Source organism: Microbacterium sp. SGAir0570 (assembly GCF_005491085.2).
In the GTDB taxonomy this organism is placed as follows: domain Bacteria; phylum Actinomycetota; class Actinomycetes; order Actinomycetales; family Microbacteriaceae; genus Microbacterium; species Microbacterium arborescens.
On the sequence record NZ_CP027929.1, the window covers coordinates 626,397 to 684,067 of the forward strand.

Annotated in this window: 50 protein-coding genes and 1 tRNA gene (2 of these 51 cut by a window edge); 36 read left to right on the top strand and 15 right to left on the bottom strand. The window is 70.9% G+C overall.

Features of this window, described 5'->3' with window-relative positions:
* A protein-coding gene (locus C1N74_RS02865) for a LacI family DNA-binding transcriptional regulator (RefSeq protein WP_137749925.1) crosses the window boundary here: on the bottom strand, window positions 1-620 show its 5' portion. 373 nt of this gene lie to the left of the window's left edge; 620 of the gene's 993 nt are visible here — the first part of the coding sequence; it begins with the start codon at window positions 618-620; the stop codon falls past the left edge of the window.
* 64 nt (window positions 621-684) lie between these two features.
* Between C1N74_RS02865 and C1N74_RS02870 the strand changes: the two genes are divergently transcribed.
* Both C1N74_RS02870 and C1N74_RS02875 read left to right on the top strand, forming a co-directional pair.
* Window positions 685-1,782 carry a Xaa-Pro peptidase family protein gene (locus tag C1N74_RS02870; RefSeq protein WP_258317983.1) on the top strand — a complete coding sequence of 366 codons (1,098 nt, stop codon included), beginning with the start codon at window positions 685-687 and terminating at the stop codon, window positions 1,780-1,782.
* A gap of 119 nt (window positions 1,783-1,901) precedes the next feature.
* The gene (locus tag C1N74_RS02875; protein WP_137749926.1) at window positions 1,902-3,299 is read left to right on the top strand and encodes a glycoside hydrolase family 30 beta sandwich domain-containing protein; all 1,398 of its coding nucleotides are present in this window, start codon (window positions 1,902-1,904) and stop codon (window positions 3,297-3,299) included.
* A 185-nt stretch (window positions 3,300-3,484) separates the two neighbouring features.
* On the opposite strand, the gene C1N74_RS02880 is transcribed toward C1N74_RS02875, so the two are convergent.
* On the bottom strand, window positions 3,485-4,945 hold the full coding sequence (locus tag C1N74_RS02880; protein WP_258317984.1) for an HNH endonuclease signature motif containing protein: 1,461 nt from the start codon (window positions 4,943-4,945) through the stop codon (window positions 3,485-3,487).
* Between the two features lie 139 nt (window positions 4,946-5,084).
* Here C1N74_RS02880 and C1N74_RS02885 point away from each other — a divergent pair, with 139 nt between their 5' ends.
* Window positions 5,085-5,354: a hypothetical protein gene (locus C1N74_RS02885; RefSeq protein WP_064956242.1), complete on the top strand. Its 270-nt coding sequence runs from the start codon at window positions 5,085-5,087 to the stop codon at window positions 5,352-5,354.
* Window positions 5,355-5,493: 139 nt separating this feature from the next.
* On the opposite strand, the gene C1N74_RS02890 is transcribed toward C1N74_RS02885, so the two are convergent.
* Window positions 5,494-6,774, bottom strand: a complete 1,281-nt coding sequence (locus tag C1N74_RS02890) for an ABC transporter substrate-binding protein (RefSeq protein ID WP_064956241.1) — start codon at window positions 6,772-6,774, stop codon at window positions 5,494-5,496.
* 161 nt (window positions 6,775-6,935) lie between these two features.
* Window positions 6,936-8,129, bottom strand: a complete 1,194-nt coding sequence (locus C1N74_RS02895) for an acetylxylan esterase (RefSeq protein WP_258317985.1) — start codon at window positions 8,127-8,129, stop codon at window positions 6,936-6,938.
* Between the two features lie 86 nt (window positions 8,130-8,215).
* Here C1N74_RS02895 and C1N74_RS02900 point away from each other — a divergent pair, with 86 nt between their 5' ends.
* Window positions 8,216-9,148 (top strand): carbohydrate ABC transporter permease, encoded by a 933-nt coding sequence (locus C1N74_RS02900; RefSeq protein WP_023952491.1) that lies wholly within the window; start codon window positions 8,216-8,218, stop codon window positions 9,146-9,148.
* On the top strand, window positions 9,138-10,055 hold the full coding sequence (locus tag C1N74_RS02905; RefSeq protein WP_023952489.1) for a carbohydrate ABC transporter permease: 918 nt from the start codon (window positions 9,138-9,140) through the stop codon (window positions 10,053-10,055). The genes C1N74_RS02900 and C1N74_RS02905 overlap by 11 nt, the downstream gene beginning before the upstream one ends.
* Before the next feature lie 63 nt (window positions 10,056-10,118).
* Here the strand turns inward: C1N74_RS02905 and C1N74_RS02910 are convergent, their stop codons facing one another.
* A complete protein-coding gene (locus C1N74_RS02910) occupies window positions 10,119-12,089 on the bottom strand; it encodes a DUF6807 family protein (protein WP_137749927.1) in 1,971 nt (656 codons plus the stop codon).
* Between the two features lie 200 nt (window positions 12,090-12,289).
* Here C1N74_RS02910 and C1N74_RS02915 point away from each other — a divergent pair, with 200 nt between their 5' ends.
* The 14 genes from C1N74_RS02915 (at window position 12,290) to C1N74_RS02980 (ending at window position 28,536) form a co-directional block, all read left to right on the top strand.
* Entirely contained in the window at window positions 12,290-13,033 is a 744-nt protein-coding gene (locus C1N74_RS02915; protein ID WP_137749928.1) for a hypothetical protein, read from the top strand.
* 49 nt (window positions 13,034-13,082) lie between these two features.
* Window positions 13,083-14,849 carry an ABC transporter ATP-binding protein gene (locus C1N74_RS02920; protein WP_071918533.1) on the top strand — a complete coding sequence of 589 codons (1,767 nt, stop codon included), beginning with the start codon at window positions 13,083-13,085 and terminating at the stop codon, window positions 14,847-14,849.
* A gap of 99 nt (window positions 14,850-14,948) precedes the next feature.
* A complete protein-coding gene (locus tag C1N74_RS02925; RefSeq protein WP_137749929.1) occupies window positions 14,949-15,899 on the top strand; it encodes a hypothetical protein in 951 nt (316 codons plus the stop codon).
* Between the two features lie 184 nt (window positions 15,900-16,083).
* Window positions 16,084-17,382, top strand: coding sequence for an ABC transporter substrate-binding protein (locus C1N74_RS02930; RefSeq protein ID WP_023952480.1), 1,299 nt, complete (start codon window positions 16,084-16,086; stop codon window positions 17,380-17,382).
* Window positions 17,383-17,452: 70 nt separating this feature from the next.
* Window positions 17,453-18,445: a carbohydrate ABC transporter permease gene (locus tag C1N74_RS02935; RefSeq protein ID WP_036304677.1), complete on the top strand. Its 993-nt coding sequence runs from the start codon at window positions 17,453-17,455 to the stop codon at window positions 18,443-18,445.
* Window positions 18,442-19,368 carry a carbohydrate ABC transporter permease gene (locus C1N74_RS02940; RefSeq protein WP_023952478.1) on the top strand — a complete coding sequence of 309 codons (927 nt, stop codon included), beginning with the start codon at window positions 18,442-18,444 and terminating at the stop codon, window positions 19,366-19,368. The genes C1N74_RS02935 and C1N74_RS02940 overlap by 4 nt, the downstream gene beginning before the upstream one ends.
* Before the next feature lie 2 nt (window positions 19,369-19,370).
* Window positions 19,371-20,039 (top strand): hypothetical protein, encoded by a 669-nt coding sequence (locus tag C1N74_RS02945; protein WP_137749930.1) that lies wholly within the window; start codon window positions 19,371-19,373, stop codon window positions 20,037-20,039.
* Between the two features lie 40 nt (window positions 20,040-20,079).
* Window positions 20,080-21,360, top strand: a complete 1,281-nt coding sequence (locus tag C1N74_RS02950) for an ABC transporter substrate-binding protein (RefSeq protein WP_137749931.1) — start codon at window positions 20,080-20,082, stop codon at window positions 21,358-21,360.
* Window positions 21,361-21,426: 66 nt separating this feature from the next.
* Window positions 21,427-22,950, top strand: a complete 1,524-nt coding sequence (locus tag C1N74_RS02955) for an alpha-N-arabinofuranosidase (RefSeq protein ID WP_137749932.1) — start codon at window positions 21,427-21,429, stop codon at window positions 22,948-22,950.
* Window positions 22,951-23,135: 185 nt separating this feature from the next.
* A complete protein-coding gene (locus C1N74_RS02960; RefSeq protein ID WP_064956238.1) occupies window positions 23,136-24,260 on the top strand; it encodes a Gfo/Idh/MocA family protein in 1,125 nt (374 codons plus the stop codon).
* A gap of 10 nt (window positions 24,261-24,270) precedes the next feature.
* A complete protein-coding gene (locus C1N74_RS02965) occupies window positions 24,271-25,473 on the top strand; it encodes a dihydrodipicolinate synthase family protein (RefSeq protein WP_064956192.1) in 1,203 nt (400 codons plus the stop codon).
* The gene (locus tag C1N74_RS02970) at window positions 25,470-26,357 is read left to right on the top strand and encodes a sugar phosphate isomerase/epimerase (RefSeq protein ID WP_137749933.1); all 888 of its coding nucleotides are present in this window, start codon (window positions 25,470-25,472) and stop codon (window positions 26,355-26,357) included. Before C1N74_RS02965 ends, C1N74_RS02970 begins: the two co-directional genes overlap by 4 nt.
* 9 nt (window positions 26,358-26,366) lie before the next feature.
* Window positions 26,367-27,404, top strand: a complete 1,038-nt coding sequence (locus tag C1N74_RS02975; RefSeq protein WP_309147420.1) for a LacI family DNA-binding transcriptional regulator — start codon at window positions 26,367-26,369, stop codon at window positions 27,402-27,404.
* A gap of 1 nt (window position 27,405) precedes the next feature.
* A complete protein-coding gene (locus C1N74_RS02980) occupies window positions 27,406-28,536 on the top strand; it encodes a glycerate kinase (protein WP_137749934.1) in 1,131 nt (376 codons plus the stop codon).
* Between the two features lie 58 nt (window positions 28,537-28,594).
* Here C1N74_RS02980 and C1N74_RS02985 read toward each other — a convergent pair whose 3' ends face one another.
* From C1N74_RS02985 to C1N74_RS02995, 3 genes are read right to left on the bottom strand one after another with little or no spacing between them, the layout of a single operon-like run.
* Complete coding sequence (locus C1N74_RS02985; RefSeq protein ID WP_137749935.1) at window positions 28,595-30,244, bottom strand: DapH/DapD/GlmU-related protein; 1,650 nt, start codon at window positions 30,242-30,244, stop codon at window positions 28,595-28,597.
* Window positions 30,241-31,356, bottom strand: coding sequence for a substrate-binding domain-containing protein (locus tag C1N74_RS02990; protein ID WP_036304675.1), 1,116 nt, complete (start codon window positions 31,354-31,356; stop codon window positions 30,241-30,243). Before C1N74_RS02990 ends, C1N74_RS02985 begins: the two co-directional genes overlap by 4 nt.
* Complete coding sequence (locus C1N74_RS02995) at window positions 31,353-33,236, bottom strand: heparinase II/III-family protein (protein ID WP_258317986.1); 1,884 nt, start codon at window positions 33,234-33,236, stop codon at window positions 31,353-31,355. Before C1N74_RS02995 ends, C1N74_RS02990 begins: the two co-directional genes overlap by 4 nt.
* Before the next feature lie 137 nt (window positions 33,237-33,373).
* On the opposite strand from C1N74_RS02995, the gene C1N74_RS03000 reads away from it, so the two are divergent.
* The 11 genes from C1N74_RS03000 to C1N74_RS03050 all read left to right on the top strand — a co-directional run bounded on the left by C1N74_RS03000 (window position 33,374) and on the right by C1N74_RS03050 (window position 44,657).
* Window positions 33,374-35,392: a DUF2264 domain-containing protein gene (locus C1N74_RS03000; protein ID WP_258317987.1), complete on the top strand. Its 2,019-nt coding sequence runs from the start codon at window positions 33,374-33,376 to the stop codon at window positions 35,390-35,392.
* On the top strand, window positions 35,389-36,672 hold the full coding sequence (locus C1N74_RS03005) for an ABC transporter substrate-binding protein (RefSeq protein WP_137749938.1): 1,284 nt from the start codon (window positions 35,389-35,391) through the stop codon (window positions 36,670-36,672). The genes C1N74_RS03000 and C1N74_RS03005 overlap by 4 nt, the downstream gene beginning before the upstream one ends.
* A 93-nt stretch (window positions 36,673-36,765) precedes the next feature.
* Entirely contained in the window at window positions 36,766-37,701 is a 936-nt protein-coding gene (locus tag C1N74_RS03010) for a carbohydrate ABC transporter permease (protein WP_023952460.1), read from the top strand.
* Entirely contained in the window at window positions 37,701-38,621 is a 921-nt protein-coding gene (locus C1N74_RS03015; RefSeq protein WP_071918524.1) for a carbohydrate ABC transporter permease, read from the top strand. Before C1N74_RS03010 ends, C1N74_RS03015 begins: the two co-directional genes overlap by 1 nt.
* A gap of 4 nt (window positions 38,622-38,625) precedes the next feature.
* Window positions 38,626-39,297, top strand: a complete 672-nt coding sequence (locus C1N74_RS03020; protein ID WP_137749939.1) for a YesL family protein — start codon at window positions 38,626-38,628, stop codon at window positions 39,295-39,297.
* A gap of 21 nt (window positions 39,298-39,318) precedes the next feature.
* Window positions 39,319-40,533, top strand: coding sequence for a glycoside hydrolase family 88 protein (locus C1N74_RS03025; RefSeq protein WP_137749940.1), 1,215 nt, complete (start codon window positions 39,319-39,321; stop codon window positions 40,531-40,533).
* Window positions 40,530-41,402 (top strand): fumarylacetoacetate hydrolase family protein, encoded by an 873-nt coding sequence (locus C1N74_RS03030; protein ID WP_137749941.1) that lies wholly within the window; start codon window positions 40,530-40,532, stop codon window positions 41,400-41,402. Before C1N74_RS03025 ends, C1N74_RS03030 begins: the two co-directional genes overlap by 4 nt.
* Window positions 41,399-42,163: a 2-dehydro-3-deoxy-D-gluconate 5-dehydrogenase KduD gene (gene kduD, locus C1N74_RS03035; protein ID WP_137749942.1), complete on the top strand. Its 765-nt coding sequence runs from the start codon at window positions 41,399-41,401 to the stop codon at window positions 42,161-42,163. Before C1N74_RS03030 ends, kduD begins: the two co-directional genes overlap by 4 nt.
* Window positions 42,164-42,229: 66 nt before the next feature.
* Window positions 42,230-43,078, top strand: a complete 849-nt coding sequence (gene kduI, locus C1N74_RS03040; protein ID WP_114598020.1) for a 5-dehydro-4-deoxy-D-glucuronate isomerase — start codon at window positions 42,230-42,232, stop codon at window positions 43,076-43,078.
* Window positions 43,079-43,086: 8 nt separating this feature from the next.
* Window positions 43,087-44,025: a sugar kinase gene (locus C1N74_RS03045; protein WP_023952446.1), complete on the top strand. Its 939-nt coding sequence runs from the start codon at window positions 43,087-43,089 to the stop codon at window positions 44,023-44,025.
* Window positions 44,022-44,657, top strand: a complete 636-nt coding sequence (locus C1N74_RS03050) for a bifunctional 4-hydroxy-2-oxoglutarate aldolase/2-dehydro-3-deoxy-phosphogluconate aldolase (RefSeq protein ID WP_064956182.1) — start codon at window positions 44,022-44,024, stop codon at window positions 44,655-44,657. The genes C1N74_RS03045 and C1N74_RS03050 overlap by 4 nt, the downstream gene beginning before the upstream one ends.
* Window positions 44,658-44,785: 128 nt before the next feature.
* Here the strand turns inward: C1N74_RS03050 and C1N74_RS03055 are convergent, their stop codons facing one another.
* Window positions 44,786-45,715, bottom strand: coding sequence for an NADP-dependent oxidoreductase (locus C1N74_RS03055; RefSeq protein WP_137749943.1), 930 nt, complete (start codon window positions 45,713-45,715; stop codon window positions 44,786-44,788).
* 94 nt (window positions 45,716-45,809) lie between these two features.
* Here C1N74_RS03055 and C1N74_RS03060 point away from each other — a divergent pair, with 94 nt between their 5' ends.
* The gene (locus C1N74_RS03060; RefSeq protein ID WP_023952443.1) at window positions 45,810-46,304 is read left to right on the top strand and encodes a MarR family winged helix-turn-helix transcriptional regulator; all 495 of its coding nucleotides are present in this window, start codon (window positions 45,810-45,812) and stop codon (window positions 46,302-46,304) included.
* 112 nt (window positions 46,305-46,416) lie between these two features.
* Here the strand turns inward: C1N74_RS03060 and pgm are convergent, their stop codons facing one another.
* A complete protein-coding gene (pgm, locus tag C1N74_RS03065) occupies window positions 46,417-48,057 on the bottom strand; it encodes a phosphoglucomutase (alpha-D-glucose-1,6-bisphosphate-dependent) (protein ID WP_137749944.1) in 1,641 nt (546 codons plus the stop codon).
* Between the two features lie 52 nt (window positions 48,058-48,109).
* A complete protein-coding gene (locus tag C1N74_RS03070) occupies window positions 48,110-49,036 on the bottom strand; it encodes a LysR family transcriptional regulator (RefSeq protein ID WP_137749945.1) in 927 nt (308 codons plus the stop codon).
* A 73-nt stretch (window positions 49,037-49,109) separates the two neighbouring features.
* Between C1N74_RS03070 and C1N74_RS03075 the strand changes: the two genes are divergently transcribed.
* Window positions 49,110-50,006: an EamA family transporter gene (locus C1N74_RS03075; protein WP_137750949.1), complete on the top strand. Its 897-nt coding sequence runs from the start codon at window positions 49,110-49,112 to the stop codon at window positions 50,004-50,006.
* Window positions 50,003-50,965, top strand: a complete 963-nt coding sequence (gene pheA, locus C1N74_RS03080) for a prephenate dehydratase (RefSeq protein ID WP_023952439.1) — start codon at window positions 50,003-50,005, stop codon at window positions 50,963-50,965. Before C1N74_RS03075 ends, pheA begins: the two co-directional genes overlap by 4 nt.
* Window positions 50,966-51,147: 182 nt before the next feature.
* On the opposite strand, the gene C1N74_RS03085 is transcribed toward pheA, so the two are convergent.
* Genes C1N74_RS03085 through C1N74_RS03095 form a run of 3 tightly spaced genes read right to left on the bottom strand, consistent with a single transcriptional unit; the run spans window position 51,148 to window position 54,858 of the window.
* Entirely contained in the window at window positions 51,148-52,194 is a 1,047-nt protein-coding gene (locus C1N74_RS03085; RefSeq protein WP_137749946.1) for an LLM class flavin-dependent oxidoreductase, read from the bottom strand.
* 48 nt (window positions 52,195-52,242) lie between these two features.
* Entirely contained in the window at window positions 52,243-53,607 is a 1,365-nt protein-coding gene (locus C1N74_RS03090; RefSeq protein ID WP_137749947.1) for a deoxyribodipyrimidine photo-lyase, read from the bottom strand.
* A 60-nt stretch (window positions 53,608-53,667) separates the two neighbouring features.
* Entirely contained in the window at window positions 53,668-54,858 is a 1,191-nt protein-coding gene (locus C1N74_RS03095) for a diacylglycerol kinase family protein (RefSeq protein ID WP_088380412.1), read from the bottom strand.
* A 115-nt stretch (window positions 54,859-54,973) separates the two neighbouring features.
* Between C1N74_RS03095 and serS the strand changes: the two genes are divergently transcribed.
* The 3 genes from serS to C1N74_RS03110 all read left to right on the top strand — a co-directional run bounded on the left by serS (window position 54,974) and on the right by C1N74_RS03110 (window position 57,313).
* Window positions 54,974-56,239 (top strand): serine--tRNA ligase, encoded by a 1,266-nt coding sequence (serS, locus tag C1N74_RS03100; RefSeq protein WP_088380413.1) that lies wholly within the window; start codon window positions 54,974-54,976, stop codon window positions 56,237-56,239.
* The gene (locus C1N74_RS03105; protein WP_023952434.1) at window positions 56,236-57,177 is read left to right on the top strand and encodes an HAD family hydrolase; all 942 of its coding nucleotides are present in this window, start codon (window positions 56,236-56,238) and stop codon (window positions 57,175-57,177) included. The genes serS and C1N74_RS03105 overlap by 4 nt, the downstream gene beginning before the upstream one ends.
* A gap of 48 nt (window positions 57,178-57,225) precedes the next feature.
* Window positions 57,226-57,313, top strand: a tRNA-Ser gene (locus C1N74_RS03110).
* Between the two features lie 37 nt (window positions 57,314-57,350).
* On the opposite strand, the gene C1N74_RS03115 is transcribed toward C1N74_RS03110, so the two are convergent.
* Window positions 57,351-57,671 carry the 3' end of an acyltransferase family protein gene (locus C1N74_RS03115; RefSeq protein ID WP_137749948.1) on the bottom strand. 2,106 nt of this gene lie beyond the right edge of the window, so the window shows 321 of its 2,427 coding nt (coding positions 2,107-2,427); its start codon lies beyond the right edge, outside the window — the gene reads right to left on this strand; the stop codon is at window positions 57,351-57,353.

The following is a 57,671-nucleotide window of genomic DNA, read 5'->3' on the forward strand; positions in this document are numbered from 1 at the left end:
GGCAGTTCGCGCCGCGCGTCTTCGAGCGCGGAGAGCCGCTGCCCGCTCGAGGCGCTGCGTGCCGCGCCGGCGAGATACGCGAAGCGGCGGTGGCCCTGCGCGTAGAGGTGGTCGATGATGCCCCGCAGCGGCGTGCGGTAGTCCGCGGCGACGCTCGGGGCGTCGCCGGTGCGGTTGACCAGGACGACGGGCGCGACGTCGGCGACGACCTCGGCGAGCTGCTCGTCGCTCATGCGGGGCGCGCACAGGATCAGCCCGTCCGAGCGTCGCCGCGACTCGAGCGCGAGCAGACGCTCCTCGTCGACGTGTTCGTCGGAATCGGCGATGAGCACGTGATAGCCGTCGGCGACCGCTGCCCGGCTGAGTCCGCGCAGCATCCCCTGGAACGTGGGGTTCGCGAGGTCGGGGACGACGACCGAGATGGTCTGGGTGCGCCCGAGCACGAGGCTTCGTGCGAGCGGGTTGGCCGAGTAGCCGAGCTGGGCGGCCGAAGCGCGCACGCGTTCGGCGAGAGCCGGATCGACGGTGGCGTTGCCGTTCATGACGCGCGAGACGGTGGCGAGTGAGACGCCGGCATGCGCGGCGACGTCGGTGATCGTGGTCTGTTTCGCTCCGGCCATCGTGCCCCCGCCCTCTCGGTCCGGCCATACTATGCGAGGAAACGTTTTATGACAGGAGACGACGATGTCTGCGATCACGACCGCGGGAGCCGCGGACACCGCTTCGGCGAACGGCGTGGTGCCGACGACGGAGCGCGACATCAAGCGCCGCCGCCTCGCATCCGTCCGTGAGGATGCCGGCGCGGCAGCACTCGTGCTCACGTCTCACGAGGCGCTCTCGTGGTACCTGGGCGGCGTTCGCACGCACGTCTCGCTCGCGGGTCCGCCCGTCCTGGCCGTCCGCGTCGCTGAGGGCGGCGACACGCTCTTCGTCTCGGCGAACGAGGCCGACCGGCTGATCGCGGAGGAGCTCGCACCGGACGACGCCGAGCGCGTCGTTCGCGTCCCGTGGTACGAGTCGGTCGCGGCGCGCGCCGGTGCCGGGAACGGGCGGGTGGTGGCGGAGTCCGAGCTCGGCCCGCAGCTGCGGGCGGCGCGCGCCGCGCTGGTGCCGGAGGAAGTCGATCGATACCGGGACCTCGGCCGTGCGGTGGCCGAGGTGATGACGGATGTCGCCGCGGGGCTCAGCGAGGCGACGTCGGAGCGCACTGCCGCCTCCGCCCTCGCGGCGGGTCTCATCGCGCGCGGGATTGATCCGCTCGTGGTGCTGGTGGCGGGGGAGGGGCGGCTGGGCCATCGGCATCCGCTGCCCACGGAGTCTCCGCTCGGTGCGCGCGCGATGCTCGTCGTGTGCGGTCGGAGGCACGGGCTGATCGCCAACGCGACTCGCTGGGTCGGGGCAGCCGGGGTCGACGACGACCGCATCCTGGAGGTCGAGGCGGCGTTCTTCGCGGCGACCCGGCCGGGTGCGCGGCTCGACGATGTTTTCGCCGCGGGATGTCGCGGCTACGCCGACGCCGGCTTCGCGCCGGATGAGTGGGAACGTCACCATCAGGGCGGACCGACCGGCTATGCGGGGCGCGATCCGCGGGCGACGTCCGAGACGCGCGACCTCGTACGATCGCCGCACGCGTTCGCCTGGAATCCGAGCGCGCCCGGCGCGAAGGTCGAGGACACCGTGGTCGTCACCGATGCCGGTGTCGAGGTGCTGACGGTCGACCCGCGCTGGCCCGTCGTCACCGTGGGCGGCCTCGCCCGGCCTGTCGCGCGACCGTTCTCGTGACGGGTCGAGCGGAGGCGGCCGGTGGTTCGGCTGGTGGTTCGGCTCTGCGATGATGACGGGAGAACGCAGCGTCGCGTCGTCGTGATGCGGTCCGTTCGCCGCACATCCGAAAGGCCCGCATGTCCGACACCGATGTCGTCCCGAATCGTCGTATCAGCTGGGTGAGCACCGATCGCGAGCGGGCGTGGATCGAGATGCCCGCGCCGCGGTTCGCGCCCGCGACGGGCATGCCCAACGTGCTGCTGCGCACGGACCGCAGGCACCAGACCGTCGAGGGGTTCGGCGTCTGCTTCAACGAGCTCGGCTGGCGGGCGCTGTCCCGTCTGGGCGATGCCGACCGGGCCGAGATCTTCGACGAGCTGTTCGCTCCGGGGCGCGGTACGGGCTTCTCCGTGTGCCGGATGCCGGTGGGCGCGAACGACTTCTCGACCGACTGGTACTCGTACGACGAGGTCGACGGTGATCTCGACCTCGAGCACTTCTCGATCGAGCACGACCGCGCGTCGCTCATCCCGTACATCCACGAGGCCCTGCGTCGGCGCCCGGACCTGAAGCTCTGGGCATCGCCGTGGAGCCCGCCGTCGTGGATGAAGACGAACGGTCATTACGCTGCAGCCCTGCCATGGCGCGGGAACGACATCGACAACGGGCTCCGGCCCGATCAGGTCGGTGCCGAGGGCACGGACATGATGATCCAGGAGCCGCGGTACCTCGCCGCTTACGCCGAGTACTTCGCGCGGTTCGTCGAGGCGTATCGCGCGGAGGGCATCGACATCTCGATGGTCATGCCGCAGAACGAGTTCAACTCGCCGCAGGTGTTCCCGAGCTGCACGTGGACGCCCGAGGGGCTGGCCCGGTTCATCGCCGTCCTCGGGCCGCGGATGCGAGAGCTGGGCGTCGACGTGTTCTTCGGCACGCAGGAGCGCCCCGCGCCGGAGCATCTCGCGACCGTCCTCGCGGATCCGGATGCCGGACCCTTCGTTTCGGGCGCGGGATTCCAGTGGGCGGGCAAGGGGGCGATCGCCGATGCGCACCGGATCGCACCGCACCTGTCGTTGTACCAGACCGAGCAGGAGTGCGGTGATGGCCGGAACGACTGGCGATTCGCGCGGTACACCTGGTCTCTCATGAAGCGCTTCTTCGAGGCCGGCGCCAACGCGTACACCTATTGGAACCTCGCTCTCGACGAGGGCGGCGTCAGCCGGTGGGGCTGGGCGCAGAACTCTCTCGTCGTCGTCGACCCCGAGACCAATGGATACCGCTACACCCACGAGTTCTTCGTCATGAAGCACCTCGCGCACCATGTGCAGGCGGGCGCGACCCGGATCGACGCGTTCAGCTGGACGGGTCACGAGAACCAGCTCGCTTTCGAGAACCCCGACGGCTCGATCGTGATCGTCATGCAGAACGACCTCGCGGACGAGATGCCGGTGACCATCGCCCTCGACGGCGCGGCGTTCGACGTCGTTCTGCCCGCGGACTCGTTCAGCACGGTCCGCATCGCCGCCCCCGCCTGACGCGTGCGCCCGCGCTCGCGCCGGCGAAGCCCGGCACGGCCAGAGTCCGGACGGGATCGCGCCGCGCACGCGCTGGTGGCCCTGGCGTGCGGGGCCGGCGCACCGGGGCCGCGTGTGCGACGCGATGGGGCCGCATGTGAGACGCGATGGGGCCGCACATCAGAGTGGTGCATGACGATGGAGCGTCAGAATGGCGGCGATCCGTCCCGGCGCCCTCGCGGCGCCGCCGATGGGGCCGGGCTGTCGGGCGGCTCGGCGGTGGTGAAGGCGACGAGGGGTGGTGGTGCGTCTTCGCGGTAGACCCGTCCGGTCGGCGATGTCCACGCGAGTGTTCCGCCCGCGAGTTGTCGTACCTGCCATCTCGTGTGGTGTTTGACGTCGTGGTGTCGTTTGCAGAGGTTCGCGAGGTTGCAGACGTGGGTTGCCCCGCCGTCGGAGGCTGCGATGGTGTGGTCGAGTTCGCAGCGGATGGCGGGTTGTCGGCATCCGGGGAACCTGCAGTGCCGGTCCCTCGCCCGTAGCAGCCGCACCATCGCTGCGGTCGGCCGGTACGTGTCGCATTCGAGCACGGTTCCGGTGACGGGATGGGTGAGCAGTCGGTCCCACGAGGCCGCCTTGCCGGCGAGTTCGCGTGCGGTGGCGGCGTCGATGGGGGAGCGGCCCGCCAGGTCGGCCGGCCCTTCGTCCTGTCCCATCAGTGTGAGTGCCGACACGACGACCTGCACGTGCGCGCGGATCGCTCCGAGCGCCCCGTCCCCGTCACCGGTTGCCGTGGGGTCGAGCCCAGGTGTTCCCGCGAGGAGGAGATCGCTGAATACGTCGGCGCGAATCTGGTCGATCGTGCGCGTGTCACCGACGAACGACGGCCCGTCGGCGCCCGCGCGGTCGGTCAGACCATCGACGCCGGTCGCGCCCGCGGCGAGCTGGGCGTCAGCGCTCGCGGAGGCGGCGCCCGCGGTATCGGCTCTCGCCCGTGCGTTGATGATCTCGCGCGCCTGCCGGGTCAGTCGGTCCACGATCCCGTCGGCGATCACGGTGGGCAGCGTCGCGATGAGATCCGACATGCCGTCGGCCCCGGTCCGCACCTGCACGCACCGCCCCGCCGCGGCCTCCTCGTGGCGTTCGGTGAAGGTCCGCGGGTGCATGCGTTCCGCGAGCATCTGCAACGCCGCCCGCACCCGGTTGGGCGTCTGGCCCTCGCATCGCTCGATCGCGACTCGCTCGAAGTCCTCGCGGTCGTCCGCGGGCACGATGCACCCGATCTCTTGGATCACCCGGACGTGTCCTCGGACGATGCGTCCGGTCTCCCACGCCGCCATCGTCAACGGGTAGTTGTCGACGAGGTCGCGTGCTTCGTCGATCCGGCGTTGCAGGGTGCGGTCGGTCGCGACGAACACTCCGGCGAGTTCCGCGGCGATCCCGCGCAGCGCCATCTCGCGCGCCTCCACACGTTCCGACGCCCCCGCAGCCTGTTTCTCGGCGAGAGCCCCGGCCGCGGCGAGCACTCGAACCTCACGAATCTGCACCGCTCGCGCGGCAACCGAAACACCCTCGGCATCCGCGACGAGCGCCGCGAGGGCGTCGACGTCACCGTCGCTGCCCATTCCGCCGCCTGCCCGGCCGCCGAGCCCACCATTCGAATGCATGTTCTAATATTGTCACTGGCCTCCGACATTGCGCCGCGACTGTCCACAGCCTGCGTGGCTCCGCGGACTCCGGACCGAGACGCGCGCACCCCGCCCCGCCGACCCCCGCACCCCCGTCGCCTCCGGTGATGATGGAGGTATGGCCCGCTATCTCGTCGTCGATGCCGACCTCGCTGGTTTCGCGCAGTATCAACAGCTCGAGGCCGGACCGGATGGCCTCTGGCGGGTCGTGCGGCAGATCGATGATCGACCGTCGGGCCCGCGGCGGTACGGCTTCGGCGCCGTCGATGTCGACGATCAGGGGATGCTGTCGGACCAACCGTCCACGACCCGGGAACTCGACGACGACGATGCCGTCACGCCGATCAGCGCGGAAGAGTTCGAGCGCCGCTGGCTCGACGCATCCTGACGCGACGACGCGGATGACGCTAGCGACGCAGCCTGACGTGCGCGAGGCTGCGCGCTCCGGCGGGGCGGCGCCGCGCACGAGACAAGGCCGGATGCGGGGGCTGAGGTTCCCGCATCCGGCCCTGCCGGTGTGTCGCTCGTCAGCTCGCGTCGAGCGCGGTCTGCACCTGCGAGACGAGCTCGGACGCGGCGTCGGCCGGCGTCGCCTTGTCGAACGTGACGTCGTCGAGCAGCTTGGTGATGATCGGTCCGAGCTGCGACGTGGGAAGCGCCAGCGGGTTCTGGGGTGCACCACCCGCGGCGGACAGCCGATCGATGAAGGCGACCTGGGCCTTCTCGGAGTCCGTGAACTCGGGCGTGATCGCCTCGAGCACTGCGGGCGTCGCGGGAATGCCGAGGGTCAGCTTGTTGAGGGGCCCGGCCTCGTCGCTGTTGAGGAGGAAGTCGATGAGCATCGCGGCTTCGCGCGGGTGCTTCGACTTCGACGACACGGCGTACTGCACGGTCGGCTGGATGACGAGACCGACCTTGCCGGCGCTGTCGCCGGGCACATTGAGGATCTGGAGGTCCTGACCGGATGCCGTGGCGTAGATGCCCGTGAAGTTGAGCGGGGCGAACGCCATGCCGATCTTCCCCTGCCCCATCAGGCTCTGCTCGAGGGAAGCTGACGCGTCCTCGGCCGCGGTCGAGGCGTCGGGCGATCCTCCGCTGGCTTGCAGTTCCTTCGCGAAGGTGAAGAACTCGTTCGCGGTCTTCTCGCTCACGCCGAACTCGCCGTCGGCGGTGTAGAGGTCTTCGCCGTTCTGGCGTGCGAAGGCCATGAGCGACTGGTCGTTGGCGATCTGAGCCGACCCGTAGACGCCGTCGCCGCTCTTCTCGGAGATCTGGGTGGCGATGTCGATGTAGTCGTCCCAGGTCCAGGTCGTGTCGTCGGGCAGCGGCACGCCTGCGGCCTCGAACACGGCGGGGTTGACGATGATGCCGCGTGAGCCGACACCCGTCGGCAGGGCGTAGAGCTTGCCGTCGATGATGCCCGCATCGAGGGAGCCGGGCGTGAAGGAGTCCTGGTCGACGTCGCTGGAGATGTCGGCGATCGCGTTCTTGGCCACGTACAGGGGGAGGGCGTCGTACGTGATCTGCAGGGCGTCCGGGGCGCCGCCGCCGGCGACCTGGGTGGCGAGCTTGTCGTAGTAGCCGTTGTACTCGCTGGGCTCGCCCGCGACGGTGATGTTCGGGTGGGCCTTCTCGAAGAGGGCGATCTGCTCGTCCTTGATGGCGTTGAGCTCGTCGCTGCCCCACCAGGCGAAGCGCAGGGTGATCTTCTCGTCGTCGCCACCGCCGGCGCCTGCGGCGCATCCGGACAGCGAGACGGCGATCGCGACGCCGGCGGCGGCGAGGGCGAGGAGTCGTCGGTTGTTCATGGGAGGTCCTCTCGGGCGGGTGCGTCGCGGTGTCGTCGTCTGCTTCGACGTCGGCCGCTGCGGAAGCGTTTTCTCGATAGCGCTTCTCGACCGTGAGAAAACGCTTACTGACGGACGTTAACGCCCGCCGTCGGCAAAGTCAACGACGCACTCGAGCGACGTCAGGCGCGGAGTCGATCGGCCAGGAAAGCACGCGCCTCGTCCTGCATCGCCGCCGAAGAGACGTGCCCCGCGTCGTGGAACGACCCGGCGTAGCCCGCCGAGCCGGCCAGAGCCGCGTCGGCCGCCTGCATCCCGGCTGCGGGGAAGAGGGGATCGTATCGGCCGTACTGCACGAGCACCGACTGTCCGCGCCCCGGTCGAGCGAGCTCGGGCCAGTCTCCCGCCGACCGGATGCCGGGACTGTGCAGCAACCACGAATGGGTGTCGATCTCGGCGGGGACGAGTGAGGCGAACGTCGCCATCATGCAGGTGACGACGGTCGCCGAGATGCGTCGATCCAACGCTGCCGCGAGCACCGCCCGTCCGCCGCCGCCCGACAGTCCGAAGGTGCCGAGCCGAGCAGGGTCGACCCCCGGCAGCTCGGCGAGGACGTCGAGGGCCGCGAGGTCGTCGCTCGCGACGGCCCCGGCGAGGCTCGACCCGAGCATTCCGGCGGCCTTGGCGAGCGAGTCCTCGTGCAGCGTCGAGATCGCGTCGAACCGGTCTGCGGCGCTGGGGTCCTCGCCGCGTTCGCGCCAGAGCGCCTCGCGGACCGCGATGTGCTCGGCCAGGCGCGGCGTCGGTCGGGTCAGGTCGAACGCGCGGCTGCCCCACGAGAACGTGTCGTGCGCGAGCACCGCGAATCCGTCGCGCGCGAGGTCGTTCGCGGGGGCTCGACCGTCGTAGACGTCGCGTCGCAGTCGGGCGGCGGTCGGGTGAGGGTGGCGGTCGGTCTCGACGAGCTGCTCCGCGCCGACCGAGCGGACTCCGCCGTGGCAGTGCAGTGCGAGCAGGCCCGGAAGGGCTGAGCGGATGCCGGCCGGGCGCAGCAGCCACGCCCGCGTCCGCGGTCCGTACGGCAGCTGCCAGCTCAGCTCCGAGCCGTCGACGCCGTCGTTCGACCAGGTGTGTTCGACGCGGATGTCGGCGGCGGACGGCCTCCGCACGCCGAGGGCGCGGGCGAGCGCGTCGCCGCGCTCGTCGCCCGGCCGATGCGGTGTCGTGCGCTCGAGGTACGCGGGCCAGTCGGTATAGCCGGCGAGGGGCCCGGAGGGGTGGGGAGCATCGACCGCACCGGCGTCGCGGGCGAGCGTGGGCGAGGTGTCCGGCGACGTCATCGTGGCTCCGATCGGGGGGAACGCTTGTGCGTCCACGTCGATAGTGTATCTTCACAGAAAGCGCTTTCTGAGCGCTCTGCATCGCTCGACGACGAAGCGATGGATGTGTCGAGGAGGACCGGATGAGCGCCATCGGCGAGCTGTCCCGGCTGCGGCGTCCCGCCGGGCGGGCTGCGCGGGAGAAACCGCGCGACACGAAGGCGGCGATGGTCTTCCTCGCTCCCTGGTTGCTCGGGCTCGTACTCGTCACCGTGTTGCCGATCGCGGCATCCCTGTACCTGTCGTTCACGAAGTACGACCTTTTCAACGCCCCCGAGTTCATCGGCATCGACAACTACGTCCGGATGGCTCAGGACCCGCGCCTCGCGGCATCCCTCGGCGTCACGTTCGTGTACGTCCTCGTCGGCGTCCCGCTCGCCATGGGCGCGGCACTCGGCATCGCTCTGCTGCTCGACAAGGGGCTGCGGGGGCTGGCGTTCTACCGCTCGATGTTCTACCTGCCCTCCCTGCTCGGCTCCTCGGTCGCGGTGGCGATCCTGTGGAAGCAGATCTTCGGCGTCGACGGGCTCGTCAACCAGTTCCTCGCGATCTTCGGCATCGAGGGTCCCGGGTGGATCTCGAACCCCGACACGGCGCTGTCGACGATCATCCTCTTGAGCGTGTGGGGCTTCGGTGCGCCGATGGTCATCTTCCTCGCCGGTCTGAGACAGATCCCGGTGATGTACTACGAGGCCGCCGCGATGGACGGCGCGGGATCCGTCCGCCAGTTCTTCTCGATCACGCTGCCGCTGCTCAGTCCGATCGTCTTCTTCAACCTCGTCCTGTCGATGATCGGAGCGTTCCAGGCCTTCACCCAGGCGTTCATCATCTCGAACGGATCGGGCGGACCGTCCGACTCGACGCTCTTCTACACGCTGTACCTCTACCAGAAGGGGTTCACGGCGTTCGACATGGGCTACGCCTCGGCCATGGCCTGGCTGCTGGTGGCCATCATCGCGGGCTTCACCGCCGTGAACTTCGCTCTCTCCAAGCTGTGGGTGTTCTATGACGACTGAACTGATCACGACCGCCGACCGCAAGGACGCCCGCGAGCGCCAGCGGGCGCGGCGGCGCGAGGAGCTGGGCCTCGGTCGTCGGAGCCGGGCGGGCGCACTCGCACGGCACGTCTTCCTCATCGCGACCTCGCTGCTGATGCTCTACCCGCTGCTGTGGATGATCGTCAGCTCGCTGCGGCCCAACGACGAGATCTTCCGGCTGCCGGGCCTATGGCCGCTGTCCTTCGAGGTCGACAACTACATCGAGGGGTGGAACGCCCTCTCGCCCTCGTTCGGCACCTACCTGTGGAACTCGCTCGTCGTCGTCGCGGGGTCGATCATCGGCAATCTCGTGTCGTGCACGATGGCCGCCTACGCCTTCGCTCGCCTGAACTTCCACTTCAAGCGCACGCTCTTCGCGATCATGCTCGTGACGATCATGCTGCCCGTGCACATCGTCATCGTGCCGCAGTACATCATGTTCAGTCAGCTCGGGCTCGTGAACACTTTCTGGCCGCTCATCCTGCCGAAGGCCCTCGCGACCGACGCGTTCTTCATCTTCTTGATGGTGCAGTTCATCCGCGGCATCCCGCGCGAGCTCGACGAGGCGGCGCGCATCGACGGCGCCGGGCACGCCCGCATCTTCCTGCAGATCCTGCTGCCGATGATGACTCCGGCCCTCGCGACGACCGCGATCTTCACCTTCGTCTGGGTGTGGAACGACTTCTTCGGGGCGCTGATCTACCTGAACAACCCCGACCTCTTCACCGTGCCGCTCGCGCTCCGCCAGTTCATGTCGGCGCAGGGGGCCTCGAACTTCGGCGGCATGTTCGCGATGTCGGTGGTCTCGCTCGTACCGGTCTTCCTGGCCTTCCTCTTCGGTCAGCGCTTCCTCATCCGCGGCATCGCCACGACCGGCATCAAGTAGGCGGCGACCGGCGCCGGCGCCGGCGCCGGCGCTGGCGCCGGCTCGGGCGCCGAGCGCTCCGGCTCAGGCCAGGAGCGCTCCGACCTCCGCGTCGGTCAGGCGGCCGTCGGCCACGAGCAGCCGGTACGCCCGACGGACCGGGGCGTCGGGGGATGCCGCGACCGCGCGGTCCCAGGCGAGGGCCGCGCCGATGCCGGGGTACCCCGCCACCCGGACGAACCACGGATCGGCGGCCGAGGCGTCGTCGGCGGGGGCCAGCGCGACGGTCGCCTCTGCCGGCCGGCCATCGGTCGGATCGGCGAAGGCCGCCGACCACGCGAGCCACGGCGCGACCGTCCCGTGCACTGCTTCCTCGCCGCGAGCCGACGGTGTGCGCACGTCGATGTCGGCACAGGCGGGAAGCCGCCAGGCGAGCCCGCCGTAGCCGCCTCCGATGCGCCCGTTGCTCCCGGGTCCGCCGAGCATCACGGTGCGATCGCCCGCCGGCGCCAGCTCGAACGACAGCGCGATCACGGCGGATCGGTCGTCTCGGTGCATCACCCGCAGCTCGCGACGCTCGCGCACCACGACTCCGCCGTCCGGGCCGATCCAGCGCATGTCGAGCACTGCGCCGTCGGCGAGGTGCTCGACGCGAACGATCTCGATGCGGCCGTGGTCGTCTCGCCAGATATAGTCCTCACCCGGCGTGTAGGTGCGGCCGCCCCAGAAGTTGGTGCCGTCGACATCCTGCAGCGCGACGCTGACGCCGAGGTGCCAGTCGTGATCGGCGGGGTGGTGATCGGTGACGGTCACGCCGCCCGGGGTGCGCAGCGGATGCAGGTACGGGCGCGGACTCGACGAGCGCGCCGTGTCCGCGCCGTCGACGAGCTCGGCGAGCGGCGAGCCGGCGCCGGCCCCGGTGCTGGGCAGCGTCAGCACGACCTCGTGAACCGTGCGCCGCGCCCAGGGGAGGTGCAGCTCGGCGAAGGTCGCCTCGGCGTCGACGGCGCGGACGACCGCGTCCTCGATGCCGTCGACGACGAGCCGCCGGGCCGGGCCCTCGCCGCGCGGGCTGACGAACGCGGGGTCGATCTCGTGCGGCGCGGTGCGCCCGACGGCGTCGATGACCGCGACGAACGCGCCGGACGCCGCCAGGGGCGACAGCAGCGCGACGCCCTCGTCTCGATGATCGAGGAGGTTCTCGAACAGGTCGTCGCGCTCGAAGCGCTCACTGCGGCCATCGATCTCGACGACGTCCTCCGTGTAGAAGAAGCGTGCGGAGCGGCGGCGCCCGTGCACCTCGACATAGGGGTCGACCTGCTCGTCCGCGCACAGCGTGAGCCCGGCGGTGACACGGATGCCGCGGGTCGTCGACACGCGCAGCAGGCTCGTGTCATCGCCCTCGATGGCATTGGCGCGGTAGAGGTCTGCGGTGACCTGTGTGATGTCGGCGACAGCTGTCGTTCCGGCGATCGCGAGGGCGGTGGCGGTCGCGTGGGCGAGCGGGTTGGTCGTGACCCCGTCGACGACGGCGACGCCGTCGAGCTCGCGGCGCCCGGCCCACCGGCTGCGCTCCCAGTACGCGCGGTCGCGTGCCCAGAGCCCGACCGCCCCGATCGCCCGGATGGGCCCGAGGTCGAAGCGGTCCTCGGCGAAGGCTCGAAGCGCACGCGATCCGAGGCTCTGGAAGCCCACCTGCACCCGCGCGCCCGAGGTTGCGGCGGCCTCCTGGAGCACGCGGAGGTCGGCGAGCGTCAGCACCGGCGGCTTCTCGAGGTAGAGGTCGATGCCGCGGCCCACGACCGTGCGCGCGAGCTCGAGGTGGGTGTGGAGCGGGGTCGCCACGATGACGACGTCGATGTCGTCGGTCGCGGCGAGCAGGGCCGGCAGGTCTGCGAAGACGCGCGTGTGCTCGGGCAGGGCGCCCGGTGCCGGCGGGCGGGGGTCGGCTGCCGCGACGAGCCGCACGCGATCGCCCAGGCGGCGGAGGTTGTCGAGGTGCACGGTTCCGTAGCCGTGGACGCCGACGAGGGCGATGGTGGTGGTGCGTGGCATCCGTTTCTCCTGACGTCGCTCCCATCATGACAGCAAGCGCTTTCCCGTGTGCATCCCGGATAACGCAGGGGTCTCACGGAGGATGCGGTGGCGCGACACCCTACGGTAGGGCGCGCGGGGCGTCGATGGGGAGTGCTGTCCGCGACGGGCGGGCGTGGCGCGCGTTAGCGTCGAGGCACACCGATCCGAGGAGAACCGCCATGGCATCACCCGCATCCCGTCTTCCGCGCACGCGGCTGCACGCCGGCCTCGTCGTCGCGGCCCTCGGACTCGCCGCGCTGACGGGCTGCTCGCCGGCGGGGGATCAGAGCGGAGCGGCCTCGAGCGCCGCGCCCGAGACCACCGCGGCCTCACCGTCACCGTCGACGTCGGCGCCCGCTGCGGCATCCGGTTCCCTCGACCGTGCCGAGCTCGCCGACCTGTTCAGCGGCATCCAGTTCCGCCCGGCCCAGTACGACACGATCGCCGCGATGCTCGAGTCGATCCACCCCGGGCTGACGGTCTCGGATGCCGCGTGTCTCGCTCCCTTCGGTGCCGGGTGGGAATCGGCGGGCGATGCCGTCGAATGGGGCACGAGCAACGATCGGTCGATGACGGCGGTCGTGGCGTCAGCGGCCGACGAGGCGGCTGCCGAGGCGCTCGTGGCCCAGGCCGACGACGCGATCGCGCGCTGCGCAGACGGTCAGGAGCTGTTCGCCATGCAGGGGGTGCCGGTCACGACAGCGGTCGAGCCGTTCGATCTGGCCGTGACGGGAGCGGACGACGTGCAGGGGTGGCGGGTGACCGGAGACGTCGGCGGGTCGCCCTTCGCCCTCGTCGGCGCGACGGTGCGCACCGGGCAGAACGTTCTCGCCCTCGTGGGCTGGGATCCCGAGACGAGCGCGGACTACGTGCCGCAGGCGACGCAGCTGTTCGTCGACCGGATCGCGCAGGCGGCCGGCTGATCCGCGCCGAGGGGTTTGCGGCAGCGCGACCTGCACCTAACATGGACGCGTGGCTCGGAAACCGCTTTCCCGTCCCGCGGACCTGATCGACGGCGCTCGTCCGGCACGATCCGTCCTGCGGCTGCTCGCGCGGCGTCCTGGGCGCATGGGCGTCGCGATCGGCGCCTTCGCGTTGAAAGAGATCCCGATGTGGTTCCTGCCGGTCATCACGGCGGCGATCATCGACATCGTCGCGAGCGGGGGAGAGGTCAGCGCGGTCATCGGGTGGTTCCTGCTCGCCGCGGCCCTGCTGCTGCAGAACTACCCGAACCACATCCTCTACACGCGCAGCTTCATGACCGTCGTGCGCGACACCGGCGCCGACCTGCGCAACGCGCTCGCCGCGCGGCTGCAGAGCCTGTCGATCGGATATCACTCCCGCGTCAGCTCGTCGATCGTGCAGACCAAGGTCGTGCGCGATGTCGAGAACGTCGAGCTCATGCTGCAGCAGGTCACGCACCCGCTGCTCTCGGCGACGATGGTCATGATCGGCGCCCTCACGATGACCGCGATCGCGGTGCCCCAGTTCCTGCCGGTCTACGCCCTCGCGGTGCCGATCGCGATCGGCATCCGGTACGGCATGCGAAACCGGTCGCGCGAGCGCAACGCCGTCTTCCGGCGCGAGGTCGAGGTGTTCTCGGCACGGGTGGGCGAGATGGCCTCGCTCATCCCGGTCACGCGTGCGCACGGCCTCGAGGAGACGGCCGTCACCCGCGTCTCGCGCGGCGCCGAGGGGGTGAGGCGTGCGGGGCTGCACCTCGACATGCTGAACGGCCACGTCGCCTCGATCTCGTGGGTGGCGATGCAGCTGCTCGGCGTCGGATGCCTCGTGCTCGCCGCGGTGTTCTCGCTCACCGGCATCCTGCCGATCTCTCCCGGCGAGGTCGTGCTGCTCTCGACATACTTCACGCTGCTCACGCAGGGGCTCACGCAGCTGCTCATGCTCATCCCGGTCGGGGCGCGCGGACTCGAATCGGTGCGCTCGATCGCCGAGGTGCTGCAGGAGCCCGACCTCGAGCAGAACGAGGGCAAGCGCCGCGTGGATCGTGTCGTCGGCGACATCCGCCTCGAGCGAGCCGGCCACCGCTACGCGGGGGCGAGCGACGACGCGCTGCACGAGATCGACCTGCACATCCCCGCGGGCCGCACCTACGCATTCGTCGGCTCGTCGGGGTCGGGGAAGTCCACGCTGCTCAACCTCGTGCTCGGGTTCGTGCGTGCGACGAGCGGGCGCCTGACGATCGACGGGTCCGATGTGCAGGAACTCGACCTGCGCTCGGTGCGCCGCGCCGTGTCGGTCGTGCCGCAGGAGTCGGTGCTCTTCGAGGGCACGATCCGCGAGAACGTCGCCTACGGGCTGCCGGACGTCAGCGACGAGCGCATCGAGCGGGCGCTGCGCGACGCCAACGCGTGGGAGTTCGTCAGCGACCAGCCGGACGGCTGGGACACCGTGGTCGGCGAGCGGGGAGCGCGCTTGTCGGGCGGGCAGCGGCAGCGGCTCGCGATCGCGCGTGCGCTCGTCCGCGACCCCCGCATCCTGCTGCTGGATGAGGCGACCTCGGCGCTGGATCCCGAGTCGGAGGAGCTCGTGAAAGAAGCTCTCGCGCGGCTCATGACCGGCCGCACGACCCTCGTCGTCGCTCACCGTCTCTCGACGATCCGTCAGGCCGACCGCATCGTCGTCCTCGAGCGCGGGCGCATCGTCGAGCAGGGCTCGCATGACGACCTGCTGGCCGCCGCAGGCCGCTACGCCCACCTCCACGCGACCCAGTCCTGACCCCCCCACCCCTCCGTCGACTCGCCAGGACATGCGGATGCCGGCGCCCCCCGCATCCGCAGTTCGTGGCGAGTCGACGGGTTCACGACAGGAGAACTCATGCTCAGGGAGATCTACCGCGACCCGGTGTACGACGGGGCGACCGATCCGGTCGTCGTCATCGAGCCGGGCGGCGGCTGGTGGATGTTCTACACGCAGCGACGGGCGACGCATCCCGACCCCGGGCCGGGCGTCTCGTGGGTGCATGGCTCGCGCATCGGCGTCGCTCGATCGCGCGACGGGGTCGATTGGCACTACGCGGGCACGCTCGAACCGGATGGCGGCGGGCTCGGACTGACCGCCGGGCCGCCCCCGGCAGACGTCGACCGCACGCACTGGGCTCCCGAGGTCGTCTTCGACGGCACCGGATGGCGGATGTACCTGACCGAGATCGACGGCGTGCCCGACCGCTGGCCGGGGCACGCCCGCACGATCGTCGCGTACCGCTCGTCCGACCTGGTGTCGTGGCACCGGCTCGGACCACTCGATCTCGCGAGCGACCGCGTCATCGACGCCGGCGTCGCCCGCGGCCCCGACGCGAGATGGCGGCTCTGGTACAAGGACGAGGCTTCCGAGTCGATCACCCGCGTCGCCGTGTCGGACGATCTCGAGTCGTGGAGCGACGGCGGCATCGCGATCGACGGACGTCCGCACGAGGGCCCCAGCGCCTTCGAGCTCGACGGGAGATGGTGGATGATCGTCGACGAGTGGCGGGGGATGGGCGTCTTCGTCTCGGACGACACCGTCCACTGGGTGCGACAGGGCGGCCCCGACGACGTCGTGCTCGGTGCCGGCACGGTGCCTGGCCGGGGCTTCGGGCACCACGGCGCCCCGGTCCGCGACGGTGACACGCTCTGGTACTACTTCTTCGCGCAGCCGGCCACCACTCCGGATGCCGGTGGCGACGGGGCTGCGGCGGCCGACGTCGAAGCCCGCCGGTGCGCCGTCTACCGGGTGCGGCTGCGTGTCGACGCGGGCCGCCTCGTGTGCGAGGCTGAGTCGTCGCACTGAGACCGGTAACAGTCGCGGGATCACGGGTCGGAATCGGTTCCCCCGAGTTTCTTGCGAAACGTTTCATCGCGTAGTACCGTTGCCGGCAAGCGCTTTCCCGAACGCGGGGCGGCGCGCACCTGCACACACGGACAATGGACGTTCGCGCGCACCGAGACGACGACGTTCGGCAGAGAGGACAATGATGTTCAGCAGAAAGCGGGCACTGGCAACGGTCGCCATCGCGACGGGCGCAGCGCTCACCCTGGCGGGCTGCGCCGGCGGCGCGACGCCGGCCGCCGACGCGACTTTCGACCCCGACGAGAAAGTCACCCTGAACCTGGCGTTCTGGGGCAACGACGTTCGCGCGCAGCTCTACAACGAGGCCATCGAGGCGTTCAACGAGGAATACCCGAACATCACGGTCAACGCGACCTTCCTGACCTTCCCGGAGTTCTGGGAGAAGCGTCAGACCGAGGCCGCGGGCGGTGGGCTTCCGGATGTCATGCAGTTCGACTACTCGTACCTGCGCCAGTACTCCGAGAACAACCTCCTGCTCGACCTCGAGCCCTATCTCGGCGACATCATCGAGACCGACGCGCTCCCGCAGAACATCCTCGACATCGGCGTCGTCGGCGACACGACCTACGGCATCGCGACCTCGACGAACGCCTGGGGCATGTTCACCAACCCGAAGCTGCTCGAGCAGGCGGGCGTGGCGGACTTCGCCGGCGGGTCGTGGGACGACTACTCCGAGTGGATCGCGAGCGTCACCGACGCGTCGGGCGGTGCGTACTGGGGCGGCACGGACTACACCGGCCGCATCCAGAACTTCGAGCTGCAGCTGCGCTCCGAGGGCTCGCAGCTGTTCGACGAGGACGGCGAGCCCGGCTTCGACAAAGAGCGACTCACCGAGTTCTGGGAGGACGGCGCCGAGCTCCGCGAGAGCGGTGCTGTCATCGGGCAGCAGCGCCTCGAAGAGGCCCTGCCGCTCTCGGGCTTCGACGCCGCGCTGACGGCGAGCGAGCTGACGTGGGACAACTTCGGCGGCGGGTACCTCGGCAACCTCGGCGAGGGCTACACCGAGCTCGGCCTCGTCGCCCCGCCGGTCACGAAGGAGGGTGCGAAGGACCTGTACCTCAAGCCCTCGATGCTCCACACGATCTCGGCGAAGACCGAGCACCCCGCCGCCGCGGCGACGCTCGTGAACTTCCTCGTCAACTCGCCCCAGTCGGGTGAGATCTTCGGCACGAACCGCGGGCTCCCCGCCTCGCAGACCGCGCTCGACGCGGCCGACCTCGACCCGCTGAGCCAGCAGGTCAAGGAGTACGAGGAATCGATCGCCGACCGCCTGGGCGACGCCCCGCCGGTGCCGATCGTCGGCTACGGCACGATCGAGGAGGAGTTCCGCAAGCTCGGCACCGAGCTGGCCTTCGGCACCATCACCGTCGACGACGCCGTCGACCGCTTCTTCTCGCAGATGGACATCACCCTCAACGGATGACCCGTTGCCGCGGGCCGGTGCGCAGCGCCGGCCCGCGGGCCCGCATCCTCCCCGCATCCTCAGGAGCATCGTGACCACTACCGCCACACGGGTGATCGTCACCAAGGAGTCGCCGCGCCGCGGCCTCGTCCGGAAGCAGCGCCCCGAACACCTCGATCGCCCCGGCGCCCGCAAGCGCGCGGCCCGCGAGACCATCGCGGGGTACGGCTTCCTCCTGCCGTGGCTCGTCGGGTTCTTCGGGCTCACGCTCGTGCCGATGGCGTACTCGCTGTACCTGTCGTTCACGAGCTACAACATCTTCGCGCCGCCCAAGTGGATCGGCCTCGACAACTACATCCGGCTCTTCACCAACGACCCGAGCTTCATGCAGTCGGCGCAGATCACCTTGATCTACGTGCTGGTCGGCACGCCGATCTCGCTCATCGCGGCGCTGCTGATCGCCCTGCTGCTGAACTACCGCGACAAGGGTGCCGCCTTCTTCCGCTCGGCCTTCTACGCTCCCTCGCTCATCGGCGCCTCGGTCTCGGTCGCGATCGTGTGGCGCGCCATGTTCGCCACGAACGGTCCCGTCGACAACGGCCTGAACGTCTTCGGCATCGACCTCGGCGGCTGGATCGGAAACCCCGGCCTCATCCTGCCCATGATGATCCTCCTGGCCGTCTGGCAGTTCGGCGCCACGATGGTCATCTTCCTCGCCGGCCTCAAGCAGATCCCGAAGGAGCTGTACGAGGCGGCCGAGATGGACGGCGCCAACGCCCTGCGCCGCTTCCGCGCCGTGACGGTGCCGATGCTCTCGCCCGTCATCTTCTTCAACCTGCTGCTCGGCCTCATCGGAGCGTTCCAGGTCTTCGGGTCGGCCTACATCATCTCCAACGGCACCGGCGGCCCCGCCGGGATGACGAACTTCATCACGGTCTACCTCTACAAGACCGGTTTCGCCGACGGCCGCATGGGCTACGCCGCTGCGATCGCGTGGGTCCTGCTCGTCGTCGTCGCCATCATCGCCCTCATCCTCTTCCGCACCCAGAAGTCGTGGGTGCACTACTCGGGAGACAACCGATGACCACGTCACCCACCTCACCGCTCACGAGCGAGGCCATCTTCGCCGAGCAGCAGACCACGCCGATGCCGCCCGCCCGCCGCCGCGTGAAGCGCAAGACCTGGCAGACGATCGTCTGGTTCGCCGTCCTCATCGTCATCACCGCGGTCGTGCTCTACCCGCTGGTCTGGCTGCTGCTGTCGACCTTCAAGCCCAACAGCGAATTCGGCCAGAACATGGGCCTGCTGCCGAACGCGCCGACGATCGACAACTACATCAAGGTCGCCGAGGGCATCGCCGGCGTCCCGATGTGGCGGTTCTTCGCCAACTCGCTGCTGATCGCCGGCGTCTCGGTCATCGGAACGGTGCTCTCGTCGGCGCTCGCGGCCTACGCCTTCGCCCGCCTGCAGTTCAAGGGCCTCGGCATCCTGTTCGCCGCCATGATCGGCACGCTGCTGCTGCCGTTCCACGTCGTGATCATCCCGCAGTACATCATCTTCAACAATCTCGGGATGGTCGACACCTACTGGCCGCTGCTGCTGCCGAAGTTCCTCGCGACCGAGGCGTTCTTCGTCTTCCTCCTGGTGCAGTTCATCCGGCAGATGCCGCGCGACATGGACGAGGCCGCGAAGATCGACGGCGCGGGGCACCTCCGCATCTTCTGGTCGATCATCCTCCCGCTCATCAAGCCGGCGCTCATCACGTGCGCGATCTTCAGCTTCATCTGGGCGTGGAACGACTTCCTCGGGCCGCTGCTGTACCTCACGAGCCCCGAGAACTACCCGCTGCCGATCGCGCTCCGCCTCTACAACGACCAGACCTCGTCGAGCGACTACGGGGCGACGGTGACGGCTTCGTTCATCGCGCTGGTGCCGATCCTGCTGTTCTTCATCGTCTTCCAGAAGTTCCTGGTCGACGGCGTGGCCACGCAGGGTCTGAAGGGCTAGCGATGTCGACCGACGAGCGTCCGCGCACGCGGCGCGAACAGCGCGCAGCGGTGAGGGCCGACCGTTCCGGCAGCGGTCCGACTCTCGACGCGCGCCCGCAGCTGCGGCATCCGGGTGCTGCCGGGGCGTTCGCCCTGCTCGGCGAGGTGCTGCTGATCGGGCTCCTCATCGGCGTCGTCTCGCTCGCCGTCGTCACCCTTCCGATCGCGCTCGCGGCCGGAGTGCGGCACCTGCGACGCTATGTCGCCGCTGACGACTCGAGGCTCGCCCTGTTCTGGGCGGACGTGCGTGCCGGTCTGTTGCCGGGCGCGGTCGCCGGGCTCGTGACCGTCGTCGCGGCGCTCATCCTGCTGCTCGACATCGACCTGGCCCGATCGGGCTTCCTCCCGGGCGGTGCCGTCGTCGAGGCGGTCGGCTGGGCGGGACTCGCGGCGCTCGCCGTCGCGCTGCTCCTCGCCGCCGGGGCCTGGAGCCCCGCACTCGGCTGGCGGGGCGCGATCCGATCGATCCCGGATGCCGCCCGCGGCGACCTCGTCGGGACCCTGTACCTCCTCGCCACGGCCGCCTTCGTCGTCGTGGTCACCTGGGCGCTGCCGCCCCTGTTCGTCGCCGGCATCGGCTGCGCCGCGCTCGCGGTCGTGGCGATCCCCGCCCGGCCCCGCCACACCTGAGACCCGTCCCCCCGGGCCCGCTCCCGATGAAAGGACTCCCATGAAGGCCACCCGCCTGCTCGCAACCGTCGGCATCGTCGCCGCCGGTGCGCTGGCACTGACCGGATGCGGCGGTGCGCAGACGCCTCCCGCAGCCGCATTCGACCCCGACGAGAAGGTCACGCTGACCTACGCGTTCTGGGGCAACGACGATCGGGCGAAGCGCTATGACGAGCTGATCGCGGCGTTCAACGAGGAATACCCGAACATCACCGTCAACGTCAGCTTCACCGACTTCCCGAGCTACTGGGAGAAGCGGCAGACCGAGGCCGCGGGCGGGGGGCTGCCCGATGTCTTCCAGTTCTCCGACAGCTACCTGCGCCAGTACGGCGAGTCGGGCAACCTGCTCGATCTCGCGCAGGTCGCCGACCAGGTCGACATGTCCACGTTCGACGAGGGGCTGCTCGGCACCGGAGCGCTGGGCGGCACGCAGTACTCGCTGCCGACCGGATACAGCCTGTGGGCGAACTTCGTCAACGACGACCTCGTCGCGCAGGCCGGGGTCGCGGCGCCCGAAGGCGGCACCGATTTCGCCGAGTTCGATGAGTGGATGGCCGAGGTCACCGAGAAGACCGGCGGCGCCGTCTACGGCGGCACGGACTACACCCAGCGCATCCAGGCGTTCGAGCTGGTGCTCCGGGCAGACGGCGGCAACCTGTACACCGACGACGGGGAGCTCGGGTTCACGAAGGACCAGCTGCGCGAGTTCTGGGAGAGCGGCGCGGGCCTGCGCGACGGTGTCGCGGTGCCGCAGCAGCGACTCGAGGAGCTCTCGCCCAAGTCGGGCTTCGGGGCCGCGCTGACCGCCAGCGAGATGAGCTGGAGCAACTTCCTCGGCGGCTATCTCGCCGACTCGGGCGCCTCGTCGATCTCGATCGTCGCGCCGCCGACGGCGAAGGAGGGCTCGAAGGACCTCTATCGCCAGGCCGGCCTGCAGGTCGCGATCTCTGCCAAGACCGAGCACCCGCAGGCAGCCGCACTGTTCCTCGACTTCGTCGTGAACTCCGAGGCGGCGGGTCAGATCTTCGGCACGACGCTCGGCTTCCCGGCATCGAGCTCGAAGCTCGCGGGCGCGACGCTCGAGGGCGCCGACAAGCAGGTCGCCGACTACATCGAGTCGGCCGCCGATCGCATCGGGGATGCCCCGCCCGTGCCCGTCGCCGGATACGGCTCGCTCGAGCAGACGTTCTGGGAGCTCGGCAAGTCGCTCGGGCTCGGAACCACGTCGGTGGACCAGGCTGTTGACCAGTTCTTCTCCGAAGCCGAGGTCGTGCTCGGCTGAGGAAGACCGCCACGTCGGGGATGTCGCGCGCGGAAGCGCGGCATCCCCGCTGACCCAAGGAATGACATGACGCCGACGAACGCCGCCATCGACCCCCGTTTCGAGATCTCCCGCATCGATCGCCGCATCTTCGGCGGCTTCGTCGAGCATCTCGGCCGTCACATCTACGACGGCATCCACGAACCGGGTCATCCGTCCGCGGATGCCGACGGTTTCCGGTCGGATGTCGTCGAGCTCATCCGCGAGCTCGGGGTGTCGACCATCCGCTATCCCGGCGGCAACTTCGTCTCGGGATACCGGTGGGAGGACGGTGTCGGGCCGCGCGAGGAGCGGCCGCGACGTCTCGACCTCGCGTGGCACTCCACGGAGACCAACGAGGTGGGCCTGCACGAGTTCGCGCGCTGGCTCGAGCTCGTGGGCAGCGATCTCATGCTCGCCGTCAACCTCGGAACGCGGGGCACGCAGGAGGCGATCGACCTGCTCGAGTACGTCAACGCCGACGCCGACACCGCGTGGACCCGACAGCGCGTCGCGAATGGGCGGCGCGACCCGTTCGGCGTGCGGATGTGGTGTCTCGGCAACGAGATGGACGGCCCCTGGCAGCTGGGTCACCGCAACGCCGACGACTACGGCAAGCTCGCCTCGCGCACGGCCAAGGCGATGCGGATGCTCGATCCCGACGTCGAGCTCGTGGTCTGCGGCTCGTCGGGCAGCGGCATGCCGACGTTCGGGTCGTGGGAGCGCACGGTGCTCGAGCACACGTTCGACGACGTCGATTTCATCTCGTGCCACTCCTACTACCAGGAGCGCTTCGGCGACGCGCAGGAGTTCCTCGCGTCGGGCGTCGACATGTCGCGCTTCATCGAGTCGGTGGTCGCCATCGCCGACGCGGTCGCGGCGACGAAGAAGAGCGACAAGCGCATCATGATCTCCTTCGACGAGTGGAACGTCTGGTACCTCCACAACGACGAGGGAGGTCAGGACGACAAGCCGCGCGAGCCCGGCTGGCCCGTCGCGCCGCGCTTGCTGGAAGACCAGTACCACGCACTGGATGCGGTCGTGTTCGGCGACCTGCTCATCACGCTGCTCCAGCACAGCGACCGCGTGCGATCGGCCTCGCTCGCGCAGCTCGTGAACGTCATCGCCCCGGTCATGACCGAGCCCGGGGGTCCGGCATGGCGCCAGACGACGTTCTATCCGTTCTCGCTCACCTCGCGTCTTGCGGGGGAGCGAGCGGTGTCGGTGCCCGTCACGTCGGGTTCGTTCGAGAGCGAGCGCTTCGGCACCGTTTCGAACGTCAACGCGGTGGCCACCGTGGATGAGGGCGGCACGTCGCTGTTCGTCGTGAACCGATCGACGGTCGACGCGGAGGACCTGCGCATCGACGTGTCGGCACTCGGGGCCGCGCGGGATGCAGCGGTGTCGATCGTCGAATCGCACCTGCTGCACGACGACGACCGTTATGCCGCGAACACCCTCGACGACCCCGACCGGGTCGGCGTGGTGCCGGTGCCGGGAATCGCGGTCGAGGACGGCATCCTCTCGCTGTCCCTGCCCCCGATCTCGTGGGCGGCCATCCGGCTCGGCTGACCCGACGCAGCGTCCGCGCGCGCAGGCTTGCGCCCGCGGACGGCCGCCCTCTACAGTATGGGAAAGCGCTTACCACCTCACCGGTGAGCGGACGAAGCAAAGGAACGCCCGTGTCAGAGACGACCACCCTCAGCCCCGCGCCGGAGACGGGGACCGCCCCGCAGGTCCGCGAGATCGGCATCATCATGAACGGCGTCTCGGGCCGGATGGGCTACCGTCAGCACCTCGTCCGCTCGATCCTCGCGATCCGCGACCAGGGCGGCATCGAGCTTCCGGACGGGACCAAGGTCACCGTCAAGCCGCTCCTCGTCGGACGCAGCGAGGCGAAGCTCGCCGACCTCGCCGCCAAGCACGGCATCGAGGACTACACGACCGACCTCGACGCCGCCCTCGCCGATCCGCGCTGGGAGATCTACGCCGACTTCCTCGTCACGAAGGCCCGCGCGTCGGCGCTGCGCAAGGCGATCGCCGCCGGCAAGACGATCTACACCGAGAAGCCCACCGCCGAGTCGGTCGACGAGGCGCTCGAGCTCGCGAAGCTCGCCGCCGAGGCGGGGGTGAAGACCGGTGTCGTGCACGACAAGCTCTACCTCCCGGGCCTGCAGAAGCTGAAGCGCCTCATCGACTCGGGCTTCTTCGGCCGCATCCTCTCGGTGCGCGGCGAGTTCGGCTACTGGGTGTTCGAGGGCGACTGGCAGCCCGCGCAGCGCCCGAGCTGGAACTACCGTGCCGAAGACGGCGGCGGCATCATCGTCGACATGTTCCCGCACTGGAACTACGTGCTCGAGAACCTCTTCGGCGACGTCAAGACCGTCTACGCCCAGGCGGCCGTGCACATCGCCGACCGCTGGGACGAGAACGGCGAGCACTACACCGCCACGGCGGAGGATGCCGCCTACGGCGTCTTCGAGCTCGAGGGCGGCATCGTCGCGCAGATCAACTCGTCGTGGACGGTGCGCGTCAACCGCGACGAGCTCGTCGAGTTCCACGTCGACGGGACGCACGGCTCCGCCGTCGTGGGTCTGTTCGGCGCGAAGATCCAGCCGCGCAACGCGACCCCGAAGCCCGTGTGGAACCCCGACCTCGAAGACACGCACGATTACGACGCCGACTGGCAGAACGTGCCCACCAATGACGTCTTCCTCAACGGCTTCCGTCAGCAGTGGGAGGAGTTCCTCACCTCGTACGTGACCGAGACTCCCTACGAGTTCGACCTCCTCGCCGGTGCCCGCGGAGTGCAGCTCGCCGAAGCCGGCCTGCAGTCGAGCCGCGAGGGCCGCAAGGTCGAGCTGCCGGCTCTGAGCATCTGAGCGCCGCACGATGACCGACCTCACCCTCCTCGGCGCCGACGGCGCCGTCACCTCCGTTCCGTTGAACGATGCGCCCGGGTTCGCCCGGCCGGAGACGCCGCTGCGCAGCCGGGTCGCGTACGCGGCGGCCCACGTGGTTCCCGTCGTCTCGGCCGACAACACCCCGGGCCAGCCGGCTCAGATCGACTGGGACGCCACGCTCGGCTTCCGCCGCGCCGTCTACTCCTGGGGTCTCGGCGTGGCCGACGCGATGGACACCGCGCAGCGGAACATGGGGCTCGACGCCGCCGCGACGCGCGAGCTCATCGCCCGATCGGCCGAGGTCGCGCGCGAGGAGGGCGGCTCGGTCGTCGTCGGCGTCAACACCGATCACGTCGACGACGAGCACATCTCGCTCGATCAGGTCATCGACGCCTACAAGAGCCAGCTCGCGTTCACGGAGGACCAGGGTGCAGGTCCGGTGCTCATGGCGTCGCGGCACCTCGCCCGCGCGGCGTCGTCGGCCGACGACTACCGCCGGGTGTACCGCGAGGTGCTGGCCGCGGCATCCGGTCCGGTGGTCCTGCACTGGCTCGGCACCGCCTTCGACCCGATCCTCGCGGGCTACTTCGGCTCGCCCGATTGGCGCGCGGCATCCGACGTCCTCGTCGAGGTCATCGAAGAGAACGCCGACAGGGTCGCGGGCGTGAAGATGAGCCTGCTCGACGCCGCGTCCGAGGTGTCGGTGCGCGAGCGGCTGCCCGAGGGCGTGCGCATGTTCACCGGCGACGACTTCAACTACGTCGGCCTCATCGGCGGCGCAGACGTGCCCCGGGCGACCCAGCCCGAGCGCGACCCCGCCTCGGCGCGGCAGCACTCCGACGCGCTGCTCGGCGCCTTCGCGGCGATCACTCCGGTCGCCTCCGCCGCCATTCAGGCGCTGGACGCGGGCGACGCCGACCGCTACCTCGCGATCCTGGGGCCGACAGAAGAGCTCAGCCGGCAGGTCTTCGCGGCCCCGACGTTCTACTACAAGACCGGCGTGGCCTTCCTGTCGTGGCTCAACGGCCATCAGGCTGCGTTCCAGATGGTCGGCGGACTGCACTCGGCGCGCAGCCTGCCGCACCTCTCGCGGATCGTCGAGCTCGCGAACGCGTCGCACGCTCTCGAACAGCCGGAACTGGCCGCGGACCGCTGGCACGCGATGCTGCGTCTGAACGGAGTCCGGGCATGAGCGTCGTCGACCCGCGCCTGTCGATCAACCAGGCCACGATCAAGTACGCCGACCTCGCGACCGCGCTGCGGGTCACCGCGGATGCCGGGATCGAGGCGATCGGCCTGTGGCGCGAGCCCGTGCAGGAGGTCGGTCTGGCCACGGCCGCCGCCATGCTGACGGATTCGGGCCTGCGGTTCACCACACACTGCCGGGCGGGCTTCTTCACGATGCCGGAGGGTCCCGCCCGGCGCTCCTCGATCGATGACAACCGGGTCGCGATCGACGAGGCCGCCGCGCTCGCCGTCGCCGGTGCCCCCGGCTCGACGGCGATCCTCGTGCTGGTCGCGGGCGGCCTTCCCGAGGGGTCGCGCGACGTCGTCGGCGCCCGGGAGCGGGTACGCGATGCGATCGGCGAGCTCGCTCCCCACGCGAAAGCGGCGGGGGTGACGCTGGCGATCGAGCCGCTGCATCCGATGTTCGCCTCCGACCGCTGCGTCGTCTCCACGCTCGGCCAGGCGCTCGACATCGCTGCCGATTTCGAGCCCGAGGTCGTCGGCGCCACCGTCGACACGTTCCACATCTTCTGGGACCCCGACGTCCTGCCCGCCATCGAGCGGGCCGGGCGCGAGGGTCGCATCGCGACATACCAGGTGTGCGACTGGCGAACGCCGCTGCCCGAGGATGTCCTGCTCAGCCGCCACTACCCGGGCGACGGGGTCATCGACTTCGCATCGCTGACCCGGGCCGTCGAGGCGACGGGATACGACCGCGATATCGAGGTCGAGATCTTCAACGCCGACATCTGGGCCGCGGATCCCGCCGAGGTCGTGCGCCGCACCGCCGAGGCCTTCGGTGGGGCCGTGACGCCGCACCTCTCGGGCGCGCGGACCCCCACCGCATAGACTCGGCTCGTGGGACAGACGGGGATGTCGCCGCGTGGCTCGGCCACGCTGCACGATGTGGCGAGAGAAGCCGGGGTGTCGCTCGCGACCGCCTCGCGAGCGCTGAACGGCTCGACCCGCAAGGTCGCCGATGCGTACCGCGAACGCGTCGAGCAGGCCGCGGCCCGGCTCGGCTACACGGCCAACCTGTCGGCCCAGGCGACCGCTCGCGGCACGTCGGCGATCGTCGCGCTGCTCGTGGCCGACATCGCCGACCCGTACTTCGGACAGCTCGCGGCGGGCGTCGCGCGCGGCGCCGATGAAGCCGGCCTCGTCGTCACCGTCGCCATCACCGAGCGCGATCCGGCGCGCGAGCTGCGGCTCGTGCGCGCCCTGCGCGGTCAGCGTCCCCGCGGCATCATCCTTGCCGCCTCGCGCACCTCACGCGAGATGTCGGACGAGCTGAGAACCGAGCTCGACCTCATCGCCGCGAGCGGCGGCACCGTCGTCGCGCTGGGTCCCGGTGCCCCCGGCATCCGCAGCGTCGCGATCGACAACCGCGGCGGTGCGCGCGAGCTCGGCGCCGCGCTCGCCGCGCGCGGCTACCGCTCGGCCATCGTGCTCGCCGCCGCCGAGGGCGTCGTGACGAGCGACGACCGCCTCGCCGGCTTCGCCGACGGCTTCACGAGCGGCGGGGGAGCGGAGCCCCGGGTGTACCGCGGCGGCTTCAGCCGCGAGTCGGGAGCCGAGGCGATGTCGGCCGCGCTCGCCGACGGCGTCGAGCCGGGAACGGTCGTGTTCGGCATCAGCGACGTCGTGGCCATCGGAGCCCTCACCGCGGTGCGTGCGGCGGGACGCGAGCCGGGCGCCGACATCGCGCTCGCCGGCTTCGACGACATCCCGACGGGGCGCGACGTCACGCCGCCTCTGACGACCGTCCGCGTGCCTCTCCCCGACGTCGGGTACACCGCGCTCCGCGCAGCCGTCGACGCCGAGGCCGACGAGGACGCGCCCGCGCTGCCGCTCGAGGTGCTCGTGCGCGAGAGCACGCCCCCGCGGAGCTCGTGACGTGACGCGCGTCGTCGTCGCGATCGACAGCTTCAAAGGGTCCATCGCGGCTGCTGAGGCTGCGCGTGAGCTCGCCGCGGGGTGGGTCTCGGCCGATGCCGGTGCCGTTGTCGAACTGCGCCCGATGGCCGACGGCGGCGAGGGCACGCTCGACGCGTTCGCCGCCGCGATCCCCGGGGCGCGGCGCATGCCCGTCACCGTCACGGGCCCCGCGGGGACACCCGTCGATGCGTCCTGGCTGCTGCTTCCCCCGACCTCCGGCGACCGGCCGGTGGCGTCGGATCGCGGCTCGGTCGGTGTCGTCGAGCTCGCGTCGACGTCAGGCATCGAATTGCTGGGCGAGGAGCGACGCGGCCTCGACGCCGACACCACCGGATTCGGCGAGGCGATCGTCGCCGCGCTCGACGCCGGCGTCGACCGCCTCGTGCTCGGCATCGGATCGAGCTCGTCGACCGACGGCGGGGCCGGGATGCTGCGCGCCCTCGGCGCCCGGTTCACGGATGCCGTCGGACGTGACGTCGTCGCCGGCGCGCGAGGCCTCGCCGACATCGCGCACGCCGACCTGTCGGGGCTCCGGCCGCTTCCCGCGGGCGGCGTCGACGTGCTGAGCGACGTGTCGAACCCGCTGCTCGGTGCGCAGGGTGCGGCCGCCGTGTTCGGACCGCAGAAGGGGCTCGACGCGGCTCAGGTCGCCGCTGCCGACGCGGCGCTGAGCCGGCTCGCCGACCTCGTGCCGGATGGGGCGTCGCTCGCTGCCACGCCGGGGGCCGGAGCCGCCGGCGGCACCGGGTTCGGGTTGCTCGCGTGGGGCGCGCGCCTGAGCCCCGGCGCTCGTGAGGTCGCGGCGCTCATCGACCTCGCCGACGCCATCGCCCGCGCCGACCTCGTTATCACGGGCGAAGGGTCGTTCGACGGGCAGTCCGCGGCCGGCAAGGTACCCGCGTTCGTCGCCGAGCTCGCCGCAGGGGCCGGGGTGCCGGCCGCCCTCGTCGCCGGGCGGATCGCCGCTGACGCCGACACCGCGGCGTTCGCGTCATCCGTCTCGCTGACCGACCTCGCAGGATCCTCCGCGGCCTCGCTGGCCGACCCCGCCCGCTGGCTCCGCGCGGCGGGCGCAGCGCTCGCCCGTTGACTCGCCCGAGTGAACGGCTTCGCCGCGAGCGCACGGCTTGCTCACGCAGGAAGGCCGTTCACTCGGCGCTTGGCCGTGCATTGAGTGAGAGATGCGAGGATGCCGCGGGCTCGGGGCGGTGGACGCCGCGCGGGCGATAACCGAGAGCGTCCGAGACTCCGAGCAGGTCGGCGAGGTACCAGGCGATGGCGAGCCACATCTCGGTGCCCTGCAGCCCCGGCTCCGTCTCGGTGAGCCGGAAGCTCATTCCCGCTCCCGGCTGCCAGCCTCCCAGCACCTGGTCGAGCAGGCGCGTCGCGAGGTCCTCGACCTCGGCCCGGCGGTAGCCGGCTGCCCGCGTGAGCCAGAGCGGATGCGCGACGTCCAGCACATTGCAGGCGTCGAGTCGTGACGGGGCGAGCCACCGCTCGTCGCGGGCGTGTCGCAGCACCGTGTCGATGACGGCTTCGGGATGGGGAACCGGGATGCCGTGTTGCGCGAAGGTTCCGCGCGTCGCCCGGTAGAAGCCGTTGACGACGAGCAGCAGGCCGCGGTCGGCGGAAGGCCGGCCCCACATGCCGCTCGCGGCATCCGCCTGCGTCACGAGCCATCCGAAGAGGGACTCGGCCACGCCCGGCGCGATCCGGTCGCCCCGGCGCCGGGCCCACAGCAGGGCGGTGCCGATCGCATCGACCTGGTGTCCGGCGTTCCAGGGATCGGTGTCCCAAGGGAGCGCGTCGAGTCGGGCGATCAGGGACTCGGCCGTCGCTCGGGTGACGAGCCCGACAGGGTGGGCGAACTCGGACCCCAACAGGTCGAGCGCGTACCCGACGGAGAGCACGTGATAGGCCGTGTCGCCGTCGTCCCAGCCGGCGACGTCGACCGAGCCGAGCGGGGGAACGGCGCCCGTCGCCGGGTCCTGCCAGCCGCGCAGCCGATCGATCAGCTCGGACGGATCGCTGCCCGGCGGCGTCGACCCCAGCAGCAGGTCGGCGATCTCGACGGCGTCGCCCTGCGCGCGCACTGTCGGGGGAGCGCCTACCCGATCGGCGTACAGCCCGGAGGCCGGGTCGAAACAGCGGGCGAGCAGGGCGGTCGCATCGGAGCGGGCCGTTTCGGCGAATGCGGACACGCGGGCGTGCAGCCGGTTCGACTCGGGAGGCGAGTCGACGGGCGGCACCCGCCAGCGCAGCAGCCGAGCGGGGTTGCCGCCGACGATCGCGCCCGCGGGCACGTCCTTCGTGACGACGGCTCCCGCGGCGAGCACAGCCGACGCGCCCACGGTGACCCCGTCGAGGACGACGACGTGCGAGCCGATCCAGACGTCGTCGCCGATGCGGATGCCGCGGCTGGTGAGCGGTTGCCGGAAGACGGGCGTCCCGGGCTCCATCGAGTGGTTGAAGCCGAGCACGGAGCTGTGCGCGCCCATCCGCACGCCGTCGCCGAAGACGACGTCGCCGCGGACGACGGTCGAGGGGTTCAGGGAGCAGTCCGCGCCGATGCGCAGGGTGCCGGTCAGGTACGCCCCCGCCGCGATGTACGAGCGGTCGCCCAGGGCGAGGCTCTCGGTGTCGAGCGCCGCGAGCTCCGAGATGAAGCACTCGTCGCCGAACGACCAGTCCGCGTGATCGTCCGCCAGCGCTGCCTGATGCTCGCGCTGATGCCGCCGGCTCTCCTCGGATGCCGTGGACCAGAAGTCCCACGGCGAGTAGTCGTGGCGGTCGATCACGCCGGGTCCTTCGCGCGCGGGGCGACGGTCGACTCGCGCACGACGAGAGTCGGGTTGAGCATCACCCGACGGGTGGGGCGACCGGGGTCGGCCATCCGGGAGACCAGCAGCTCCACCGCCGTCTCGCCGACACTGACGCGCGGTGGGGCGACGGCGGTCAGGGCGGGCGTGAAGAGTTCGGCGACCTCGTCGTCGTAGGCGATGATCGACAGGTCTTCGGGCACCGAGATTCCGCGGTTGAGCGCCAGATCGACGAACGCCATCGCCTCGGGGTCCGAATGCACCAGCAGGGCGGTCACCCCGCTCCCGAGCGCGCGATCCAGCGTCGTGTCGACCGCAGCGGAGAACTCCGCGCTCGCGCGGTCGGGAAGCGTCGTCTCGATGTGCTGGGCGGGTGTGAGCCCGAGCTCTTCGCACGCGGCCTGCCACCCGGCGGCGATCTTGCGCGAGGTGGGGGAATTGCGAGAGAGCACCAGCCCGACCTTGCGGTGCCCGAGCGCCGCGAGGTGGCGCGCCGCGAGAACGGCGCCGAGGGCGTGGTCGGTCGTCACGGCCTCGACCGGAACGCCGGCGGGCTGGACGATGGCGTCGCGCTCGACCAGGACGCTCGGGGTGCCGCACTCGGCGAGCCACTGCACGACATCCTGCGAATGCGGGGTGTCGGTGTTCGGCGCGACGATCAGGCCGCGGATGTCGCCGCTCGCGACGAGACGCTCGAGGACGGGGCGCTCATCCTGCAGCTCGTACGAGGCTCCCCGCAGGTGGACTTTCAAACCGTGACGACGTGCGGCGGCCTCCATGCCCCGCACGACCCCGGGCCAGTAGAAGTTCAGCGAGGGCACGAGCACCGCGATCGACCCCGTCGAGGTCTCCGCGCCCGACGAGCCCGCCGGTGAATGGGCGTGCTGCCCGGTCGCGGGGATGGCGCCGCCGTGCACGCGCTGAAGCAGTCCCTCCTGCTCCATCTGCGCCAGATCGCGTCGCAGGGTCACGGTGGCGGCGCCGAGCTCCTCGGTCAGCTGCGAGATGCGGACGGCGCCCTCGCGCTCCATCGTCGCCAGGATGTGCGCGCGGCGTTCGGCGGCCAGCAGCGCCGGTGTGGGGTCGGTCATGGTCGCTCGTCCTCGTTCCGTTCCTGTTCTACCGTGACACGCAGCTCGGTACGACCGTCGACGTCGACGGCGAGCCGGCTGAGGCGGTCGCCCCAGACATCGGTCAGCATCGGATCGTCGAGCTCGCGAACGACGAGGGTGTGCGGTGCGCCGGCGGGCCACGTGATCCGCACCGGGGTTGCGCCGTCGAGTGGTCTCACGCGAGCCCATCCGTCGCCGGTCGTCACCGAGCCCGCGAGGAGCAGGCGCACCTGCGTATCCGGTCCGGCGGCTTCCCAGCTGTCGTCGATCGTGACGTGTCCAGAGCGGTGGTGCGCAGCCCGGCGTCGCCACGAGCGTACCGAGCCGGCGGGGTAGGCGCCGCCGATCTCGAGATCCAGCGCGGTCATATCATCCGTTCGGACGAGAACCGGATCGGATGCCGTGAAGGCTGTGCCGTGCGGCTGTGCCGCGCCCGAGATGCGGGGCACGCTGTGCCAGTCGCTCTGCATCGTCCAGATGTCGTATCGGTCCGGGCCGAAGGTCTGCGCCGTGTAGGTCGGGCGGCCGGCATCGACGATCACGGGGACGCCGTCGGAGGCGACGATGATCGAGCCGACGTCGTTGTGGTTGTGGTTCTCGTCGTTGTGGCCGCCCTTCATCACGATGGTGAGTCCGGCGGCGCTGCCCGCGTGGCCACGGGCGAGCCAGACCTGGGTGGACGGCAGCCAGACCTCGGCGGGCAGGGGGCTGGAACCGCGCGTCTCGGTCAGCCACGCGTCGTCCGTCAGGGCGCGCAGCAGGCGACCGAGCCCGGCTTCCTCGGTGGCGGGGAGATCGTTGCGGTGCTGCGCGACGGCGTGGCGGCGGGCCTCGTCGTCTCCGACGGCGCGAGCCGCCCGGTGCAGGGCGTGCCAGGGCTGATCGACCGGGGGACGGGCCGGGCCGTCGGCGAGGTTGACGTACCACGGGCCGCCGAGGTGCGAGCGATGGGGGAACGCGACCGTCTCGCGCAGGGACTCCACCTCGGGCACCGGATCCCACGCCCCATCGGTGGCGTAGGCGAGCAGGTCGAGAGCCTCGAGCGCCCGGCACGCACCGTTCCACCAGTACGCGTATCCCTCGTCGATCGCGCCGTCTGCCGGCAGCGCGGCGACGTAGCGGTCCAGGCCCTGTGCCACCAGGGCGACGAGCTGATCGCGTTCAACGCCCTCCTCGCACAGGACGAGCCCGGCGACCAGTACGTTCCCGTGAATCCAGGGATTCCAGTTGTGGACGTGCCCGTCGAGTCCGAGCCAGTGCCAGTCGCGTCGCGAGATGAACGGCTCGATGACGCGCGTGCGGGCCTCGTGCCGGATGCGCTGCCGCAGCCCGGGGTATCGCTCGTCGAGCCGGCGCCCGAGCACGTGATCGGTCCACGCGAGCTGTCCGACCACCTCTCCCGCGCCGAGATCGAGGAAGGGATCGGTGACGGTCGCGAGAACCGACCCATGCCGCGCAAAGGTGTCATCGTGGGCGGGCCAGCACCACGTCGACTGCTCGCAGAGCAGCCAGACGCCGTCGGCGACCTCGTCGAGATATCTCGGATCGTCGTCCGACAGCGCCGCGACCACGGCCCGGCTCAGTCGTCGCTGGCGAGCGAAGACCTGTTGCTCGTATCCGTCTCGGTCGCCATCTCGATGCACGCGCGCGGCGGCACTTGCGCGGGGCTGCGGCCACGGCGCGTCGAGGTCGGCACGCGCGCGGTCGACGAGGCGGCGAGCGACGTCAGGCGAGACCCGCGCAGCCCAGCGCTCCGCCGCGGGCACGGGAAGCGCTTCGGCGGGCGGCCGGAGGCGCGCCGGGGTGCCGCCGCACGTGGTGGCGAGGGGACCGGCGAACCCAACGATGTTCCACTGCACGGGGCTCCTTTGCACAAAGTGATCAGAAACGATCATAAGGAAACGAAGAGAATCTTGCAATGATCGAAACGGGTTGCTAATCTCCGAATCGGTCGCGATCAACGATGACGACCGAGAAGCCCTTCGAAGGAGAACCGGTGACTTCCGAGCACCCGAACCCGCCCCACGGCGAGACGGTCCGAGACGCCTGGGTCGCCGGAGCCGATGCTCTGCTCGACGCCGCCCGCCGTCACGCGACGCCCGGTGCCGGCCGCATCCACTTCCCGGGTGCCGAAGGCGGCTACGGACACGCCGTCGACGGGCTCGAGGGTTTCGCACGCACCTTCCTCCTCGCCGGCTTCCGCATCGCGGGGGCACGGGGCGAGGGAGTCGACCAGATCATCGCGCACTACTCGCGCGGCATCGTCTCGGGCGTCGATCCCGAGGCGCCCGACCGGTGGGTCCGGATGGAGGAGCACGCGCAGGCCAAGGTCGAGGCGGCATCCATCGCCCTCGTCCTCGACCTCACCCGTCCCTGGATCTGGGACCGCCTCGACGCCCTCACGCAGCAGCGCGTCGTCGACTACCTCGCTCCCGTCGTCGGAGACGACACCTACCCGCAGACCAACTGGGTCTGGTTCCGCATCGTCGTGCAGACGTTCCTGCGGTCGGTCGGCGGGCCGTGGTCGGCCGACGACATCGCCGCCGACCTCGCCCGTCACGACTCGTTCGTGCGCGAGGGCGGCTGGCTCTCCGACGGCGACGAGCGCTCGTACGACCATTACGTCGGCTGGGCGTTGCACGTCTATCCGATCCTGTGGGCGCGGATGACGGGCGCCGCCGGCCTCGCCGGCGACCGGAATGACGCCGACGTCGCCCGCCTCGACGCGTTCCTCCACGACGCACTCGCTCTGGTCGGCGGTGACGGCTCGCCCCTCATCCAGGGCCGCAGCCTCATTTACCGTTTCGCTGCGGCCGCCCCGTTCTGGGCCGGCGTCATCGCGGACGTTCCCTCGCACAGCCCGGGACGCCTGCGCCACGCGGCCGATCGGATCGTGACGCATTTCGCCGAGCGCGGCGCACCCGACGCCGACGGCATCCTCACGATGGGCTGGCACGGCGCGTGGCGTGAGCTCGCGCAGTCGTACTCGGGCCCGGGCTCTCCCTACTGGGCGGTCAAGGGGTTCCTCGGGCTCCTGCTGCCCGCCGACCACCCGGTCTGGACCGCTCCGGCCGAGCCGTTGCCGATCGAGCAGGGCGACGTGCTGCGCGCGATCGTCTCGCCCGGCTGGATCGTGTCGGGCACCACCGCCGACGGCATCGTGCGCGTCGTCAACCACGGCACCGACCACGCGCTCCCGGGGGCACGCACGACCGACTCGCCGCTCTACGCGCGCCTGGGCTACTCCACAGCCACCTCGCCGATCGCCGACGAGCGCGGCTGGCTCGAACCCCTCGAGCAGTCGGTCGCCCTCGTCGATCGCGACGGGCGTGCGACGCATCGCACGGCGATGACCCTGCGAGACGTACGCGTCCCGGGCGGCGCGGAGGGGCACGTCGGCATCGCCGCATCGACGTGGGACGCGCATCTCGTCGACCCGGCCCCCACCGCGCACCGTCATGGATCGGGATTGGCCGGAGAGACCCTATCCGTCGGCACCATCACGACCACCTCGATCGTCCGCGCATCGTCGGAGGTCCGCATCGTCGTCGTCGACGCGCTCGCGCCGGGGCAGGATGCCGCAACGCTGCGCCTGCGCCTCGGGGGCTGGCCGCTCTCGGGAGACGAGGTCGTCGGTGGTACCGACGACACCGGAGCCTGGGTGTCGTCGCGGGGCCGCAGCAGCGGCATCCGGGCACTCCTCCCGGCCGGCGTCGCGGGGCTGGTGTCGCGCGCCGACGCGGATCCGCTCGGCGTCCGCACCCTCGTACCCGTCATCGAGCACGAGGTGCGCGTCGGCGAGCCCGTCGCCGCCCTGCTCGACCTCGCCGGGGGAGAGCACAGCGCACCGCACGCAGCCGTCGACATCGACGGCGCCACGGTCACGGTCACCTGGCCCGATGGGGCCCGCACCGTCAGCCGTCTCATCGACTCCGAACCGCCTGCCCCGGCGCTTCGGCACCACGAGGTCCGACGTGGGATCTCGCACGCAATCGCAAAGGAGCAGCACGCATGAAGCGCAAGTTCGCAGCCGCGGCGGGAATGGCGGTCGTCGCCACCCTGTCGCTCGCCGCCTGCGGCGGGGGATCCGAGCCCGCCCAGACCGCCGACGGCCCCGTCACCCTGACCCTGTCGGGGTGGAGCCTCGACACCACTCCCGAGTTCCAGGTGCTCGCCGACGCCTTCCACGAGAAGAACCCGGACGTCACGATCGAGCTCAAGCAGTACGACGCGGCCGAATACAACACGCTGGTCACCGCCGACCTGGCGGCCGGCGTCGGACCCGACATCATCACCCAGAAAGAGGTGAAGTTCGTCACGACCTTCCAGGAGGGCGGCCAGCTCATGGACGTCTCCGACGTCGAGCTGCCCGACGGCGTCGGCGGCGCCTCGTCGTACGAGGTCGACGGCACCGCCTACGGCGTGCCCTACCGCCAGGACCGCTGGGTGCTGTTCTACAACAAGGCGCTCTTCGACGCAGCGGGGCAGGAGTATCCCGACGGCTCGTGGACGTGGGAGGACTACGACGCGGCCGCCGAGGCGATCACCACCGCGGGCGTCGCGAAGGGCGCCTACCAGCACCGCTGGCAGTCGACCGTCCAGGGCTTCGCCTCGGCGCAGGTGGACACCGACGTGCTCTCGGGCGACTACGGCTACTTCGCCGACTACTACGACCGCGTCCTCGCCCTGCAGGACGCCGGTGCGCAGGTCGACTTCAACACCTCGACGGCCAACCAGCTCACCTATCAGGGCGAGTTCGGCACGCAGAAGGCCGCGATGCTCCCGATGGGCACCTGGTACGTCGCGACCCTGATCTCGCAACAGGCCTCGGGTGAGGCCAACGACTTCGAGTGGGGCATCGCGCCGATCCCGCAGCTCGACGCGTCGACCACGGGCATGGACAACACGCCCGTGACATTCGGCGACCCGACCGGCTTCTCGATCAACGCCAACATCGACGGCGCCAAGGTGCAGGCCGCGAAGGACTTCCTGGCCTACGCCGCAAGCCTGGAAGCCGCCGAGGAGCTGGCGAAGATCGGCATCACGCCGGCCGCGTCGAACGACGCCGTGACCGAGGCGTACTTCGCCGTCGACGGCGCACCGACGGACGAGTTGTCGACGTTCGCGTGGTCGACGGGTGACGTCCACCCCGAGAACCCGACGTCGAACAAGACGGCGGCGATCCAGAACATCCTCAACGACATGCACAGCGCGATCCTGTCGGGCTCGACCCCGGTCGAGCAGGCCATCAGCGAGGCCGAGGACCGTGTCGCCAACGAGGTCGGTCTCGACTGATCCCGTGCGCCGTCGCCCCACCGACGGCGCCCCGCGGCCGGCGCGGCATCCCCGCGCCGGCCGCATCCCCCGCCGTCCTCCCCAGGAGACACCATGACCACCACCGCCGCCTCCCCGAAGGCGCGCCGCCCCGAGCCGGCGCAGCGCCGCAGGAGATCGAAGCTGACCCTGCGCAACACGCTGCTGGGCTGGAGCTTCATCCTGCCGAACTTCGTCGGATTCGCCCTGCTGACGCTCGTGCCGGTCGTCACGCTCTTCTACATGTCGCTGACGAACTGGAACATCTTCGGCACGGCGAACTGGGTGGGACTCGACAATTTCGAGCGGCTGCTCGGCGACGGGAGCTTCCGCATCTCGTTCGTCAACACCCTCTACTACGCGGCCCTGCACATCCCGCTGACGATCATCGCGTCGCTCGGTCTCGCGCTGCTGCTGAACAACAAGCTGCGGGGAGTGGCGTTCTTCCGCACCGCCGCGTTCTTCCCCTACATCACCTCGATCGTCGCGATCGCCGTGGTGTGGAACCTGCTCTTCAGCCCCGAGTACGGACCGATCAACGAGATCCTCCGCGCGATCGGCATCGCCAACCCGCCCGGGTGGCTCACCTCGTCGGAGTGGGCGATGCCCGCCGTCGTCATCGTCAGCACATGGCGCGACATGGGCTACTACATGATCCTGTTCCTCGCGGGCCTGCAGACCGTGCCGCGCGAGCTCTACGAGGCTGCTCGCATGGACGGCGCGAACGCGTGGGAGCGCTTCGTCAACGTCACGCTCCCGTGCCTGCGGCCGACGATGTTCTTCGTCACCGTGATGCTCACGATCAACTCGTTCAAGATCTTCGACCTGATCCTCGTCATGACCGAGGGCGGGCCGGGTCAGTCGACGCTCGTGATCTCGCAGTTCATCTACCGCAAGGGGTTCGAGGAGAACCAGTTCGGCTACGCCTCCGCGGCCGCTGTGGCGCTCTTCTTCCTCTGCATCCTCGTGACCATCCTCCAGTTCATCTGGAACAAGCGGAGGAACGTCTGATGACGAATCTTCTCGTACCCCAGGACGACCGCCGTGCGCTCCGCAAGATCGCCGCCGACGGCCTGCCCGAGGGCCACCGCCCCGACACCGTGTCGCCGTTGCGCCGCATCGGACGCATCGCCGGCTACATCGCGCTGATCATCGCCGCGGCGGCGCTGCTGCTGCCGTTCTTCTGGATGATCATGAGCTCGCTCAAGACGGCCAACGAGGTCTTCTCGGTGCCGATCCAGTGGATCCCCGAGGCGTTCGTCTGGCAGAACTACGTCGACATCTGGAACCAGTCGGGGATGCTGACCTGGATCCGCAACACGCTCGTGCTCGCCGTCGTCGTCACCTTCCTGCAGGTGCTGACCGGCTCGTTCGCGGCCTACGGCTTCGCCCGCATCCGCTTCCCCGGACGCGACGTGCTGTTCCTGGCCTACATCGGCACGATCGCGGTGCCGTGGCAGTCGTACATGATCCCGCAGTTCATCCTGCTGTCGAACGTCAAGGTGTCGAACACGCTGTGGGCCATCATCCTCATCCAGGCATTCGGCGCCTTCGGGGTGTTCCTCATGAAGCAGTTCTACGAGACCATCCCCGAGGAGCTGTCCGAAGCCGCGCGCCTCGACGGCCTGAGCGAGTACGGCATCTGGCGCCGCATCATGCTGCCCCTGTCGGTGCCGGCGCTCGCGAGCCTCACGCTCCTGACGTTCGTGAACACCTGGAACGACTACCTCGGTCCGCTCATCTACCTGCGCAACCCCGACCTGTGGACCATCCAGCTGGGGCTGAAGAGCTTCGTGAGCAACCTGTACGACACCAACTACGCCCTGCTGTTCGCGGGGCTGGTCATCTCGGTGGTGCCGATCGCGATCATCTTCCTGCTCGGGCAGAAGTACTTCGTCGAGGGCATCGCGACGAGCGGGATGAAGGGCTGACGCCGTGAAGCGCATCTCGCACAACACGTACGCGACCGTCTTCGGTGTCGTCTACCTCGGGCTCATGACCAACCTGCTGCTGCTCGCGTCGTGCCTGCCGCTCGTGGTGCTGCTGGTCATCACCGACCCCGCGCTGTCGTGGCCGATGCTCGCCGTCGTCGCGCCGCTGTGCGCACCGGGCATCACGGCGGCGTTCGCGACTTTCCGCGCCCACGGCGAGGGCGAGAACCAGGTCGTGCGGACGTTCATCCGCAGCTGGAAGCGCTCGTGGCGCAAGGCCCTCGCGCTGGGAACGGTCGTCGTGGCCGCCCTCGTCGTCGTGCTCGTCGACGTCCGCTTCTTCGCGCCGCTGCAGGCGGGCGTCGCCGTCGTCCCGGCGCTCGGGGTGCTCACTGTTCTCCTGCTCGTCACGGCGCTCGTCGCGTTCGCGGCGCTCGCCGAGGAACCCGACGCCTCCGTGCGCTCGATCGCACGGGCGGCGGTCTTCCTGAGCGTGCGTCGCTGGTGGCTGAGTCTCGTGTCGCTCGCGGTCCTTGCGCTGCAGGCCGGCCTGTTCGTCGCGATGCCGGCCATCGCGATCGGCCTCACCTCGGCACCGGCCCTCTATCTCGCCTGGGCCAACGCCCGCTACATCCTCCGTCCGGTGCTCGGCGACCCCGAACCCCAGACCGTCTGAATCCCGAAGGAACCCCTCGACATGACATCCCTCCCCGGAACCGATCTCGGCGCGCCCGCGGGCACGGCGCCCGCCGCACTCGAAGCGGCGATCGCCGATGCCCTGAGCACGCTGCGTCGCAACATCGAGACCTTCGGTGAGACGTACCCCGACGACACGACGCGCGACGACCGCTACCCGATCCGCCCTGCGGCAGGCGGGTTCCCCGCGGGGGCCAACCGCGGGTGGACGACGAGCTTCTGGCCGGGGATGATGTGGATCGCGTGGGAGATCACCGGCGACACCTTCTTCCGCGATGCCGGGCTCGCGCACGCGGCGGACTTCGCGCGGCGCCTCCGCGACGAGGACGACCTCGACACCCACGACCTGGGGTTCCTCTACAGCCTCGCCTCCGTCGCGCCCTACCGGCTCCTCGGCGACGAAGCCGCCCGTGAAACCGCCCTGGCGGCCGCCGATCACCTGATGCGCCGGTTCCTCGAACCCGCGGGCATCATCCAGGCGTGGGGCGACCTCTCCGACCCCGCGCAGCGCGGGCGCACGATCGTCGACAGCCTCATGAACATGCCGCTGCTCACGTGGGCGGGCGAGCAGACCGGCGAGGAGCGCTTCGCCGATGCCGTGCGGCGCCACACGACGCAGCTGCGCACCCACATCCTGCGCGACGACGACACCACCTTCCACACGTTCTACTGGGACCCCGAGACCGGCGAGCCTCTGCGCGGCGCGACCGAGCAGGGCGCGTTCGACGACTCGTGCTGGGCGCGCGGTCAGGCGTGGGGCATCTACGGCTTCGCGATGAACCACCGTGCGACCGGCGACCCCGCCCTGCTCGACGCGTCGCGTCGCTGCGCCGAACGCTTCCTCTCGCACCTCCCGAGCGACCGGGTCCCCTTCTGGGACATGGTCTACACCGACGGTGCCGATGCGCCCCGCGACAGCTCGTCCGCGGCGATCGCGGTGTCGGGGCTGTTCGAGCTCGCCGGCGTGCTCGAGGGCGACCCGGATGCCGCCCCGGATGCCGCCGCGCGCTACCGGGCGGCGGCCCATGAGATCCTCGCGTCGCTCATCGAGAATTACACGCCCGAAAGCCCCCAGGCCGCCGATGCGGTGCTCCTGCACAGCGTCTACGACCTGCCGAAGTCGGTCGGCGTCGACGAGGGCACCCTGTGGGGCGACTACTTCTACCTCGAGGCCCTCGTGCGCGCGGCGCGCCCCGACTGGAAGCCGTACTGGTGAGGCTCGTCCGTTACCGCGCGGCCCGCGCGGTCGATACCGAGGGCGCCGTCCGGTCGGGCGCCGTCGTCGCGGTGGACGGTGTCGACCGCGTCGTCGACCTCGGCCCGGCCACGCTGACCGACCTGCTCGCCGCCGACCGCGACGCGCTCGACCGCGCGGCGGCGCGTGCGGATCTCGCCGATCCCGCGCTGTCGTCGGTGCGACTGGAGGCGCCCGTGCGTCCGGGAAAGATCCTCTGCCTCGGTTACAACTACCGCGGGCACGTGCCCGACGGCGTCGACCCGACCGCCGATGATCCCGCGTTCCCCGACGTCTTCGTGAAGACCCCCAACACCCTCGGCGGGCCGACAGACCCCGTGATCGTGCCTGCGGTCGCGGACGACGTCGACTACGAAGGCGAGGTCGCCGTGGTCATCGGGCGGCGGGCCAAGGATGTCGACGAGGCTGCCGCCCTCGCGCATGTCGCCGGCTACACGATCCTCAACGACGTCTCCGACCGCTCATGGCAGCGGCGGCAGAGCCAGTGGGCGATGGGGAAGTGCTTCGACGGCTTCGCGCCGCTCGGGCCGTGGCTCGTCACGTCTGACGAGGCGGGCGACCCGCAGGACATGCTCGTCGAGGTCGTCCGCGACGGCATCGTGACCGTCTCGCAGTCCACCGCCACCACGATCTTCTCGGTCGCGCGCATCGTGTCGTATCTCAGCAGCGTCATGACGCTCGAACCCGGCGACGTCATCTCGACCGGCACCCCGCAGAAGCTGCCCGACGCGCAGGCCGCCCATCGCCCGCTGCGTCCCGGCGACGCGGTCACCGTGCGCATCGAGCGCCTCGGCGAACTGACCACCACCTTCATCGGAGGCCCCGCATGATCCTCGACTCCTTCCGGCTGGACGGCCGCGTCGCCCTCGTCACCGGTTCCACCCGCGGCCTCGGCCAGGGCGCCGCCGTCGCGCTCGCCGAGGCCGGCGCGGACGTCGCGCTGCTCGACCGTGGTGACGCCGCCGAGACGGCGGAGGCGATCGCCGCCACCGGACGCCGCGCCCACCGCATCCGCCTCGACCTCGGCACCGCGACGCCCGAGCAGCTCGCCGACGCGGTCGCCGAGACGGTCGCCGAGCTCGGCGGCATCGACATCCTCGTCAACAACGCCGGCATCATCCGCCGCGCCGCCGCCGCCGAGCACCCGGCCACCGACTGGGACGACGTCCTCGCCGTCAACCTCGACGCCGTCTTCCACCTGTCGCAGGCCGCCGGACGCCGCATGATCACGCGGGGGTCGGGACGCATCATCAACGTCGCCTCGATGCTGTCGTTCCAGGGCGGCATCCTCGTGCCCGGCTACGCCGCCTCGAAGCACGCCGTCGCGGGACTGACCAAGGCGCTCGCGAACGAGTGGGCCGCGTCGGGCGTGACCGTCAACGCGGTCGCGCCCGGGTACATGGCGACCGACAACACCGCGCCGATCCGGGCCGACGCGGACCGCGAGGCATCGATCCTCGCCCGCATCCCCGCGGGCCGCTGGGGTACGCCCGGCGACCTGCAGGGCGCGTTCGTCTTCCTCGCCTCGGATGCCGCGGCCTACGTCACCGGCGCGATCGTGCCCGTCGACGGAGGCTGGCTCGTCCGCTGAACCGATCTCCGGCCGTCACCGCTCCACCACCGGCATCCCGCCGACTCCGCCCCAGAAGGGAACCCCATGCAGCAGCGTTACGCGACCAACCCCGCGCAGATCCCCGGCATGAGCACCGCCGACCTGCGCGAACAGTACCTCGTGCCCGAGGTGTTCGTGCCCGGTGAGATCACGGTCGTCTATACCCACCATGACCGCATCGTCCTCGGCGGCGCCGTGCCGGCCGGCCGCGAGCTGGTGCTTCCGGGCTACCCGGAGATCCGCAGCGACTACTTCCTCGAGCACCGCGAGGTGGGCATCATCAACGTCGGTGGCACCGGTACCGTGACCGCCGACGGCGAGGTCCACACGCTCGTTACGGGGGCGTGCCTGTACCTCGGCCGCGGCATCCGCGACGTCGTCTTCGCCGACGCGGGCGAGCCGGAGGAGGGCGGCGCCTCGACCGGGGCGCAGTTCTACCTGTTCTCGGCACCCGCGCACACCGCCTACCCCGCAGCCCTCGTGTCACCGGGCGAGGGGACGGTGCGCGAGCTCGGCGACCAGGTGACGAGCAACCGCCGCACGCTCAATCAGTACATCCACGAGAACGGCGTGAAGAGCTGTCAGATCGTCATGGGCGTGACGACGCTGCACGAGGGCTCGATGTGGAACACGATGCCCGCCCACACCCACGACCGTCGCACCGAGTGCTACCTGTACTTCGACGTGCCCGAGGACGCCCGCGTCATCCACCTGCTCGGTGAGCGCGAGGAGACCCGGCACCTCGTCGTCGCCGACCGGCAGGCGATCATCTCGCCGAGCTGGTCGTTGCACTCCGGAGTGGGCACCGCGGCGTACTCGTTCATCTGGGCGATGGCGGGCGAGAACCAGGCATTCGACGACATGGATGCCGCACCCGTCACGACCCTGAAGTGAGCAGGCCCGTGCGTGGGGTGCCGCATGGGGCGCTGCTGACGGCGGGCGAGACCATGGCGATGGTCGCGCCCGCGGCGGCGGAGCGCCTCGAGCACGCCGAGGTGTTCCGCATCGACGCCGGGGGAGCGGAGTCGAACGTCGCCGCGCACGCGGCCGCGCTCGGTCAGCCCGCCGCGTGGTTCTCCCGCGTCGGCGACGACGCCCTCGGCCGGCGCGTCGTGTCGCGGGTCGGTGCGCGCGGAGTCGACGTCTCGCGGGTCGTCATCGACGCCGATCACCCGACCGGCCTCTACCTGAAGGACCCCGGTCACGGCGTCGCGTACTACCGGGCGGGGTCGGCGGCCGCCCACCTCTCGGAGGCCGACGCCGACGCTCTGTCGTGGGACGGCGTCGCGCTGCTGCACGTCTCGGGCATCACGGCCGCGCTCGGCGGCACGGCGCCGGCGTTCCTGCGTCGGATCGTCGATCGCGCGCGCGGGGCGGGCGTCCCCGTGAGCGTCGACGTCAATCACCGGGCCCCGCTGTGGGGCGCCGCGGCGGCTGCCGGCCCGCTGCTCGAGCTGGCGCGGTCAGCCGACATCGTGTTCGTCGGCCGCGACGAGGCCGAGACGCTCTGGGGCGCCGCGGATGCGGACGCGGTGCGTGCCCTGCTGCCGGACGCCCCGCAGCTCATCGTCAAGGACGGTGCCGTCGGTGCCACGCTGTTCGCGCACGACGGCGTGGTCTTCGAGCCTGCTCTCGTCGTCGACGTCGTCGAGCCCGTGGGGGCCGGCGACGCCTTCGCCGGGGGCTACCTCGCCGCGCTGCTGGCGGGTGCCGGCTCCGCCGCGCGTCTGCGATCCGGGCATGCGCGTGCGGCGCTCACGATGGCCACCACCGGGGACTTCCCCGACGACGCGGCGGGGTCACCCGTCGCCGACATCCCCTTCGAAAGGACCTCCCCATGACCACGTCGCCCGTCGACCATGCGACCACCGACCAGGCCGCCGCTCTCGATGCCGTGTTCGCGGGCGCACCGCTGATGGCGATCCTCCGGGGCATGGGGCTCGAGCGCTCGGTGCGCCTCGCGACGACCGCCTGGGATCTCGGCATCGACTCCGTCGAGGTTCCGCTGCAGACCGCGGAGGACGAGCGGGCGCTGCGCGAGGTCGCGCGTCTCGGCGCCGAGCGGGGCAAGGCCGTGGGCGCCGGCACGATCCTGACGCCGGCGCAGGTCGCCGTCGCCGCCGACGCCGGCGCGGCGTACGTCGTGTCGCCGGGCCTCGACCCCGACGTCGTCCGGGCCGCCCAGGAGCGCGGCATCCCGATCCTGCCCGGCGTCGCCACGCCGAGCGAGGTACAGCAGGCGGTCGCCCTCGGGCTGACGTGGCTGAAGGCCTTTCCCGCACAGTGGCTCGGCGCGGACTGGTTCCGGCACATCCGCGGTCCGTTCCCCGGCGTGAGGTTCGTCGCGACCGGCGGCATGGACGCCGCCAACGCCGCCGACTTCCTCGATGCCGGGGTGCGTGTCGTCGCGGTCGGCTCCGCCCTGGAAGACGAGTCGCAGCTGCCGCGCCTGGCCGAGCTGCTCGCGCGCTGACTCGCGCGAGCGCACGGCCCCGAGCGTACGGCTTCGCCGCGAGCGCACGGCCTGCTCGCGCTCGAAGGCCGTGCACTCGGCGCTCGGCCGTGCATTGGGTGTGACGCGGGGCGGGAGCTGGGTCTGGCTCAGGGGAGGACGATGACCTTGCCCGCGATGCCGCTCTCGGCCGCCTCGGCGTGCAGCGCGGGGAGCTCGGCGAGGGGGATGCGCCGCGTGACCTCGACGGTGAGCGCGCCCTCGTCGACGAGGCGAACCAGCTCGGCGAGACGGTCGCGATCGCGGCGGACGAACACCGTCGCGGCGCGGACGCCGCGCGCCTCGTCGCCCGGGGTGGACATGAACGCCGTCGTGCTGACGACCGCCCCGCCGTCGGCGACGGCCCCGACGTAGGTCTCGAACAGCTCGGGCTCGATCGGGGCGAGGTTCAGCAGCACGTCGACCGGTCCGTCGACGGCGCCCAGCACGTCGGTCGCGGTGTGGTCGATGATCTGGTCGGCTCCGGCCGCGCGGACGGCGTCGATGCTGCGGGGGCTTGCGGTGGCGATGACGTGGATGCCGGCGCGCTTGGCGAGCTGGACGGCGTACTTTCCGACGACACCGCCGGCGCCGACGATCAGCACCCGCCGGCCCGACTCGAGGCGACCGTCGTCGAAGAGGGCCTGCCACGCGGTCAGCGCGACGGAGGGCAGCGCGGCCGCATCGGCGAGGGGAATGCTCGTCGGCGCGGCGGCCACGGCGTCGGCGGGGGCCAGCACGAACTCCGCCGCGCCGCCGTCGTGCTCCATCGGGAGGAACGCGATCACCGCATCGCCCACCGCGAGGCCGGTCACGCCCGGGCCGACCGCGTCGACGTGCCCGGAGATGTCGTACCCGGGCACGTGGGGCAGCTCGATCGGGATGGGGAGGAAGCCCGCGCGCATCCCGCCGTCCGCCGCGTTGTACGCCGACGCGGCGACGCGGATGCGCACCTGGCCCGCCGCCGGCTCGGGGCGGTCGATGTCGACGATCTCGAGGACCTCGGGGCCACCGGTCTGAGAGAACTGCACTGCATTCATGATCTGATCCTTCGCGGTCAAGTGCTTCGAATTCGAAGCGATACGAGGAACGTAACACTACTTCGAATGTGAAGCAACAGGTAGGATCGAGCCCATGACGAACGCGCCACGCTCCCTGACGTCGACGCAGCTGGAGGCCTACCTCGCCTTCACCGAGGTGGGCAGCCTGCTTCGCCCCGCCGTCGAGACGCAGCTGAAGGATGCCGGCGGCCTGAGCTACGTCCAGTTCCAGCTGCTGGCGCGGCTGAACGACGCCCCGGGTGGCACTCTGCGCATGACCGACCTCGCCGACGGCGTCGTGTACAGCCGCAGCGGGCTGACCTACCAGGCCACGCTGCTCGAGCAGCGCGGATACGTCACGCGGTCACCGTCCGTCGAGGACGAGCGCAGCACGGTGGTCGCCCTGACGGGTGCGGGGCGCGAGGTGCTCGCCGCCGTGTTCCCCGGCCACATCGAGACGGTGCACCGGCTGCTGTTCGCGCCGCTGTCCGACGCGGATGCCGCGGACCTCGCGCGCATCCTCGGCAGCGTGACGACGCACCTGCGCTCGGCGCCGCCGCGTTCGGCATCCCGGCGCCGTCAGACCTGACCACCGCACTCGCCCGAGTGAACGACTTCGCCGCGAGCGTACCGCCTGCCCGCGCTTGAAAGCCGTGCACACGGCGCTCGGCCGTGCATTGGGTGCGATGCGAGGATGCGGGTCAGGCGCCGAGCGCTGCGGAGACCACGGCGCGAGCCTCGGCCTGCACCTCGGCGAGGTGCTCGGGTCCGCGCAGGCTCTCGGCGTAGAGCTTGTAGACGTCCTCGGTGCCCGAGGGGCGCGCGGCGAACCACGCGTGCTCGGTCTGCACCTTGAGGCCGCCGATCGCTGCACCGTTGCCGGGCGCGTGCGAGAGCTTCGCCGTGATGGGCTCGCCCGCCAGCTCGGTGGCCGACACGGCGTCGCCCGACAGCTTGCCGAGGGCGGCCTTCTGCTCGGGCGTGGCCGCGGCATCCACCCGCTGGTAGGCCGACGACCCGAACTCGGCCTCGAGCTCGGCATAGCGCTGCGAGGGGGTCTTGCCGGTGACGGCGAGGATCTCGGCGGCGAGCAGGCACAGCAGGATGCCGTCCTTGTCGGTGGTCCACACGCTGCCGTCCTTGCGCAGGAACGAGGCCCCCGCCGACTCCTCGCCGCCGAAGGCGACGGAGCCGTCGAGCAGGCCCGGAACGAACCACTTGAAGCCCACGGGAACCTCGAGCAGCTCGCGGCCGAGCGACGCGGCGACGCGGTCGATGATCATCGACGAGACGAGGGTCTTGCCGACCGCGGCATCCGCCGGCCAGCCGGGGCGGTTCGCGAAGAGGTAGTCGATCGCGACGGCGAGGTAGTGGTTGGGGTTCATCAGGCCCGCGTCGGGCGTCACGATGCCGTGGCGGTCGGCGTCGGCGTCGTTGCCGGTGAGGATGTCGTACTCCTCGCGGCGCGCCACGAGCGCGGCCATCGCCGAGGGCGACGACGGATCCATGCGGATCTTCTCGTCCCAGTCGAGCGTCATGAACTTCCAGGTCGGGTCGACCTCGGGGTTCACGACCGTCAGGTCGAGGCCGTAGACCTCGGCGATGAGCGCCCAGTACTCGACCGAGGCGCCGCCCAGCGGGTCGGCCCCGATGCGCACGCCCGATGCCTTGATCGCGTCGACGTCGATGATTGTGGCGAGGTCGCGCACATAGGCGTCGCGGAAGTCGTACTGGCCGAGCGCGTCGAGGTCGATGTCGGCGTGACGGGTGCGGTGCACGCCCACCAGGCCTGCGGCGATGAGCTCGTTCGCGCGGTCGGCGATCCACGAGGTCGCGTCGGTGTAGGCAGGTCCCCCGTGCGGCGGGTTGTACTTGAAGCCGCCGTCACGCGGCGGGTTGTGCGAGGGCGTCACGACGATGCCGTCGGCGCGACCCGCATCGTCGAGCGCGCGACCTCGGTTGTAGGTCAGGATCGCGTGGCTGAGCGCGGGCGTCGGCACCCACGAGTCGCGGGAGTCGACGCGCACGTCGACGCCGTTCGCGACGAGCACCTCGATGGCGCTGCGCTCGGCGGGAAGCGACAGTCCGTGCGTGTCGCGACCGAGGAAGAGGGGGCCTTCGATGCCCTGAGCCCGCCGGTAGTCGACGATCGCCTGCGTCGTGGCGAGGATGTGATCCTCGTTGAAGCTCGTCGACAGCGACGAACCGCGGTGGCCGCTCGTGCCGAACGCGACGCGCTGCCCGGGGACCGCGGCATCCGGCTTCCGGTCGTAGTAGGCGGCGATCAGCTCATCGATGTCGATGAGGTCGGATGCTTCTGCGGGCGCTCCTGCACGGCTCATGGTGCTTAGTCTGCCCGCTTCTGGCCGCGGCGGTGACGGATTGACACGGCACTCACGGCCGATCCTGCGCGTTCGCGGTGGCGAGCAGCGCAGCGAGGACTGCACGCAGCGCGGGGGAGTCGGCCTGCGAGCGCCGGTGGACCGCGGCGATGTCGCGCGTCGACGCGGGAGCCGCGGTCGGCACCGCGACGAGGTCGGGCCCGAGGTCGCCGCGTCCCAGGCGCGGCACGAGCGCGACGACGGCTCCGGTGCGAGCGAGCGCGATGTGATTCTCGAACTCCATTGACTCGTACAGCACGCGGGGTGCGCCGCCGATGCCGTCGAACAGCCGGCGCAGCCACTGGCGGCAGATGGTCGTGTCGAATGTGGCGACCCACTGCTCGCGCGCGAGGTCGGCCGGATGCAGCACGTCGCGATCGGCGAGCGGATGGTCGCGTCGGAGGATGACGTCGGCGACATCCGTGAACAGCGGAGTGACGACGAGATTCTCGGGAATCGCCAGCGCGACGCCGCCCCACTGGTGGACGATGCCGAGGTCGCGCTGGCCCGAGGCGACGAGTGCCACCGTCTCCCACGGCTCGCTCTCGCGCACGGGCAGACGCAGGTCTGGGTGGGCGTCCGCCAGCTCCACGAGCACAGGAGCCAGCAGCCCGCGCACGACGGTCGAGAAGGCGGCGAGGCGCAGCTCGCCGGTGACTCGGCCGTCGTCGTCCGCTCCGACGCCCGCGTGCAGGTCGGCGCGCAGTCGCTCGAGGTCGGCGAGGATCGGCGTCGACCCGACCACGAGCTGCGTGCCGGCAGCCGTCAGGGCGACGCCGCGGCCGACGCGTTCGAGCAGTGCGACACCGGTCTCGCGCTCGAGGCGCTTGATCTGCTGCGACACCGCCGAGGGTGTGAATCCCAGAGCGGATGCCGCGCCCGCGACGCTGCCCTCCCGCGCGACGGTCCGCAGCGAGTGCACGGCATCCAGATCAATCATGAAGAAATGCTACTGATTCAGGTGGAGAAAGCATCGCTTGTCGTTGATCGTCCCGAGCGGTGGACTGAGCCTCGTGACTCGACGCGACATGATCCTGGCGGCTACGGTGGCGACGCTCTGGGGATTCAACTTCCTCGTCATCGACTGGGGGATGGCCGGCATCCCGCCCCTGCTCTTCGTGGCCATCCGATTCGCCGCCGTCGCCGTCTTCGCGTTCGTGGTTCCGCGGCCCCGCGCTCGCTGGGGATCGGTGATCGGGGTCGGGCTGTTCATGAGCCTCGGCCAGTTCGCGCTGCTGTACCTGTCTCTCGGGCTCGGACTGCAGCCGGGGCTCGCCGCCCTGCTGATGCAGGCGCAGGCGGTCTTTACCGTCGTCATCGCGGCCGGGGCGCTGCGGGAACGCCCCACACCGGGGCAGATGTTCGGGGTCGCCCTCGGGATCGCCGGGCTCGCCGCCGTCGCTGTCGGGCGCGGGGGAGACGCTCCCGCGCTCGCCGTCGTCCTCGCGCTCGGCGCCGCGCTGTCGTGGGCCGTCGGCAACGTGATCGCCCGTCGCGCGGGCGTCGTCACCGGACGCGGGCCGCTCGGGGCCCTCTCGCTCACCGTGTGGTCTGCCCTCGTCGTGCCGGTGCCCGCGCTCGTGCTGGCGCTGGTGTTCGAGGGACCGGAAGCGATCGGCGCGGGTCTTGCCGGGTTCGGCATCCGCGCCCTCATCTCGACGGTCTACACCGCGGGCCTGTGCACCCTCGTCGGCTACGCGATCTTCAACGGACTGCTGGCACGCAACCGCTCCGCGGCTGTCGTGCCGTGGGTGCTGCTGGCGCCCGTCGTGGCGATGGCGGCGGCCGCGGCGCTGCTCGGACAGATCCCCGCGCCCGCGGAGATCGTCGGCGGAGCGGTGCTCGTGCTCGGCGTGCTCGTGACCAACGTGCGCGTGCCGCGGGTGCGCCGGTCTAGGCTCATTGCGTGACGCCCGAGCACGACGACCAGCCCGCCCGCCGCACCTACAGCTATCTCGGGCCGGCGGGGACCTTCACCGAGGCCGCCCTCGCCCAGGTGCCCGAGGCGCGCGACCAGATCTGGCGGTCGGTGCGCAACGTCGGCGAAGCGCTCGCGGATGTCGTGGACGGACGCTCGGATGCCGCGATGATCGCAATCGAGAACTCCGTCGACGGCGGTGTCTCGACGGCTCAGGATGCGCTGGCCACGATGCCGGGTCTGCGGATCGTCGGGGAGTACCTCGTGCCCGTGAACTTCGTGCTCGTGGCGCGGCCCGGCACGCGCATCGAGGACGTGTCGCTCATCGCCGCGCATCCGGTCGCCTATGCGCAGTGCCTGCAGTGGCTGCTGAAGACGCTGCCGGAGCATGCGCACCTGCCCGCCGCGAGCAACGTCGCCGCAGCGGTCGGCCTCATCGACGGAGTCAGCGACGCCGACGCGGCGATCGCCCCGCCCGGCATCCTCGAGCACCACGACCTCGAGCTGCTGGCATCCGACATCGGCGACAACGAGCACGCGGTCACTCGATTCGTCCTCGTGAGTCGCACCGTCGCGCCGCCGTCGCCGACGGGCGCCGACAAGACCTCGCTCATCGCGGAGCTGCCCGACGACCACCCCGGTGCACTGCTCGAGCTGCTCGAGCAGTTCTCGACCCGAGGCATCAACCTGTCGCTGATCGAGTCGCGGCCGATCGGCGATGCCCTCGGACGATACCGGTTCGTCATCGATGCCGACGGCCACGTCGCCGACGAGCGCATGGCGGATGCCCTCATGGGCGTGCGGCGCTTCAGCCCGAAGGTGCTGTTCCTCGGGTCGTATCCGCGCGCCGACCGCGCCATCGTCCGCTATCCCGAGCGGTACTCCGACGACGTCTTCGTCGAGGCGCGCGACTGGCTGCGTGCCCTGATCTCCGGCGAGCCCGAGGCCTGACCCGCCCGGCTTCCCACGCCCCTCCCGTTCCGTCGAGTCGCCACACAATGCGGATGTCGGGCCCCCCGAATCCGCCGTTTGCGGCGAGTCGACGGTGTGAGGATGCCGAGGAGGCCGGACCCACAGTTCGTGGCGCGTCGACCGGCCGGGGCCGGCCCGGGCGGCGCCGGGACCGGGCGGGGTCAGGCGGCCAGGAGCTCCAGGGTGCGGATGCGGGCGGGAGCGGCATCCGGCTGCTCGCCGTCGTGCGCGGCCGACACCGGCGAGACCATGACCTCGTCGACGCCGTGCTGCGCGGCGAACGCGGCGAGGGCGGCCTGGGCCTCGGGGCCGGTGCCGACGAACCAGCGCGAGCGGAGCGCGTCGAGCAGGGGCGCGGCGAGGTGGTCCGAGGCCTCGGCGGCCGCGGCCTCCTCGACGGTCTCGAGCGCGATGAGCGGTCGGTTCCCACGCAGGCGTGCCATCATGCGGGCCTGCGGGAGCATGAGGGCTTCGGCCTCGGCCTCGCTGTCGGCGACGACGGCATTCGCCGTAAGGAACGTCCGCGGTGCGCCGAGGGTCTCGGACGGCCGGAACTGGTCGCGGTAGAGCCCGAGGGCACGGTCGAGGCCCTCGCCCGAGAAGTGGTTCGCGAAGACGTAGGGCAGGCCGAGGGCGGCGGCGAGCTGCGCCGAGTAGTCGCTTGATCCGAGCAGCCAGACGTCGGGGGTCGTCGTGGCGGCGGGCGTCGCGTGGACGTCGTACGTCCCGCCCGACGTGAACCGTACCGTCGCGCCGTCGCCGGTCACGAGGGCCAGGATGTCGCGGACGTTGTCGGGGAACCGGTCGACGTCGCTCGTCGTGCCCGACTGACGCAGCAGCTGGGTGATGACAGGATCGCTGCCCGGCGCGCGGCCGATCCCGAGGTCGACGCGTCCGGGAGCGATCGCCTCGAGCGCCGCGAACTGCTCGGCGACGACGAGGGGCGAGTGGTTGGGGAGCATGACGCCGCCGGAGCCCACCCGGATGCGGGAGGTGCGTGCTGCCGCGGCGGCGATGAGCACCGGCGGGGTCGTCGAGGCGACGGCCGGCATGTTGTGGTGCTCGGCGAACCAGTAGCGGCGGTAGCCGAGCTCGTCCGCCCGCTGCGCGACGGTCAGCGACGCCGCGATCGCCTGCGCGCTGGTCTGTCCCGTGCGCACGGGCACGAGGTCGAGCACGGACAGGGCGGGGCGGGATGCATCAGTCATATCCCCTCTGTCAACCGTGCGGCCTCCGCCGGCATTCCCGAGCCCGCGTCACCGCGCCCGCTTCACCGCCTCGTACGCCTGCAGCGCCGCCTTGCGGGTCGCGGCGAGGTCGACGATCGGCTCGCGCGCGGCGCTGTCGGGCGCCCATTGCCCGATGTACAGCCCTTTCGGGTCGAACTTCTCGGCCTGCCGCTCGGGGTTGAAGATACGGAAATAGGGCGACGCGTCGGCCCCTGATCCCGCGACCCATTGCCAGTTGAAGGCGTTGCTGGCGCCGTCGGCGTCGACGAGGGTGTCCCAGAACCACTGCTCGCCGAGTCGCCAGTCGATGAGCAGGTTCTTCGTGAGGAAGGATGCCGTGACCATCCGCACCCGGTTGTGCATGTAGCCGGTGTGCCAGAGCTCGCGCATCCCGGCATCCACCATCGGCACGCCGGTCTCGCCCTTCTCCCACGCCGTCAGGTGCGCCGGGTCGAGGGCCGGCCAGGGGAAGGCGTCGAAGCCCTTCCGCCAGTTCTTCGTCGCCAGGTCGGGGAAGTGGTACAGCGTGTGCCAGGCGAACTCGCGCCAGCCGAGCTCGGAGAGGAAACGCGAGGCGGAGGTCGCATGGGCGCCTGTCCCGCCCCCGGTCTCCACCCCGGCGTGCCAGACCGTGTGCGGGCTCAGCTCGCCCCAGCGCAGACGCGGCGAGAGCAGCGAGGTCGCGCCCGCGCTCGGCTCGTCGCGGGCGGCGTCGTACGAGCCGAGGTCGTGGTCGAGGAACTCACGGAGGCGTGCGCGCGCCGCGGCCTCGCCGGGCTGCCAGCGCTCGCGCAGACCGCCCGCCCAGTCGGGCCGGGTGGGCAGCAGCTCCCAATCGTCGAGGTCGTCGCCCGCGGGCGCCGACCGCAGGCCGGGGATCTCGCGGGGCCGGGGGAGCGGCTCGCGCGGGGCGGGCAGGTTGCGTGCCGCGTTCCAGAACGGGGTGAAGACCGAGAACGGGGTGCCGCTGCCGGTCTTGACCGTCCAGGGCTCGAACAGCACGTTGGCGGCGAACGACTCGACCTCGACGCCGTCCGAGCGGAGGCCGTCCTTCAGCTCGGTGTCGATCGCGCGCTCGGGTCCGCCGTAGCGGCGGTTCCAGTAGACGGCGCCTGCTCCGGTGTCGTCGACGAGTGACCGGACGACGGATGCCGCGGCCCCGCGGCGCAGCACGAGATGCGACCCGCGAGCGCGCAGATCATCGGCGAGCGATGCGAGCGAGTGGTGCAGCCACCACCGTGCTGCGCCGCCGAGCGGTCGGATGCCGTCGGACTCCTCGTCGAGCACGTACAGCCCGACGACGGGCTCGCCGCGGTCGATCGCAGCGCGGAGCGCGGGGTGGTCGGCCAGGCGCAGGTCGTCGCGGAACCAGACGATCGAAGGCGAGCTCATCCCGTCATCCTGTCGGGCGACCCGGGCGACGGCGAGCGGTTGACAGGGGCGGACGGGGGCTCAGTCGCCGGGCAGCGTGTGACCGGCGGGCACGGCGACGATGAGGCCCTGCGGGTCGATGCGGGTCTGCACGTGCTTCGCCTCGCCGAACTCGTCGCCGTCGAGCTGCACCGGGTGCGGCTCCTGCGGAGCGAGCGCGACGCCGCGGCCGCGCGAGTAGACGACCGCGTTGTCCTTCGTCCGCAGCGCGAGCACGCGACGACCGGCGCGGAACTTCCGCAGGAAGCTGTTGTCCCACGCGACGCGGCGCCACACGAGCAGCCAGCCCCAGAAGCCCTTCGGCTGCATGATCACGACATCGAGCTGGCCGTCGGTGATCGAGGCCTCGGGGATGAGGGCGATGCCGGCCTGCAGCGACCCGCAGTTCGCGAAGAGCACGCTCTGCACACGAGCCGCGTGCATGCGGTGTCCGTCGAGCTGATAGACGACGCGGAACGGCTTGGCGTTGACGAGCGACCGCGTCGCGCCGTCGACGTATGCGACCCAGCCGACCGACTTCTTCAGCTGCGGGTTGGTGTTGGCGATCATGGCCGCGTCGAGCCCCATGCCGCCCATGACGACGAACGCGTGCTTCTCGACCTCGCCGCTCTCGCGGGTGATCCGCGCCCAGCCGACGTCGATCGCGGTCCGGTCGCCGCTGAAGGCCGCCTCGATCATGGTCTCGGGCTCGGTGAGGGGCAGACCGAGGTTGCGCGCGAGCAGGTTGCCCGTGCCGCTCGGGACGATCGCGAGCGGGATGCCGCTGCCGCTCATCTCTCCCGACACGGCACGGACCGTACCGTCGCCGCCCGCCACGAGCACGACGTTGACGCCGGACTCGAGCGCCTGGCGCGTGACGTCGTCGCCGAGGTCGTCGACCGTCGTCTCGTAGAAGAGCGGCTCCTCCCACCCGGCGGCCTCGGCGGCGCGGAGCACCTGCTCGCGCAGGGCGTCGCCGTCGACCTTGATGGGGTTGTAGACGAGGGCCGCCTTGGGATTGGGCTTCTCCGAGCCGCCCGACATCGGCTCCGTCTCGCCCTCGGGGCCCACGCGGCGTGCCTCGCCGGTCTCTCCGTCGGTCGTGTCGGGCGCGACGTCCTCGGGCTCGCGGATGACGTCGTCGGGAGCCGCCGCCTGTTCGGGGTCGGGGGTCTGTGAGGTGGGATCGTCGGAGCGCTCCCGCGGGGAGGTGTCGTCGGAGTCGGTCGCCATGGCTACACCCTAGGGGTGGCCGCCCGTGGCGGATTGCCCCTTGCGCCGGACGGCCGCGGCGGTACGGGGTGCGCTGATCCGGCTGCGCGGATGCGGGCGACCCTAGACTTGACGCGTGATCGACCTCGCATTGCTCCGTGAACAGCCCGACCTGGTGAAACTCTCGCAGGTGAAGCGCGGGAACTCGTCGGAGAGCGTGGATGACGCCATCGCCGCCGATCGCGAGCGCCGCGAGGCCATCACGACGTTCGAGCGGCTCCGCGCCGAGCAGAACGCCCACGGCAAGAAGGTCGCGCAGGCGCCGAAGGACGAGAAGGCCGCGCTCGTCGCCGAGGCCAAGCAGCTCAGCGAACGGGTCAAGCAGGCCCAGCAGGCCGTCACCGCCGCCGAGGAGGCCGCCGACGCCGCGCTCGCCCGCATCGAGAACATCGTCATCGACGACGTGCCCGCGGGCGGCGAGGCCGACTTCGTCACGCTCCGCACGCACGGCGAGCCGCCGTCGTTCGACTTCGAGCCGCTCGACCACCTCGCCCTCGGCGAGAAGCTCGGTGCGATCGACATGGAACGCGGCACGAAGGTCGCCGGCAGCCGGTTCTACTTCCTCAGCGGTATCGGCGCGCGTCTCGAGATCGCCCTCATGATGCTGGGTCTCGACCGTGCGCTCGCCGCCGGGTTCACGCCGCTGATCCCGCCGACGCTCGTGCGCCCCGAGGTCATGCGGGGCACCGGGTTCCTCGGTGAGCACGCCGCCGAGGTGTACCACCTCGAGGAGGACGACGCCTACCTCGTCGGCACGAGCGAGGTCCCGCTCGCCGGGTACCACATGGACGAGATCCTCGACCTCGAGCGCGGCGCCAAGCGCTACGCCGGATGGTCGACCTGTTACCGGCGCGAGGCCGGCTCGTACGGCAAGGACACGCGCGGCATCATCCGGGTGCACCAGTTCAACAAGCTGGAGATGTTCGTCTACACGACGCCGGCCGACGCGGCGGCCGAGCACCTGCGGCTCGTCGAGATGCAGGAGCGGATGCTGCAGGACCTCGGCCTGGCGTACCGCGTCATCGACGTCGCGGCCGGCGACCTCGGCTCGAGCGCCGCGCGCAAGTACGACATCGAGGCGTGGGTGCCCACGCAGGGGGCGTACCGCGAGCTCACCTCGACCTCGAACTGCACGACGTATCAGGCGCGTCGCCTCGACATCCGTCACCGTCCCGACGGCGGCAAGACCGAGCCGGTGGCGACCCTCAACGGCACGCTCGCGACGACCCGGTGGATCGTCGCGCTCCTTGAGACCCACCAGCGAGAGGACGGCTCGGTCGTGATCCCCGAGGTGCTGCGGCCCTACCTCGGCGGCCTCGAGGTCGCGGAGCCGATCGCATGACCGGCGCCGACGGCGGGATGACGCAGGCCCCCGACGCGCTTCCCGACGAGGGCGGCATCGAGGTCGTCGCGCCGCGCGATGCGGCCGAGATCGTCGAGGACGTCGCCGAGGTCATGCCGGCGGTCGCCGGCGCCTCGCGCCTGATGATCGTGCTCGACATCGACGGCACCGTGCTGCTCGAGGACGAGACGCTCAGTCCCGGCGTGGTGGAGGCGGTGGCCGACGCGCACGCGGCCGGTCACGAGGTGATGCTCGCGACCGGACGCTCGTGGGAGGGAACGCACGGCATCCTCGGCTCGCTCGCGCTGAACCCCGACTACGTCGTGTGCTCGAACGGCGCCGTCATCCTCAAGCGGATCGACGACGACTTCGCCGACGTGCTCGCGTACGAGCGCTTCTTCATCGAGACGTTCGACCCGAGCGAGGTGCTCGGCCTGCTGCGTCAGCACCTGCCGCACGCCCGCTACATGGTCGAGCTGCCCGACGGGCGCCGCCTCTACACCGAGGAACTCCACGACTGGAACCTCCACGACGCCGACAAGGTCGCCTTCGCGGAGCTGTCGCAGCAGGAGGTCTGCCGCGTCGTCGTGGTCTCTCCCGACGAGACCGACTCCGACTTCGTCGAGCTCGTCGACCGCATCGGCCTGAACAAGGTGTCGTACGCGGTGGGCTGGTCGGCCTGGCTCGACATCGCGCCGCAGGGCGTCGACAAGTCCACGGCGCTGGAGCGGGTGCGCACCTGGCTCGACATCGAGCCGGCCGACGTCCTCGTCATGGGGGACGGCCGCAACGACATCGGGATGTTCCGCTGGGCGCGCGAGCGCGGCGGGCGGGCGATCGCGATGGCGCAGGGCGCGACCGAGCTGCTGGCCGAGGCATCCGAGACGACCGTGTCGGTCCAGGAGGGCGGCGTCGCGGCCATCCTCCGCTCGCTCTGACCGGCGTCGCGGGCGGCTAGGATCGAAGCTCAGCGGTTCGCGCCGCTGGGAGGGTTGTCCGAGCGGCCGAAGGATCCAGTCTTGAAAACTGGTGGGCAGCAATGTCCCGTGGGTTCGAATCCCACACCCTCCGCCATAACCGCTTTCGCCTGCCCGGCTTCGCGCTCCGCGGGCTAGAGCAGCCCGCGGGCGGCGAGTTCGGCGCGCAGCGCGGGCACGATGTGCTCGGCGTAGGCGACGGTCAGGTGCGTGCGGTCGTAGCGCGTGGGGATGTCGCCCGCGAAGGCGGGGCACACGAGCTCCCAGCAGGCGAACGGCAGCGAGCTCACCGCGTGATTCCCGGACGCTGCCGCCACCTGCTCGGCTGCCGACTCCATCTGACCCCACGTGCTCGAGACGCCCGCGGCGCAGCCGTACGGCGAGGCGGCGGGAGAGTAGCAGCGTCCGAGATCGGCGCCCTCCGGCGGCGGCGCCAGGTGGACGATGCGACCCGG

Coding starts and splice junctions, on each gene's coding strand:
- C1N74_RS02870 (WP_258317983.1), top strand. CDS start 685: ATGTCTGCGATCACGACCGCGGGAGCCGCGGACACCGCTTCGGCGAAC.
- C1N74_RS02875 (WP_137749926.1), top strand. CDS start 1,902: ATGTCCGACACCGATGTCGTCCCGAATCGTCGTATCAGCTGGGTGAGC.
- C1N74_RS02880 (WP_258317984.1), bottom strand. CDS start 4,945: ATGCATTCGAATGGTGGGCTCGGCGGCCGGGCAGGCGGCGGAATGGGC.
- C1N74_RS02885 (WP_064956242.1), top strand. CDS start 5,085: ATGGCCCGCTATCTCGTCGTCGATGCCGACCTCGCTGGTTTCGCGCAG.
- C1N74_RS02890 (WP_064956241.1), bottom strand. CDS start 6,774: ATGAACAACCGACGACTCCTCGCCCTCGCCGCCGCCGGCGTCGCGATC.
- C1N74_RS02900 (WP_023952491.1), top strand. CDS start 8,216: ATGAGCGCCATCGGCGAGCTGTCCCGGCTGCGGCGTCCCGCCGGGCGG.
- C1N74_RS02905 (WP_023952489.1), top strand. CDS start 9,138: ATGACGACTGAACTGATCACGACCGCCGACCGCAAGGACGCCCGCGAG.
- C1N74_RS02910 (WP_137749927.1), bottom strand. CDS start 12,089: ATGCCACGCACCACCACCATCGCCCTCGTCGGCGTCCACGGCTACGGA.
- C1N74_RS02915 (WP_137749928.1), top strand. CDS start 12,290: ATGGCATCACCCGCATCCCGTCTTCCGCGCACGCGGCTGCACGCCGGC.
- C1N74_RS02925 (WP_137749929.1), top strand. CDS start 14,949: ATGCTCAGGGAGATCTACCGCGACCCGGTGTACGACGGGGCGACCGAT.
- C1N74_RS02930 (WP_023952480.1), top strand. CDS start 16,084: ATGTTCAGCAGAAAGCGGGCACTGGCAACGGTCGCCATCGCGACGGGC.
- C1N74_RS02940 (WP_023952478.1), top strand. CDS start 18,442: ATGACCACGTCACCCACCTCACCGCTCACGAGCGAGGCCATCTTCGCC.
- C1N74_RS02945 (WP_137749930.1), top strand. CDS start 19,371: ATGTCGACCGACGAGCGTCCGCGCACGCGGCGCGAACAGCGCGCAGCG.
- C1N74_RS02950 (WP_137749931.1), top strand. CDS start 20,080: ATGAAGGCCACCCGCCTGCTCGCAACCGTCGGCATCGTCGCCGCCGGT.
- C1N74_RS02955 (WP_137749932.1), top strand. CDS start 21,427: ATGACGCCGACGAACGCCGCCATCGACCCCCGTTTCGAGATCTCCCGC.
- C1N74_RS02960 (WP_064956238.1), top strand. CDS start 23,136: ATGAACGGCGTCTCGGGCCGGATGGGCTACCGTCAGCACCTCGTCCGC.
- C1N74_RS02965 (WP_064956192.1), top strand. CDS start 24,271: ATGACCGACCTCACCCTCCTCGGCGCCGACGGCGCCGTCACCTCCGTT.
- C1N74_RS02970 (WP_137749933.1), top strand. CDS start 25,470: ATGAGCGTCGTCGACCCGCGCCTGTCGATCAACCAGGCCACGATCAAG.
- C1N74_RS02990 (WP_036304675.1), bottom strand. CDS start 31,356: ATGACCGACCCCACACCGGCGCTGCTGGCCGCCGAACGCCGCGCGCAC.
- C1N74_RS03005 (WP_137749938.1), top strand. CDS start 35,389: ATGAAGCGCAAGTTCGCAGCCGCGGCGGGAATGGCGGTCGTCGCCACC.
- C1N74_RS03010 (WP_023952460.1), top strand. CDS start 36,766: ATGACCACCACCGCCGCCTCCCCGAAGGCGCGCCGCCCCGAGCCGGCG.
- C1N74_RS03015 (WP_071918524.1), top strand. CDS start 37,701: ATGACGAATCTTCTCGTACCCCAGGACGACCGCCGTGCGCTCCGCAAG.
- C1N74_RS03025 (WP_137749940.1), top strand. CDS start 39,319: ATGACATCCCTCCCCGGAACCGATCTCGGCGCGCCCGCGGGCACGGCG.
- kduD (WP_137749942.1), top strand. CDS start 41,399: ATGATCCTCGACTCCTTCCGGCTGGACGGCCGCGTCGCCCTCGTCACC.
- kduI (WP_114598020.1), top strand. CDS start 42,230: ATGCAGCAGCGTTACGCGACCAACCCCGCGCAGATCCCCGGCATGAGC.
- C1N74_RS03050 (WP_064956182.1), top strand. CDS start 44,022: ATGACCACGTCGCCCGTCGACCATGCGACCACCGACCAGGCCGCCGCT.
- C1N74_RS03055 (WP_137749943.1), bottom strand. CDS start 45,715: ATGAATGCAGTGCAGTTCTCTCAGACCGGTGGCCCCGAGGTCCTCGAG.
- C1N74_RS03060 (WP_023952443.1), top strand. CDS start 45,810: ATGACGAACGCGCCACGCTCCCTGACGTCGACGCAGCTGGAGGCCTAC.
- pgm (WP_137749944.1), bottom strand. CDS start 48,057: ATGAGCCGTGCAGGAGCGCCCGCAGAAGCATCCGACCTCATCGACATC.
- C1N74_RS03070 (WP_137749945.1), bottom strand. CDS start 49,036: ATGATTGATCTGGATGCCGTGCACTCGCTGCGGACCGTCGCGCGGGAG.
- C1N74_RS03085 (WP_137749946.1), bottom strand. CDS start 52,194: ATGACTGATGCATCCCGCCCCGCCCTGTCCGTGCTCGACCTCGTGCCC.
- C1N74_RS03090 (WP_137749947.1), bottom strand. CDS start 53,607: ATGAGCTCGCCTTCGATCGTCTGGTTCCGCGACGACCTGCGCCTGGCC.
- C1N74_RS03095 (WP_088380412.1), bottom strand. CDS start 54,858: ATGGCGACCGACTCCGACGACACCTCCCCGCGGGAGCGCTCCGACGAT.
- C1N74_RS03105 (WP_023952434.1), top strand. CDS start 56,236: ATGACCGGCGCCGACGGCGGGATGACGCAGGCCCCCGACGCGCTTCCC.